Annotated in this window: 60 protein-coding genes (2 of these 60 cut by a window edge); 29 read left to right on the top strand and 31 right to left on the bottom strand. The window is 66.0% G+C overall.

Going from position 1 to position 55146, the window contains the following annotated elements:
• Both VGU00_RS00600 and VGU00_RS00595 read left to right on the top strand, forming a co-directional pair.
• On the top strand, positions 1-546 hold the end of the coding sequence (locus VGU00_RS00600; RefSeq protein WP_327464435.1) for an FdhF/YdeP family oxidoreductase. Its footprint begins 1728 nt before the window's first position; 546 of the gene's 2274 nt are visible here — the last part of the coding sequence; its start codon lies beyond the left edge, outside the window; its stop codon occupies positions 544-546.
• An 8-nt stretch (positions 547-554) separates the two neighbouring features.
• Positions 555-1187, top strand: coding sequence for a DUF1345 domain-containing protein (locus VGU00_RS00595; protein ID WP_327464433.1), 633 nt, complete (start codon positions 555-557; stop codon positions 1185-1187).
• Here the strand turns inward: VGU00_RS00595 and mobA are convergent.
• From mobA to VGU00_RS00575, 4 genes are all read right to left on the bottom strand, one after another.
• Positions 1182-1691 (bottom strand): molybdenum cofactor guanylyltransferase, encoded by a 510-nt coding sequence (mobA, locus tag VGU00_RS00590; protein WP_327464431.1) that lies wholly within the window; start codon positions 1689-1691, stop codon positions 1182-1184. The genes VGU00_RS00595 and mobA overlap by 6 nt on opposite strands.
• Positions 1688-2491, bottom strand: a complete 804-nt coding sequence (gene fdhD / locus VGU00_RS00585; RefSeq protein WP_327464429.1) for a formate dehydrogenase accessory sulfurtransferase FdhD — start codon at positions 2489-2491, stop codon at positions 1688-1690. The genes mobA and fdhD overlap by 4 nt, the downstream gene beginning before the upstream one ends.
• A gap of 16 nt (positions 2492-2507) precedes the next feature.
• Positions 2508-2876, bottom strand: coding sequence for a hypothetical protein (locus VGU00_RS00580; RefSeq protein ID WP_327464427.1), 369 nt, complete (start codon positions 2874-2876; stop codon positions 2508-2510).
• A 261-nt stretch (positions 2877-3137) separates the two neighbouring features.
• Positions 3138-4052 carry a LysR substrate-binding domain-containing protein gene (locus VGU00_RS00575; protein WP_327464425.1) on the bottom strand — a complete coding sequence of 305 codons (915 nt, stop codon included), beginning with the start codon at positions 4050-4052 and terminating at the stop codon, positions 3138-3140.
• 88 nt (positions 4053-4140) lie between these two features.
• Here VGU00_RS00575 and VGU00_RS00570 point away from each other — a divergent pair, with 88 nt between their 5' ends.
• The 3 genes from VGU00_RS00570 to VGU00_RS00560 are packed head-to-tail and all read left to right on the top strand — an operon-like array spanning position 4141 to position 7053.
• Positions 4141-5175, top strand: coding sequence for an aldo/keto reductase (locus tag VGU00_RS00570; RefSeq protein WP_327464572.1), 1035 nt, complete (start codon positions 4141-4143; stop codon positions 5173-5175).
• 14 nt (positions 5176-5189) lie between these two features.
• The gene (locus VGU00_RS00565) at positions 5190-6353 is read left to right on the top strand and encodes an MFS transporter (RefSeq protein WP_327464423.1); all 1164 of its coding nucleotides are present in this window, start codon (positions 5190-5192) and stop codon (positions 6351-6353) included.
• 40 nt (positions 6354-6393) lie between these two features.
• Positions 6394-7053: an MOSC domain-containing protein gene (locus tag VGU00_RS00560; protein ID WP_327464421.1), complete on the top strand. Its 660-nt coding sequence runs from the start codon at positions 6394-6396 to the stop codon at positions 7051-7053.
• Here VGU00_RS00560 and VGU00_RS00555 read toward each other — a convergent pair.
• Positions 7050-7946, bottom strand: a complete 897-nt coding sequence (locus VGU00_RS00555) for an AraC family transcriptional regulator (protein WP_327464418.1) — start codon at positions 7944-7946, stop codon at positions 7050-7052. The two genes, VGU00_RS00560 and VGU00_RS00555, sit on opposite strands and share 4 nt — an antisense overlap.
• Before the next feature lie 93 nt (positions 7947-8039).
• On the opposite strand from VGU00_RS00555, the gene VGU00_RS00550 reads away from it, so the two are divergent.
• A complete protein-coding gene (locus VGU00_RS00550) occupies positions 8040-8777 on the top strand; it encodes an SDR family oxidoreductase (protein ID WP_327464416.1) in 738 nt (245 codons plus the stop codon).
• 5 nt (positions 8778-8782) lie between these two features.
• On the opposite strand, the gene VGU00_RS00545 is transcribed toward VGU00_RS00550, so the two are convergent.
• A complete protein-coding gene (locus VGU00_RS00545; RefSeq protein WP_327464414.1) occupies positions 8783-9352 on the bottom strand; it encodes a DUF1579 domain-containing protein in 570 nt (189 codons plus the stop codon).
• Positions 9353-9407: 55 nt separating this feature from the next.
• Positions 9408-10958: a glycerol-3-phosphate dehydrogenase gene (gene glpD, locus VGU00_RS00540; RefSeq protein ID WP_327464412.1), complete on the bottom strand. Its 1551-nt coding sequence runs from the start codon at positions 10956-10958 to the stop codon at positions 9408-9410.
• A 183-nt stretch (positions 10959-11141) separates the two neighbouring features.
• Here glpD and zwf point away from each other — a divergent pair, with 183 nt between their 5' ends.
• The 11 genes from zwf to VGU00_RS00485 all read left to right on the top strand — a co-directional run bounded on the left by zwf (position 11142) and on the right by VGU00_RS00485 (position 25379).
• Positions 11142-12545 (top strand): glucose-6-phosphate dehydrogenase, encoded by a 1404-nt coding sequence (zwf, locus tag VGU00_RS00535; protein WP_327464570.1) that lies wholly within the window; start codon positions 11142-11144, stop codon positions 12543-12545.
• Positions 12538-14379, top strand: a complete 1842-nt coding sequence (gene edd, locus VGU00_RS00530) for a phosphogluconate dehydratase (RefSeq protein WP_327464410.1) — start codon at positions 12538-12540, stop codon at positions 14377-14379. Before zwf ends, edd begins: the two co-directional genes overlap by 8 nt.
• Before the next feature lie 49 nt (positions 14380-14428).
• A complete protein-coding gene (gene eda, locus VGU00_RS00525; RefSeq protein WP_327464408.1) occupies positions 14429-15052 on the top strand; it encodes a bifunctional 4-hydroxy-2-oxoglutarate aldolase/2-dehydro-3-deoxy-phosphogluconate aldolase in 624 nt (207 codons plus the stop codon).
• A gap of 67 nt (positions 15053-15119) precedes the next feature.
• On the top strand, positions 15120-16697 hold the full coding sequence (locus tag VGU00_RS00520) for an HAD-IB family hydrolase (protein WP_327464406.1): 1578 nt from the start codon (positions 15120-15122) through the stop codon (positions 16695-16697).
• A gap of 3 nt (positions 16698-16700) precedes the next feature.
• On the top strand, positions 16701-19040 hold the full coding sequence (locus VGU00_RS00515; protein WP_327464404.1) for a glycerol-3-phosphate 1-O-acyltransferase: 2340 nt from the start codon (positions 16701-16703) through the stop codon (positions 19038-19040).
• Positions 19041-20609 carry a wax ester/triacylglycerol synthase family O-acyltransferase gene (locus tag VGU00_RS00510; protein ID WP_327464402.1) on the top strand — a complete coding sequence of 523 codons (1569 nt, stop codon included), beginning with the start codon at positions 19041-19043 and terminating at the stop codon, positions 20607-20609. It begins immediately after the preceding gene.
• Positions 20610-20632: 23 nt separating this feature from the next.
• Entirely contained in the window at positions 20633-22081 is a 1449-nt protein-coding gene (locus VGU00_RS00505; protein ID WP_327464400.1) for a DUF3336 domain-containing protein, read from the top strand.
• 2 nt (positions 22082-22083) lie between these two features.
• Positions 22084-22944: a lysophospholipase gene (locus VGU00_RS00500; RefSeq protein WP_327464398.1), complete on the top strand. Its 861-nt coding sequence runs from the start codon at positions 22084-22086 to the stop codon at positions 22942-22944.
• Entirely contained in the window at positions 22941-23873 is a 933-nt protein-coding gene (locus VGU00_RS00495; RefSeq protein WP_327464396.1) for an alpha/beta hydrolase, read from the top strand. The genes VGU00_RS00500 and VGU00_RS00495 overlap by 4 nt, the downstream gene beginning before the upstream one ends.
• Before the next feature lie 40 nt (positions 23874-23913).
• Complete coding sequence (locus tag VGU00_RS00490; protein ID WP_327464394.1) at positions 23914-24915, top strand: NAD(P)H-dependent glycerol-3-phosphate dehydrogenase; 1002 nt, start codon at positions 23914-23916, stop codon at positions 24913-24915.
• A gap of 125 nt (positions 24916-25040) precedes the next feature.
• The gene (locus tag VGU00_RS00485; RefSeq protein ID WP_327464392.1) at positions 25041-25379 is read left to right on the top strand and encodes a hypothetical protein; all 339 of its coding nucleotides are present in this window, start codon (positions 25041-25043) and stop codon (positions 25377-25379) included.
• 78 nt (positions 25380-25457) lie between these two features.
• Here the strand turns inward: VGU00_RS00485 and VGU00_RS00480 are convergent, their stop codons facing one another.
• Positions 25458-26081 carry a TlpA disulfide reductase family protein gene (locus tag VGU00_RS00480; RefSeq protein WP_327464390.1) on the bottom strand — a complete coding sequence of 208 codons (624 nt, stop codon included), beginning with the start codon at positions 26079-26081 and terminating at the stop codon, positions 25458-25460.
• Between VGU00_RS00480 and argH the strand changes: the two genes are divergently transcribed.
• The 4 genes from argH to VGU00_RS00460 are packed head-to-tail and all read left to right on the top strand — an operon-like array spanning position 26053 to position 29744.
• Entirely contained in the window at positions 26053-27456 is a 1404-nt protein-coding gene (gene argH / locus VGU00_RS00475; protein WP_327464388.1) for an argininosuccinate lyase, read from the top strand. The genes VGU00_RS00480 and argH overlap by 29 nt on opposite strands.
• Positions 27456-27707, top strand: coding sequence for a hypothetical protein (locus VGU00_RS00470; protein ID WP_327464386.1), 252 nt, complete (start codon positions 27456-27458; stop codon positions 27705-27707). Before argH ends, VGU00_RS00470 begins: the two co-directional genes overlap by 1 nt.
• A 10-nt stretch (positions 27708-27717) precedes the next feature.
• Entirely contained in the window at positions 27718-28977 is a 1260-nt protein-coding gene (gene lysA, locus VGU00_RS00465) for a diaminopimelate decarboxylase (protein ID WP_327464384.1), read from the top strand.
• 2 nt (positions 28978-28979) lie between these two features.
• Positions 28980-29744: a siroheme synthase gene (locus VGU00_RS00460; protein WP_327464382.1), complete on the top strand. Its 765-nt coding sequence runs from the start codon at positions 28980-28982 to the stop codon at positions 29742-29744.
• A 45-nt stretch (positions 29745-29789) separates the two neighbouring features.
• Here VGU00_RS00460 and VGU00_RS00455 read toward each other — a convergent pair whose 3' ends face one another.
• From VGU00_RS00455 to VGU00_RS00445, 3 genes are read right to left on the bottom strand one after another with little or no spacing between them, the layout of a single operon-like run.
• Entirely contained in the window at positions 29790-31379 is a 1590-nt protein-coding gene (locus VGU00_RS00455; protein WP_327464380.1) for an MDR family MFS transporter, read from the bottom strand.
• 6 nt (positions 31380-31385) lie between these two features.
• Positions 31386-32486, bottom strand: coding sequence for an HlyD family secretion protein (locus tag VGU00_RS00450; protein ID WP_327464378.1), 1101 nt, complete (start codon positions 32484-32486; stop codon positions 31386-31388).
• Entirely contained in the window at positions 32486-32932 is a 447-nt protein-coding gene (locus VGU00_RS00445; RefSeq protein WP_327464377.1) for a MarR family transcriptional regulator, read from the bottom strand. Before VGU00_RS00445 ends, VGU00_RS00450 begins: the two co-directional genes overlap by 1 nt.
• 126 nt (positions 32933-33058) lie before the next feature.
• Between VGU00_RS00445 and VGU00_RS00440 the strand changes: the two genes are divergently transcribed.
• From VGU00_RS00440 to VGU00_RS00430, 3 genes are all read left to right on the top strand, one after another.
• Positions 33059-33706 carry a 2-hydroxychromene-2-carboxylate isomerase gene (locus VGU00_RS00440; RefSeq protein ID WP_327464376.1) on the top strand — a complete coding sequence of 216 codons (648 nt, stop codon included), beginning with the start codon at positions 33059-33061 and terminating at the stop codon, positions 33704-33706.
• Between the two features lie 44 nt (positions 33707-33750).
• Positions 33751-34503, top strand: coding sequence for an alpha/beta fold hydrolase (locus tag VGU00_RS00435; protein WP_327464374.1), 753 nt, complete (start codon positions 33751-33753; stop codon positions 34501-34503).
• A 74-nt stretch (positions 34504-34577) separates the two neighbouring features.
• Entirely contained in the window at positions 34578-36425 is a 1848-nt protein-coding gene (locus VGU00_RS00430) for a M2 family metallopeptidase (protein ID WP_327464372.1), read from the top strand.
• Positions 36426-36479: 54 nt separating this feature from the next.
• On the opposite strand, the gene VGU00_RS00425 is transcribed toward VGU00_RS00430, so the two are convergent.
• Positions 36480-36806, bottom strand: coding sequence for a metalloregulator ArsR/SmtB family transcription factor (locus VGU00_RS00425; RefSeq protein WP_327464370.1), 327 nt, complete (start codon positions 36804-36806; stop codon positions 36480-36482).
• Positions 36807-36853: 47 nt separating this feature from the next.
• Between VGU00_RS00425 and VGU00_RS00420 the strand changes: the two genes are divergently transcribed.
• A complete protein-coding gene (locus VGU00_RS00420) occupies positions 36854-37336 on the top strand; it encodes an SRPBCC family protein (RefSeq protein WP_327464368.1) in 483 nt (160 codons plus the stop codon).
• Here the strand turns inward: VGU00_RS00420 and VGU00_RS00415 are convergent, their stop codons facing one another.
• The gene (locus VGU00_RS00415; RefSeq protein WP_327464366.1) at positions 37337-37774 is read right to left on the bottom strand and encodes a helix-turn-helix domain-containing protein; all 438 of its coding nucleotides are present in this window, start codon (positions 37772-37774) and stop codon (positions 37337-37339) included.
• A gap of 73 nt (positions 37775-37847) precedes the next feature.
• On the opposite strand from VGU00_RS00415, the gene VGU00_RS00410 reads away from it, so the two are divergent.
• The 3 genes from VGU00_RS00410 to VGU00_RS00400 all read left to right on the top strand — a co-directional run bounded on the left by VGU00_RS00410 (position 37848) and on the right by VGU00_RS00400 (position 40485).
• On the top strand, positions 37848-38636 hold the full coding sequence (locus VGU00_RS00410; RefSeq protein ID WP_327464365.1) for an SDR family oxidoreductase: 789 nt from the start codon (positions 37848-37850) through the stop codon (positions 38634-38636).
• A gap of 152 nt (positions 38637-38788) precedes the next feature.
• Complete coding sequence (locus VGU00_RS00405; protein ID WP_327464364.1) at positions 38789-39397, top strand: TetR/AcrR family transcriptional regulator; 609 nt, start codon at positions 38789-38791, stop codon at positions 39395-39397.
• Positions 39398-39609: 212 nt separating this feature from the next.
• Positions 39610-40485: an SDR family NAD(P)-dependent oxidoreductase gene (locus VGU00_RS00400; protein ID WP_327464363.1), complete on the top strand. Its 876-nt coding sequence runs from the start codon at positions 39610-39612 to the stop codon at positions 40483-40485.
• Positions 40486-40561: 76 nt separating this feature from the next.
• Here the strand turns inward: VGU00_RS00400 and rplQ are convergent, their stop codons facing one another.
• The 8 genes from rplQ to VGU00_RS00360 form a co-directional block, all read right to left on the bottom strand.
• On the bottom strand, positions 40562-40984 hold the full coding sequence (gene rplQ / locus VGU00_RS00395; RefSeq protein ID WP_327464362.1) for a 50S ribosomal protein L17: 423 nt from the start codon (positions 40982-40984) through the stop codon (positions 40562-40564).
• Between the two features lie 109 nt (positions 40985-41093).
• Positions 41094-42152, bottom strand: a complete 1059-nt coding sequence (locus tag VGU00_RS00390; protein ID WP_058803170.1) for a DNA-directed RNA polymerase subunit alpha — start codon at positions 42150-42152, stop codon at positions 41094-41096.
• A gap of 100 nt (positions 42153-42252) precedes the next feature.
• Positions 42253-42642 carry a 30S ribosomal protein S11 gene (rpsK, locus tag VGU00_RS00385; RefSeq protein ID WP_003040416.1) on the bottom strand — a complete coding sequence of 130 codons (390 nt, stop codon included), beginning with the start codon at positions 42640-42642 and terminating at the stop codon, positions 42253-42255.
• Between the two features lie 99 nt (positions 42643-42741).
• On the bottom strand, positions 42742-43110 hold the full coding sequence (gene rpsM, locus VGU00_RS00380; protein ID WP_077031818.1) for a 30S ribosomal protein S13: 369 nt from the start codon (positions 43108-43110) through the stop codon (positions 42742-42744).
• A gap of 200 nt (positions 43111-43310) precedes the next feature.
• Positions 43311-44102, bottom strand: coding sequence for a 3'(2'),5'-bisphosphate nucleotidase CysQ (locus VGU00_RS00375; protein WP_327464359.1), 792 nt, complete (start codon positions 44100-44102; stop codon positions 43311-43313).
• Positions 44103-44106: 4 nt separating this feature from the next.
• Positions 44107-45450, bottom strand: coding sequence for a TldD/PmbA family protein (locus VGU00_RS00370; protein WP_327464357.1), 1344 nt, complete (start codon positions 45448-45450; stop codon positions 44107-44109).
• A 52-nt stretch (positions 45451-45502) separates the two neighbouring features.
• A complete protein-coding gene (locus VGU00_RS00365) occupies positions 45503-45823 on the bottom strand; it encodes a hypothetical protein (protein ID WP_327464355.1) in 321 nt (106 codons plus the stop codon).
• A gap of 80 nt (positions 45824-45903) precedes the next feature.
• A complete protein-coding gene (locus VGU00_RS00360; protein ID WP_327464353.1) occupies positions 45904-46134 on the bottom strand; it encodes a hypothetical protein in 231 nt (76 codons plus the stop codon).
• A 65-nt stretch (positions 46135-46199) separates the two neighbouring features.
• Between VGU00_RS00360 and VGU00_RS00355 the strand changes: the two genes are divergently transcribed.
• Positions 46200-48134, top strand: coding sequence for a S9 family peptidase (locus VGU00_RS00355; protein ID WP_327464351.1), 1935 nt, complete (start codon positions 46200-46202; stop codon positions 48132-48134).
• A 49-nt stretch (positions 48135-48183) separates the two neighbouring features.
• On the opposite strand, the gene VGU00_RS00350 is transcribed toward VGU00_RS00355, so the two are convergent.
• From VGU00_RS00350 to VGU00_RS00305, 10 genes are all read right to left on the bottom strand, one after another.
• Positions 48184-48795, bottom strand: coding sequence for a hypothetical protein (locus tag VGU00_RS00350; RefSeq protein WP_327464349.1), 612 nt, complete (start codon positions 48793-48795; stop codon positions 48184-48186).
• A gap of 78 nt (positions 48796-48873) precedes the next feature.
• On the bottom strand, positions 48874-49401 hold the full coding sequence (locus VGU00_RS00345) for a demethoxyubiquinone hydroxylase family protein (protein WP_327464347.1): 528 nt from the start codon (positions 49399-49401) through the stop codon (positions 48874-48876).
• Positions 49398-49880, bottom strand: coding sequence for a disulfide bond formation protein B (locus VGU00_RS00340; RefSeq protein ID WP_327464345.1), 483 nt, complete (start codon positions 49878-49880; stop codon positions 49398-49400). The genes VGU00_RS00345 and VGU00_RS00340 overlap by 4 nt, the downstream gene beginning before the upstream one ends.
• A 13-nt stretch (positions 49881-49893) precedes the next feature.
• Positions 49894-51294 (bottom strand): S41 family peptidase, encoded by a 1401-nt coding sequence (locus tag VGU00_RS00335; protein WP_327464343.1) that lies wholly within the window; start codon positions 51292-51294, stop codon positions 49894-49896.
• Between the two features lie 133 nt (positions 51295-51427).
• On the bottom strand, positions 51428-52642 hold the full coding sequence (locus VGU00_RS00330) for a murein hydrolase activator EnvC family protein (protein WP_327464341.1): 1215 nt from the start codon (positions 52640-52642) through the stop codon (positions 51428-51430).
• The gene (locus tag VGU00_RS00325) at positions 52639-53067 is read right to left on the bottom strand and encodes a 23S rRNA (pseudouridine(1915)-N(3))-methyltransferase RlmH (protein ID WP_327464568.1); all 429 of its coding nucleotides are present in this window, start codon (positions 53065-53067) and stop codon (positions 52639-52641) included. The genes VGU00_RS00330 and VGU00_RS00325 overlap by 4 nt, the downstream gene beginning before the upstream one ends.
• A 145-nt stretch (positions 53068-53212) precedes the next feature.
• Positions 53213-53608: a ribosome silencing factor gene (gene rsfS / locus VGU00_RS00320; RefSeq protein ID WP_184648866.1), complete on the bottom strand. Its 396-nt coding sequence runs from the start codon at positions 53606-53608 to the stop codon at positions 53213-53215.
• Positions 53605-54258: a nicotinate-nucleotide adenylyltransferase gene (locus tag VGU00_RS00315; RefSeq protein WP_327464333.1), complete on the bottom strand. Its 654-nt coding sequence runs from the start codon at positions 54256-54258 to the stop codon at positions 53605-53607. Before VGU00_RS00315 ends, rsfS begins: the two co-directional genes overlap by 4 nt.
• Positions 54255-54830: a hypothetical protein gene (locus VGU00_RS00310; protein ID WP_327464331.1), complete on the bottom strand. Its 576-nt coding sequence runs from the start codon at positions 54828-54830 to the stop codon at positions 54255-54257. The genes VGU00_RS00315 and VGU00_RS00310 overlap by 4 nt, the downstream gene beginning before the upstream one ends.
• A 56-nt stretch (positions 54831-54886) precedes the next feature.
• Positions 54887-55146 carry the final stretch of a glutamate-5-semialdehyde dehydrogenase gene (locus VGU00_RS00305; protein WP_327464329.1) on the bottom strand. Its footprint extends 1027 nt past the window's final position, so only the last 260 of its 1287 coding nucleotides appear in the window; its start codon lies beyond the right edge, outside the window; it ends in the stop codon at positions 54887-54889.

Raw genomic sequence — 55146 nt, 5'->3', positions numbered from 1 at the left:
CTGATCCGCGACAAGATTGCCGCCGTCTATCCCGCGCTCTACGAAGGCTTTGCCGAGCGTATCAAGGCGCCGATGGGTTTCCACCTCGACATCCCGCCGCGCCGCCGCGTCTGGGCGACCCCGAACGGCAAGGCCAATTTCCTCGTGCTGCCCGGGCTCGCGGTCAACGCGCCGGTCGCCGATCCCGACATGCTGCGCCTCGCGACCGTGCGCTCGCACGACCAGTTCAACACGACGATCTACAGCTATAACGACCGCTATCGCGGCGTGTACAACGACCGCATGATCCTGTTCATGAACGCCGATGATATCGCGGCGCGCGGGCTGGAGGCGGGCACAAAGGTCGCGCTCGAAACGATCGGTGCCGACGGCATCGCGCGCCGCGTCGACGGGCTCACGATCATCGACTATCCGATGTCGCGCGGTTCGGTCGCGGGCTATTATCCCGAGCTCAACCCGCTGCTCCCGCTCGCTTTCTACGACAAGACCAGCGGCTGCCCGGCGGCGAAGTCGATCCCGGTGCGCGTCGTCGGGGCGGCGGGCTGACGCCGCATATGGCCGTCGGCAAGCATATCGCGCCCGTCCGGTTCCTGATCTTTCCCGTCGTGCTCGTCGCGGCGCTCGCGGCCGCCCTCGCCGCCGGGGTCGATCCGCGCGCCGCCTTCCTGCTCGGTTTCGACGCCGCCGCGCTCGTCTTCCTCTGCACGGTGATGCCGCTGTTCCGCGCCGATGCCGATCAGATGCGCCGCCGCGCCGCCGACAATGACGCGAACCGCATCGGCCTGCTCGCGATCACCGTGCTCCTCTCGCTCGTCATCCTCTTCGCGGTCGGCACGCTGATCGCGAGCCCCGGCGATCTGGACCGCGCCGACGTCATCCTGATCGTCGCGACGCTCGCGCTCGCCTGGCTCTTCGCGAACATGGTGTTCACGCTCCACTATGCGCATCTCTATTATCTGCAAAAGGACGGCCGCGACCAGCGCGGGATCGAGGTGCCGGGGGTGCACGAACCTGGTTACTGGGACTTCCTCTATTTCGCCTTCACGCTCGGCATGACCTTCCAGACCTCGGACGTCACCATATCGGGCGCGCATATGCGCCGCGTCGTGCTCGGCCACTGCATGGCGGCGTTTATCTTCAACATGGGCATCTTGGCGTTCACCGTGAACGCCATCGGCGGGTCATAGCCCTGTCAGCCGGTCGAGGTCGGCGGCGCTGTTGACGTTCGGCGGCACGAAATCGCTCGCCACCGCGCGCGCGCCGATCCGCCGAGCGAAAGCCTTTACCGCAAGGTCGCCCGCATCCTCCAGCATCGCCCGAAGCACGTCCAGCGCGGCGACGGGCCACAGCCCGATCACCGGCTGCGTTTCCAGAAACGCCGGCGCCGGCTCCAGCAGCGCCCGCAAATCACCCGGCAGGCGCACGCAATCGACCGGCGCGGTCAGCAATTGATCATATCCCCGCTCCGCCGCATGGATCAGCGCCCCCGCAATCCCCCCGAGCGGTCCCATATCGGCGCGCGGCCAGTCGGCGATCTCGCCCCGCCCGACCACCACGACAGCATCGCAATGCGGAGCAAGCGCCGCCGCCGCATGATCAAGCAGTGTCCGCCCCTCCAGCATCGCCAGCGCCTTGTCCGACCCGAAACGGCTCGACCGCCCGCCAGCCAGCACCGCGCCGAGCGTCCTCACGCAATCATCCCGTGCGGATCGCTCACGATCAGCGCCGAGTCCGTCCGCGCCAGCGCGACAAGCGTCAGCCCCGCCGCCGCCGCGCGCTCCGCCGCGAGGCTCGTCGGCGCCGAGATGGTGACGAGCATCGGACACCCCGCGCGCACCGTCTTTTCGACGAGCTCGTAACTGCACCGCGCCGACAGCAGGATAAAGCCCGTCCCCGGATCGATCCCCGCACGCGCCATCGCGCCGATCAATTTGTCGAGCGCGTTATGCCGCCCGACATCCTCGCGCACGAGCCCGATCGCGCCGCCCGGCGAACAGAAGGCGGCGGCATGCACCGCCCCCGTCGCGCGCCCGAGCGGCTGATGCGCGCCGAGCGCCGCCAGCGCCGCCGCGATGGCATCACGGTCGGTCGCGATCCGCGCCGTGACGGCGGGGAGGGGGCGCAGCACCTCCTCGATATTCTCGATTCCGCAGAGGCCGCAGCTACTCTCGCTCACCCGCTTGCGCGCGCGGTCGAGCGCGATCGCATTGCGCTCGGGCGGCAACCAGATGCGAAGCGCCCAGCCGCCTTCGATGGGGTGGACGTCGACGCGCCCGATCTGGTCCGGCGTCTCGATCAGACCTTCATTCAGCGCAAAGCCGACCGCATAATCCTCCATGTCGGCGGGGGTCGCCATCATCACTGCATAAGCGATGCCGCCCACCTCGACCGACACCGGCGCCTCGACCGCGATACTGCGCGTCAGGTCAGCGTCGCCGGGTTCGCCAAGGCCGAGGCGGCGGACGGGAAGATCGATTGTCTCGTTGGTCATGGCTGCACCAGCAAGACTAGCCGCCGGCCGGGATATAAATTGCCCCCGAAGGTGGAGGCGGACGTAGTTCCCAACCGAATATTTTTGCTGTTGCCTTAGCGGCGGATCGTATATCTTCCCATTTTTCGTCGGACCGAACGGCCTCGTCGGTCCAGAACGCAGCGTTATGTTGTCCGCTCATCGACACAAGCAGGCTATCCAAGGCGTCCAGCGCGGCTCGCTGCTCGGCGCTGACGTCACTTTCGTGCCCGACGAGTTCATAAAGTCCATCTTCGAAATCCAACGCCAATTCATCGGCCTTACAGACGAAATCGGGAAATAGCGCGAGTTGAACCTCGGCAGGCTGCGCCAAGGCCAACACGGCGTGCTGAAGCTGATTGCGCATTTGCTACCTCCATTTGTCGTTGGGGCGTAACGCAGGTGGAGCGCGGCCGCAATCGGGCCCTATCAGCCCTCGTCATCCCGGACTTGATCAGGGATCCATCGCCGCGTCGTCGCCATTGGACCCCGGATCAAGTCCGGGGTGACGAAGATTGGAAGCTTTTTGTTGTGAACCCCGGCGAAAGCCGGGGCCCATCTCCCCCGGTGCAAATGGGCCCCGGCTTTCGCCGAGGCTCACAATGGCCATAGGTCACATCTGGCCGCCTCAACCCCCACGCCCCAGCCGCTCGACAAGGAAATCGACGAACACCCGCACCCGCGCCGGGGTGTTCGCGCCGCCCGCGAACACCGCATGGATCGCCTCGATGTCGCCCGGATTATAATCCTCCAATATCGGCACCAACGCTCCGGAATCTATCTGATCGGCGATGCTGAACGCCCCGACGCGCGCGATTCCGACCCCCGCGGCGGCAAGCTGCCCCAGCGTCTCGCCATTATTCGCCTCGATATTGCCCTGCACCGAAAGCGCATAGTCCCGCGTCCCGTCGCGGAACGGCCACACCGGCTCGGCGCGGCGGAAGTTGAAGTTGAGACAATTATGATCGTGCAGATCCTCGGGGCTGCGCGGCGTGCCGTGCGCTGCCAGATAGGCGGGGGCGGCGACGATCACGCGGCGGCTCTCGCCGAGCTTGCGCGCGGTGAGCGGGCTGTCGGCGAGCGGGCCGAAACGGATCGCGACGTCGGCCTGTCCCGCTGCGATGTCGACGAGCCGGTCGGCAAGGCTGATGTCGACGAGGATGTGCGGATAGAGCGCCACGAACTCGCCGATCAGCGGCACGATCGTCAGCCGCCCGTGCGCCTGCGCCGCGCTGACGCGCAGCCGCCCGCGCGGCGCGCCCTGATCGGCGATCGCCTGTTCGGCATCGCCCAGATCGGCGAGGATGCGCCGCGCCGCGCGCAAATAGGCCTCGCCCTCGGGGGTCAGCGTCAGCGCGCGAGTCGAACGCAAGAGCAGCCGGACGCCCAGCCGCGCCTCGATCCGGTCGATCGTCCGGCTCACCGCCGACGGCGTCAGGCCCAGGCAGCGCCCGGCGGCCGAAAAACTGCCCCCGGCGATCGTCGCGGCAAAGACTTCCATCGATCGCGCACGGTCGCCGCTTCCATCCATCTTTGCGTTCATTTCAAAAATCTTTCGCTTCTCGCGACGCTACACCGGCGGAGTGCCCGCATCCATCTATGCGCTCAACACGCAATCGAAAGGGTGGATCATGGAATATCGCCAATTGGGATCGTCGGGGCTCCGTGTCCCGGCCCTAAGCTTCGGAACCGGCACCTTCGGCGGGCAGGGGCCGCTGTTCAGGGCGTGGGGCACCAGCGATGCGGCTGAGGCGCGGCGCCTCATCGACATCAGTCTCGACGCCGGCGTCACGCTGTTCGACACCGCCGACGTCTATTCGAACGGCGCGTCGGAGGAGATTTTGGGCGAAGCGATCAAGGGCCGCCGCGATGCGGTGCTGATCTCGACCAAGACCGGGCTGCCGATGGGCGACGGGCCGCAGGACTGGGGCGCATCGCGCAGCCGCCTGATCGGCGCGGTCGACGCCGCGCTCCGCCGGCTCGGCACCGATCATATCGACCTGCTCCAGCTTCATGCCTTCGACGCCTCGACCCCGGTCGACGAATTGATGGATACGCTCGCCACGCTGATCGCGGCGGGCAAGCTCCGCTACGCCGGCGTCTCCAACTATCCGGGCTGGCAGCTGATGAAGGCGCAGGCCGCCGCCGACCGGCGCGGCACGCCGCGCTTCGTCGCGCATCAGGTCTATTATTCGCTGATCGGCCGCGCTTACGAGGCCGACCTGATGCCGCTCGCCGCCGATCAGGGTATCGGCGCTTTGGTATGGAGCCCGCTCGGCTGGGGCCGTCTGACCGGCAAGATCGGCCGCGACCGCCCGGTTCCGGCGGGCAGCCGCCTCCACGAAACCGAACAGTTCGCGCCGCCGGTGACCGAAGATCTGCTCTACCGCGTGATCGATGCGCTGGAGGCCGTCGCTGCCGAAACCGGCAAGACGGTGCCGCAGGTCGCGATCAACTGGCTGCTCCGGCGCCCCACCGTGTCGTCGGTGATCATCGGCGCACGTAACGAGGAGCAGCTCCGGCAGAATCTCGGCGCGGTCGGCTGGGAAATGACGGCGGAGCAAGTCGCCGCGCTCGACGCCGCAAGCGATGTCCTGCCGCCCTATCCGCACACGCCCTACCGGCAACAGGCGGGCTTCGCGCGCCTCAACCCGCCGCTCGTCTGATCGGAAGAACCGACATGAAACTCAACTTTCCCCTCCTTGCGCTCGCCACGGGCGCCTTCGGCATCGGTATCACCGAATTCGCCCCGATGGGGCTGCTCCCCGACATGGCCGAAGGGCTGGGGGTTTCGATCCCCGCCGCCGGGCTGCTCGTTTCGGCCTATGCGCTCGGCGTCATGCTCGGCGCGCCGCTGATGACGCTCACCACCGCGCGGATGAACCGCCGCACGCTGCTGATCGGCCTGATGGCGATCTTCACGCTCGGCAATTTCCTGTCCGCCATCGCGGGCGATTACACGATCTTGATGGTCGCGCGCGTCATCACCTCGCTCAACCACGGCGCCTTTTTCGGCGTCGGCTCGGTCGTCGCGGCGAGCCTCGTTCCGCCCGAAAAGCGGGCGAGCGCGGTCGCGGCGATGTTCATGGGGCTGACGCTCGCCAACGTCATCGGCGTGCCGCTCGCGCCCTGGGTCGGCGAGACGTTCGGCTGGCGCACCGCCTTCGGCGCGATTGCCGTCTGGGGCCTGATCACCATGGCGGCACTGCGTTTCGCGCTTCCCGACATCGGCCGCGACGCGGGCGGCAACATGCTCGCCGAACTCGGCGTGCTGAAACGGCGTGAGGTGCTGATCGCACTCGCGCTCACCGCGATCGGCTCGTCGGCGATGTTTACCGTCTTCACTTACATCGCGCCGATCCTGACCGAAGCGACGCACGCGGGAACGCTGTTCGTGACCGCGATGCTGGTGATCTACGGGCTCGGCCTCACCGCCGGCAACTGGCTCGGCGGCGTCTTCGCCGACAAGTCGATCGACCGCACCCTGATCGTCTCGCTCGCCGGGCTCGCCGCGACGCTCGTCATCTTCGCGGGCGCGATGTTCCAGCCGCTCGCTGCGGCGGTCACCATCTTCGTCTGGGGTGTCGCAACCTTCGCCATCGTCCCGCCGCTCCAGATGCGCGTGATGGAGGCGGCGTCCGACGCCCCCAATCTGGCTTCGGCGGTCAATATCGGCGCGTTCAACCTCGGCAACGCCGTCGGCGCCGCGGTCGGGGGCGGGGTGATCGGCCTCGGGCTCGGCTACCCGGCGGTCTCCTTCGCCGGCGCAGCGATGGCGCTTGGCGGTTTGGCGATCGTGCTCGCGACGCGCGGACAAAAGTCTCCGGTGCTGGCCGAAGCCTGACAATTGCCATTCCCGCCGCTTGGCCTATGCAATCGGCGGCATGAAGACCCCGATTCTCGCTGTCCTGACGGGCAAGGCGCGCCCCTTTCGCGGTGACGAGCCGAGCGCGATCGGCAAGCTGCCGGTTGCCGACGCGGTTGCGGTCGATGCGATGGGGCTCGTCGGCGACGAACAGGCCGACCGCACCGTCCACGGCGGCATCGACAAGGCGATCCACCATTATCCCGCCGACCATTATGACTGGTGGCGCGGCCAGCTCGGCGCCCCGCCGCTGCTCGATGCGGCGGGGGCGTTCGGCGAGAATATCTCGACCATCGGCCTCGACGAAAACAGCGTTTTCCTCGGCGACCGCTTCCGCCTCGGCAGTGCGCTGGTCGAAGTCACGCAGGCGCGCCAGCCGTGCTGGAAGCTCGACCATCGTTTCGAAACCAAGGGCGTGATGGCGGGGGTGGTGAAGACGCGGCGCTCGGGCTGGTATTACCGCGTGCTCGAACCCGGTATCGTGCGCGCGGGCGATGATCTGGAGCTGGTCGACCGGCCGTATCCCGAATGGCCGCTCGCCTCGCTCTTCGGCCTGCTCATCGGCGGTGAGGCAAAGGATCGCGTCGCCGATCTCCGCGCGCTCCGCGACGTGCCGGTGCTCGCCGAAACATGGAAGGTCCGCCGCGCCAAGCTCGCTGACCAGTTCGGCGCCGATTAGGCCGTCATCGCAAAGCGCTTCGGCGGCAATCCGACGTGGCGGGTAAAGGCAGTGCTGAACGCGCTCGCCGACCCATAGCCGACTTGGCTGGCAATCTCGTCGAGCTTGCCCGCGCGGCGGCGCAGCAGATCCTTGGCGATGCTCATCCGCCAGCCCTGCAGATATTCCATCGGCGGCACGCCGACGGTGCGCGCGAACCGCTCGAAAAAGGCCGATCGCGATAGCGCCGCTTCCTTCGCGAGCGCCGCGACCGTCCACGGCCGCGCGGGCGCCCCGTGGATCTGCCGGATCGCTGCCGCAAGCCGCGGATCGCTTAAGCCGCGCAGCAGCCCCGGCGGCGCATCGTCGCCCTCGACCGATCGCAGCGCCTCGACGATCAGCACCTCGACCAGCCGCGACAGGATCAGGTCGCATCCGGGCCGCTCTTCGCCCGCCTCTTCGCGCACCAGCCGCACCAGCGTCGCCAGCCGCCCGGCACCGCGCAGGTGGATGAGCGCGGGAAGCTGCGACACCAGCAGCGCGGCATCGGGCGATTCAAAGACGAAATAGCCGCCGAGCATCGTCACATCGGGCGCGCCCTCCTGCCGGCCGTGGCGCACCTCGCCGGTCAGGTCGGCCGCCGCGTGCGGATCGATGAAGGCCGGTTCGGCAGGCTCGAACCCGCCCATGGTGAAGCCCGGCGTCGCGGGCAGGAACACGAAATCGCCCGCCTCGATGATCACCGGATCGGCGCCGTCCACCGACAGGCGGCAGGCGCCCTCAATCACCGTGCAGAACCCCGGATGCCCGAAATCGCCATAGCGCACCGCCCAGCGACCGGCGCCGCTGATAGCTTTCGCAAACACCGTGCGCGGGCGCAGCAGCGCGATCAGGTCGGACAAAGGATCGGTCATATGGACTATCTCGAATGAAATATGGATTTCAGATTATAGATAGTCCGACATGCGCCGTCTAGCGTCCTTTCATCACCCGAGAAAGGAACATAAATGAAAACCATCCTCATCACCGGCTGCTCGTCGGGCTATGGCCTTGAAACCGCGCGTCATTTTCACGCGCTTGGCTGGAATGTGGTCGCCACCATGCGCAACCCCTCCGCGGCACCTTTGACACCTTCCGACCATCTCCGCATCCTCCCCCTCGACGTCACCGACACCGACAGCATCGCGCTCGCGCTCGAACTTGCGGGCCCGATCGACGTGCTCGTCAACAATGCCGGCATCGGCCTGTTCGGCGCGCTCGAACATTCGCCGCTGCAGAAGATCCGCGACATTTTCGAAACCAATACGCTCGGCACGATCGCGATGACGCAGGCGGTGATCCCCCAGATGCGGGCACGCGGTTCGGGCGTCATCGTCAACATCACCTCGACGACGACGCTCGCGCCCTTTCCGCTCGCCGCGGCCTATACCGGCAGCAAGACCGCGATCCAGGGCTTCACGCGCAGCCTCGCGCACGAACTGGCGCCGCTCGGCATCGCGGTAAAGCTGGTCGAGCCCGGCTATGGTCCGACGACCGCCTTTGCGCAGAATACCGAAATCAAGCTCGAGGACGTGTTGCCGCAGCCCTATTGGTCCTACGCCGAACCGATCCTCGCCGGCATGGCCGAACCGTCGTTGTTCACGACCGAGGCCGATGTCGCGAAGGCGGTGTGGCAAGCGGTTCACGACCAGAGCGGCCGGCCCCATTTCCCGGCGGGTGCAGACGCGCTCGCACTCGTCGCCTGACGGCGTCAGGCGCGGGTGAACTGCATCACCCAGTTGACCTCCCACGTCGCGCCGCCGTCGGTCGAGAAGGCTTGCTCCCATTTGGCCGACTGCGGCGTGATGTCCGACCAGCGGAAGCGTACCGTCACCGGCGTGCCCTTCCAGCTGTCCTCGGCAAGGAAGGTTCCGACGCCATTCTCGAATGTCCCGCGCACCGGCACGTCGAGCCGGTCGGTCGCGCGCGAATCGAGCCACCAGATCGACCATGAATTCGTCGCGGGATCAAAGGCGCGCAGCGCGACGCCGCGATAGGTCTCGTCCGGCGTATAAAAGATATTGTCTTCGACATTCGCGCCGCCGCCGAGCAGCGGCCAATTCTCGCTGCTGCCGTCGAACTCGATCCAGTCGTTGCTGCCGGTGAGCCGTTCGCGCAATTTGCGGTGGCGGACCTTCCAGCGGCCGACCAGAAAAGCCCAGTCGTTCGCCGCCGCCGCCGATGGAGGCCCGGCGCCTCCCGCCGACCCGGCCATGGCGACCAGTCCGCCCGCCACGGCGATTTCGAGTGCGCTGCGGCGCGTCAAGTTCATGTCGATCATCGATAGTCTCCCTTCGTGCGGAAGACGGGTACGCCGCGCTACCTGACAATATTTGTCAGTTATTTACGCGACCCTCGAAATATTCCGGATCGGCGAGCCGCGCCTCGGCGACGAGCCGGGCGCTGTGCTCGGCGAGCGAAGCGACGTCATTGGGCGTGAAATGCAGCCCAAGCTTGCTTCGCCGCCAGAGGATATCGTCGGTCGTGCGCGCCCATTCGCGTGTCACCATCCAGCGGACTTCGGCGACGCTGAGCCCGTGGGCGATTTCGCCGCCGAGTTCCTCCCAGCCGGCGGCATCGCCCAGCCAGCGCTTCGCATCGGTGCCATAGGCGCGGGCGATACGGTCGACCGTTGCAGCGGTCAGGAAGGGATGGGCGAGCTTATATTCGGCCTTCAATCCCGCAATGCCGTCGGTCGCAAAATCGCCGCCGGGGAGCGATGCCTTGCCGGTCCAGCGCTTGCCCGCCAGCGCGTCGATTTGCCCGGCGAGATCGTCGGCCGCATCTTCGGCGACATGGCGATAGCTGGTGATCTTGCCGCCATAGATGGTGAGCAGCGGCGCGCCTTCGGCCATGTCGAGGTCGATCCGGTATCCGCGTGTCGCCGCCTCGGGGCGCCCCGATCCGTCCTCGATCAGCGGCCGGACACCCGAATAGGTCCAGACGACATCGGCGGGGGTGATCGGCGCGCGAAAATAAAGGCTCGCGCCTTCGCACAGATAGGCGATTTCCTCGTCGCTCGCCTTCGCTTCGCTCGCCGGCCCGTCATGATCCTGATCGGTCGTCCCGATCAGCGTGAAGTCGCGTTCATAGGGGATGGCGAAGAAGATGCGCCCGTCGGGGAGCTGGAAGAAATAGGCATAGTCATGTTCGAAGACCTTGCGCACGACGATGTGCGACCCGCGCACCAGCCGCATCTGATGGTCGGGTTCGGCGTCGGCGCGCTTCAGCAGGTCGAGCACCGCCGGCCCCGCCGCATTGACGACGCTGCGCCCGGTAAAGCGATATTGGTGCCCCTGGTCGTCGCGCGCGTCGACGATCCACAGCCCGTCCTCGCAGCGCAGCATTTCGGCGCGCGTGCGGGTGCGGACGCGCGCGCCATGATCGGCCGCGTCGCGTGCGTTCAGCGCGACCAGCCGTGCATCGTCGACCCAGCCGTCCGAATATTCGAAGCCTTTGACATATTGCGGCTGCAACGGCCCGCCTGCGGCATGGCGGCGAAGGTCGATCGAACGCGTCGCGGGCAGCTTCTTGCGGCCGCCGATATGGTCGTAGAGGAAGAGGCCAAGCCGGAGCAGCCAGCGCGGGCGGAGCCCGTCGCGATGGGGTAGGACGAAGCGCAGCGGGCGGATGATGTGCGGCGCGATGCCCCACAATATTTCGCGTTCCTTGAGCGCTTCGCGCACAAGGGCGAATTCATAATGTTCGAGGTAGCGCAGCCCGCCGTGGATGAGCTTCGTCGACTTCGACGAGGTGCCCTCGGCGAGGTCGTTCGCTTCGAGCAGCAGCACGCGCGCCCCGCGTCCTGCGGCATCGCGCGCGACGCCGGCGCCATTGACACCGCCGCCGACGACGATGACATCATAAGGGGCAGGGCTGTCGAGCATGGCGAATTCCTATGGCAGCGTTGTCCGATTTGCCAAGGGGCGACATCGTATGCGGCTTACGTATGCGCGTTGCATTCGCGGGGTGCATCCTTCAATTCTGAAAAACTATCCAAGGGGACTGTAGTGAGCGTAAAAGTCGAAACCCTGATCCTGTTCGGCGCAACGGGCGACCTTGCGCAGCGGATGCTTTTTCCCTCGCTCTACAATCTCCATGTCGACGGGTTGCTCGAAGATGCGCTGACGATCGTCGCGTCGGGGCGGTCGAAGATGGACCGCGCGGCGTGCCACGACATGGTACGGAAAGCGCTGACCGAACATCTGCCCGCCGACCGGCTCGATGACGGGCAGATCGCGGGCTTCCTCGATCGGGTCGATTATTGTCCGGTCGATGCCGGAGCGGGCACGGGCTATGACGAGCTTGCCGCGCAGCTGGGCGACCGGCTCGTCCGCCCGATCGGCGCCTATCTCTCGACCCCGCCGTCGATGTTCGGCCCGATCGCGCAGGGGCTTAAAAGCGCGAACATCGCCTGCGCCAAATGCCGTATCGCGATGGAAAAGCCGATCGGCCACGACCTCGCTTCTTCGCGGCAGGTCAATGCCGAGGTCGGTGACGCTTTCGCCGAAGACCGCGTCTTTCGTATCGACCATTATCTCGGCAAGGAAACGGTCCAGAACCTGCTCGCGCTGCGCTTCGCCAACATGCTCTTCGAGCCGCTGTGGAACGCACAGGCGATCGACCATGTCCAGATCACCGTCGCTGAGACCGTCGGGCTCGAAGGCCGCGTTTCCTATTATGACGGCGTTGGTGCGCTGAAAGACATGGTGCAGAACCATATGCTCCAGCTGCTCGCGATCATTGCGATGGAGCCGCCCGCGAGCGTATCCTCGACCGCGGTTCGCGACGAGAAGGTCAAGCTGCTCCGTTCGCTGCGCAAGATGAGCGCCGAGGATGTGAAGGCGCACAGCGTCAAGGGCCAGTACACCAGCGGCGCGGTGAACGGCGGCGCGGTCGCGGGCTATGCCGACGAGCTCGGCAATCCGTCGAACACCGAAACCTTCGTCGCGCTGAAGGCCTATATCGACAATTGGCGCTGGAAAGGTGTGCCCTTTTACCTCCGCACCGGGAAACGCATGCCGCAGCGCAAGTCGGAGGTGCTGATCCAGTTCAAGCCGGTGCCGCACAACATCTTCGCGCGTGTCGGCGCGGGCAAGCTCGACGCCAACAGCATGATCATCAACCTGCAGCCCGAGGAGAATATCCGGGTCAAGGTGATGGCGAAGCAGCCCGGGCTCGACCGCGACGGGGTGAAGCTCAAGGAAGTGACGATGGACGTCTCGCTTTCGCACAGCTTTGCCGGCGAGCGGCGGCGCATCGCATACGAACGCCTGCTGCTCGATTTTATCGAAGGCGACCAGACTTTGTTCGTGCGCCGCGACGAGGTCGAGGCACAGTGGCAGTGGATCGATTCGATCCGCGACGCCTGGGCCGCGGTCGATATGGCGCCGCAAAATTACACGGCGGGAAGCTGGGGACCGTCGAGCGCGATCGCGCTGATCGAGCGCGACGGAGCGAGTTGGCATGACTGATCTGAACCCCGTAATCGCCAAGGTTACTGACCGCATTATCGCGCGCAGCGCCCCGCGCCGCGCCGCCTATCTCGAGCTGATGGACCGCCAGCGCGAGGCGGGGACCAACCGCGGCAACCTCTCGTGCGGCAATCTCGCGCATGGCTTTGCCGCGTCGGGCGAGGACAAGCCCGCGATCCGGTCGGGCGCCGAGATGAACATCGGCATCGTCACCAGCTATAATGACATGCTCTCGGCGCATCAGCCCTACGGCCGCTATCCCGAGCAGATCAAACTGTTCGCGCGCGAAATCGGCGCGACCGCGCAGGTTGCGGGCGGCGTTCCCGCAATGTGCGACGGGGTGACGCAGGGACAGGCGGGCATGGACCTGTCGCTGTTCAGCCGCGACAATATCGCGCAGGGCACGGTGATCGCGCTCAGCCACGCGATGTTCGAGAGCGCTCTGCTGCTCGGCATCTGCGACAAGATCGTCCCCGGCTTGCTGATCGGCGCGCTGCGTTTCGGCCACCTGCCGCAGATATTGATCCCAGCCGGGCCGATGCCGTCGGGCCTCGCGAACAAGGAAAAGCAGCGCGTCCGCCAGCTCTATGCCGAGGGCAAGGCGACGCGTGACGAACTGCTCGAAGCCGAGGCGGCGAGCTATCATGGCGCGGGCACCTGCACCTTCTACGGCACCGCGAACAGCAACCAGATGATGATGGAGCTGATGGGGCTCCACATCCCCGGCAGCGCCTTCACCAACCCCGGCACCAAGCTGCGGCAGGAACTGACGCGCGCCGCGACGCACCGGATTGCCGAGATCGGCTGGGACGGCGACGATTATCGCCCGCTCGCGCGCTGCATCGACGAGAAAGCGATCGTCAACGCCGCGATCGGCCTGCTCGCGACGGGCGGCTCGACGAACCATGCGATCCATCTGCCCGCGATCGCGCGCGCGGCCGGGATCGTGATCGACTGGCAGGATTTCGATGAGCTCAGCCATGCGGTGCCGCTGCTCGCGCGCGTCTATCCGAACGGCGCGGGCGACGTGAACAATTTCCACGCCGCGGGCGGGATCGGCTATGTCGTGCGCGAACTTCTCGGCGCCGGATTGCTGCACGGCGATGTGCTGACCGTCGGCGGGACGATGGCCGATTATGCCGCCGAGCCCGTGCTCGTGAACGACGAACTCCACTGGCAGGCCGCGCCGGCGGAAAGCCGCGACGATACTATGCTGCGTCCTGTTTCAGCGCCCTTCTCGCCCGATGGCGGGATGCGCCTGCTCGCGGGCAACCTCGGCCGCGCGATCATCAAGACGAGCGCCGTCGCCGAGGATCGCTGGACGATCGAGGCGCCGTGCCGGATCTTCGACGACCAGAATCAGGTACTGGCCGCGTTCAAGGCGGGCGAACTCGACCGCGACGTCGTCGTCGTCGTTCGCTTCCAGGGGCCGCGCGCCAACGGCATGCCCGAACTGCACAAGCTGACCCCGGCGCTCGGGGTGCTGCAGGACAAGGGTTTCCGCGTCGCTTTGCTCACCGACGGCCGCATGTCGGGCGCCAGCGGCAAGGTGCCCGCGGTGATCCATCTGTCGCCCGAAGCCTTGCCCGGCCCCGACGGGGTGAGTGGCCCGCTCGCCTATCTGCAGGACGGCGACATCGTGCGCGTCTGCGCGGTGAACGGCGAAGCGGTTGCACTCGTCGATGCGGCCGAATGGGCATCGCGCACGCCGGCCGCCGCGCCGCCGCCAGCGGTCGGCGTTGGCCGCGAACTGTTCGCGCTGTTCCGCCATCACGCCGACGAGGCGGAAAAGGGCGGCTCGGCGGTGCTCGCGGCGATGGAAATGGTCGTCTGAACCCTATCCGTCGCCTTGTGGGCGACGGCGTATCTTGAATGGAGTGAATATGTCCGACAGCGGTATCGAGCAGATCATGCGCCTCGCGCCGGTCATCCCGGTGATCGTCATCGACCGCGTCGAGGATGCGGTTCCGATGGCCGAAGCGCTCGTTGCGGGCGGCCTGCCCGTGCTCGAGGTGACGCTGCGCACTCCCGCCGCCCTCGACGCGATTATCGCGATGAAGACGGTTCCGGGCGCGGTCGTGGGCGCAGGCACCGTGCTCAATCAGATCGACCTGAACAAGAGCATCGATGCTGGCGCTGAGTTTGTAGTTTCGCCAGGAATCACTGCTGGTCTGTGCAAGGCAGCCATCGATAACCGCATTCCATTTCTTCCGGGGACAGCCAATGCGTCGGACATCATGCTTGGAATGGACATGGGCCTTTCACGCTTCAAATTCTTCCCCGCCGCAACGAGCGGCGGCATCCCGGCGCTGAAGGCGCTCGCGGGTCCCTTCGGTCAGGCGCGCTTCTGCCCAACCGGCGGGATCAGCGCCGCCACCGCTCCCGAATGGCTCGCGCTCGAAGCCGTGCTGTGCGTCGGGGGTAGCTGGGTCGTCCCGTCGGGTCCGCTCGACCCGGTACGGATCGAAGCACTGGCGCGCGAGGCGTCGGCACTTTCGGGCCATTGATTAACCCCATTTTACCTGTCATCGTGCAGGGATAAGCGGCAATATAGCCGCCTGTGGGGAGACTGCTGTGCCAAGACCACAGCCGCATCTGGAAGAAGTTCTCGCGTCCGAATCCGGACCGCATATCGCCGCGCTCTTCGATTTCGACGGGACGATCATCTCGGGCTATTCGGCGACCGCGATGCTGCGCGAGAAATTCCAACGCCGCGAAATGTCGGTCGAGGAGATTGCCGAGACCGCGCAGGTCGTTGCGCAGCACAGTCTCGGGCAGATCGGCTTTTCGGGCCTGATGACCGCCGCCGCCAAATTCATGAAGGGCGTCGACGAGGAAAGCTTCGTCGAGTTCGGCGAGGAGCTTTACAAGAAACATATCGCGCGGAAGATCTACCCCGAGACGCGCGCGATTATCGAGGCGCACCAGGCGAAGGGCCACCGTGTCGCGATCATCTCGTCGGCAACGATCTACCAGATCGAACCGACCGCGCGCGACCTTGGCATCGCCGATATCAAATGTTCGTCCTACGAGATCGAGGATGGCGTCTTCACCGGCGAGATCGTCCGGCCGCTCTGCTTCGGCGAGGGGAAGGTGCTCGCTGCCGAGGAACTGGCCGCCGAATATGGCCTCGATCTCGACCAGAGCTTTTTCTATTCGGATAGCGACGACGATATCGAGCTGCTCGAACGCGTCGGCAAGCCGCGCCCGCTCAATCCGAATATGAAGCTGAAGGGCATCGCCGACGAGCGCAACTGGCCCGTCCAGCGCTTCGCCAGCCGCGGTACGCCGTCGTGGATCGATTACACCCGCACCATCTACGCGACCGGCTCGCTCGTCGGCGCCTTTGCCGCGGGGCTGCCGATCTGGGCGCTGACGCGATCGCAGCGCGAGGCGGCGAATTTCTCGATCGGGCTGTTCGGCGATTTCGCGACAGCGATCACCGGGGTCGAACTCGAGGTCGAGGACGAGAAGAATCTCTGGTCCTCGCGCCCCTGCGTCTTCATCTTCAACCACCAGAGCAAGGCGGACGTGATGATCCTCGCCAAGCTCATCCGCCGCGACATGGGCGGGGTGGGCAAAAAGGAAATCAAGGACATCCCCATCCTCGGCAAGCTGATGGAATGGGGCGGCACCGTCTTCGTCGACCGCGCCGACGGCAAGAGCGCGATCAAGGCGATGGAGCCGCTGGTCGACGCGATCCGGCAAGAAGGCAAGTCGATCTGCATCGCGCCCGAAGGAACGCGCAGCCTGACGCCGAAGCTCGAGCCTTTCAAGAAGGGCGCTTTCCACCTTGCGATGCAGGCGGGTGTACCGATCGTCCCGATCGTGATCCATAACGCGACCGACGTGGCGCCGAAGAACGAGTTTGTGATGCGTCCCGCTACGGTGCGCGTCACGGTGCTGCCGCCGGTCGACACCTCGAAATGGACGCCGCGGACGATCAACAGCCATGTGCGCGACGTGCGCAACATGTTCCTGCGCACGCTGGGCCAGCCCGAAGAGAGCGTGGCGGAATCGGTGGCGACCGAAACGCCCCCCGAGACAAAGGCCGAAAAGCCGAAAGCAAGGAAGGCGACCGAGAAAAAGGCTGCCCCAAAGAAAAAGGCGTCGGCGAAGAAACCGGCGGCGCGCAAGGGAAAGACCGGCTAAGCGGTGGCCGATGGAACGCCCCGCAACCCGATCGTGGCGGAGGAGGCGGCCGACCGGCTTTATATCATCGACGCGCGCAACGGCGTCGAGCGGCGCATCTTGCTCGACTGGATGCATTCGACGAGCGGCGATGACGAGCCGGTGTGGGCAAGCCTCGATATCGAGGACGGCGATCATGCGCTGCCCGTCGACGTGTTGCAGGCGCGGCTCGGCGGTGCGCCGTCGCGGCTGGTCGTGCCGCTGCGCGTTGCCTGGCGCATTCCGGGTTTCGACAAGGACCGCGCGCTCAAATTCCGCCACCTGATTTTCGGCGATCCGCGTCATCCGGGGCCGCTCAGGTCGCGGCTCATCCTGCTCCGCGACCGGCGCCGTGCGCAGATATTGGTCGGCGAGGCGGCGACGCTCGACATGCTGCGGACGCGTTTCTGCGCGCAGACCGGCGGGGGCGACGGCGAGGGGACGGACAGCCCCGAATTCGCCGGTTTCGTGGCGCGGCAGGCGGCGCTCGCGCTCGACGTGGCCGAGCGGGGGATCCGGGGAACGCGGTACAAGGTGCCGCGCTTCGTTGCCGATGGCCTGCGCACCAGCCCCAAATTCCGCGCCGCGCTTGCCGATCTCGCGGAGAGGACGGGGCGTCCCGTCGCCGACCTCTACCGCGAGGCGCGGCCGCTGATGAAGGAGGTCATCGCGCGGCCGTCGGCGCTGTTCCTCGACCTGCGCGCGCGGCTCGATCGCATGATGTTCGGTGGCTATGCGCCCGAGATGGAGATCGACGCGGCCGAGCTTGCAAAGCTGCGGGGCATCCTGCGCGAGCATCCGACCGCGATCCTCTTCACCCACAAGACCTATATTGACGGCGCGACGCCCAGCCGGCTGACCTATGAAAAGGACCTGCCGATGCTGCACAGCTTCGGCGGCGCCAATCTCGACTTTGCGGTGATGGGCGAGTTTTTCCGCCGTTCGGGAATGATATTCATCCGGCGGAGCTTTCAGGATCAGCCCGTCTACAAGCTGGTGCTGCGCCACTATATCGCCTGGCTGCTCGCCAAGCGCTTTCCGCTGAGCTGGGCGTTCGAGGGCACCCGCTCGCGGCTCGGCAAGCTGATGCCGCCCAAATATGGCCTGATGAAATATGTCCTCGACGCGGCGCATGCGACGGGGACGCGCGGCGTGCATTTCGTGCCCTTCGTCACCAGCTTCGACCTCATTCGCGACGTCGAGGAATATGCCGCGGAGCAGACGGGGCGGAACAAGAAGCCCGAGAGCCTGTCGTGGTTCATCGGCTATATGAAGAGCCTGAAGGAGCCGTCGGGACGTATCCGGCTCGACATCGGCGAGCCGGTCGTCATCGACACGGCGCCGGGGCCCGACGACAAGCGCGCGCTCGAGCAGATCGCCTTTGCGGTGGCGGTCGAGGCGAACCGCGTCACGCCGCTCACCGTCACGTCGGTGATGTGCCTGATCCTGCTCGGCATGGCGCCGCGCGGTGCGACTTCGGCCGAACTGCTGGGCGCGATCGGCGCGGTGACCGACTGGGCGCGCGCGCGTGGCATAAGGCTCAGCAAAGAGCTCGAAAGCGGTGACGATGCCGCGCTGTCGGAGACCGTCGATACGCTGGTCGTAAGCGGACTGCTCGCGCGCTACGAAGCGGGGAGCGAGAATGTCTATTCGATCGACCCCGCCAAGCATCCGATGGCGAGCTACTACCGCAACATCATCGCGCATCATTTCCTCGATCGTGCGATGATCGAGCTCGCGCTGTTCGAACTGCGCGACGCCGACAGCGGCGATGCGACCGCCGCCTTCTGGGCGAAGATCGATCGCCTCCGCGACCTGTTCAAATTCGAATTTTTCTATCCGCCGCGCGACGAGCATCGCGCCGCGATCGAGGCCGAACTGGGGCGCATCGACCCCGTGTGGGATCGCCGGCTTGCAAGCGGCGACCGCGGCATCGCGCAGCTTTTGCGCCGCTGCCAGCCGGTCGTCGGCCACGCGATCCTGCTGCCCTTTGCCGAGGCCTATTCGGTCGTCGCCGAACAGCTCGCGCGGGCGAAGCCCGGCGATGTCGTCGACGAGAAAGCCTTGCTCGACGCCGCGCTCGTCGAAGGGCGGCAGGCCTATCTGCTCCGCCGGATCAGCAGCGAGGCGGCGATCGGCAAATTGCTCTTTGCCAACGGCCTGTCGCTGATGCGCCATATGGGGCTCGCCGGGGAGGCGACGCCGGACAATCTCGCGGCGCGCCGCGCGCTCCTGATGGAACTGCGCGGGCTTGCCAACGTCATGGAAACGATGCGGCTTTCGACCGTCGCGCTTGCCGACCGCTTGCCGGGTTCAGGAGGATAAATGCTCAAACAGCTCAGCGCGCAGGACGCCCAGTTCCTTTACACACAGACCGCGAACAATCTGACGCACATCATGGGGGTCTATATCTACGACCCCTCGACCGCGCCGGGCGGCTTCGTGCGTTTCAAGGACATCATCCGCCACGTCGAAAGCCGTGTCGACACCTCGCCCTTGTTCAAGCGCCGGCTTCACCGGCTGCCGTTCGATATGGACCATCCCTATTGGGTCGAGGACGAGCATTTCGACATCGAGGCGCATATGAGCCACGCGCGGCTGCCCGAGCCCGGCGACTGGCGGCAGTTCTGCATCGCGGTTGCGCGCTGGTTCTCGAAGCCGATGGATATGAACCGGCCGCTCTGGGACATTTATATCATCGAGGGGCTCGACCGCATTCCGGGTATCCCCAAGGGCAGCTTCGCGATGCTCCACCGCGTCCACCACGCCGCGGTCGACGGTGCATCGGGGGCGCACGCCTTTATCGCGATGAGCGATATCGATGCGAAGGGCACGCCCGCGATAGCCGAGCCGCCGCCGGTCGAGGAACTCGGCAAGGCGCCGTCGAGCACCGAAACGCTCTCGCGCGCCTGGTCGGCGTCGATGCAGTCGCCGGTCAAGTTCATGAATGCACTCATGAAGATGTCGCCCGCGATCATCTCGTCGGCACGGAAATCGATCGCCGAGGGCGGCATGACCGCCGGGGTTCCCGAAACGCGCTTCAACGTGCCCGTCGGCCCGCACAAGATGTTCGACGCAACGACGGTCGCGCTCGCCGACGTCGCCGAAATCCGCAAGAAAGTGCCCGGCGCGACGGTCAACGATGTCGTGCTGACGACCGTCGGCGGCGCGCTGCGCAAATATCTGGTGAAGCACAAGGAACTGCCAAAGGAGAGCCTTGTCGCGGTCGCACCGATCAATCTGCGCGGGAAGGGCGGCAAAGCCTCGACCCCTGGCAATCAGGTGTCGGCGATGAGCGTGCCCGTGCGCACCGACATCGCCGATCCGCTCGAACGGCTTGCGGCGGTGCGCGACTATACGGTCGAGGCAAAGGAGGCCAAAGCGGGCGTCAGCGCGCGAATCATGACCGACCTGTCGCAGCATATTCCGGGCGCGACGATGGCGGCGGTCGCGCGGCTCGTCACCAGCGAGCGCTTCGCGGTGCGCGGCACCAACCTCTTCATCTCGAACGTGCCCGGCGCGCAGGTGCCGCTCTATCTGGCGGGCGCGCAGCTCGTGCAGCAGCACGGCATGGCGCCGCTCGCGAACAATATGGGGCTGTTTGTCGCGACGCCGAGCTATAACGGCCGCATCGCCTTTTCGATCATCGGCGAACGCGCGATCATGCCCGATATCGCCTTCTTCCGCGAATGTATCGACGAAAGTTTCGCCGACCTGATGGCGGCGACGCCGAAGCCCGAAAAGCCCAAAGCCGCTACGGCAAAGCCGAAAGCGGCGGCCAAGCCCGCTCCGAAGCCCAAGGCGAAACCAAAGGCTGCGGCCCAAACTGCGACAAAGGGCAGGGTGAAACCGGTTGCCAAAGGCAACGCAACCGGCAAGAATCCGAAAAAATAACGATGCTCTCGCAGGATTACCGAATGCTTTTCACCCCGACGCTCAGCGCCGACCGCGATCTTGTGACCGCGCCCGATTATGCCGCCTGGACCAAAGCGGCGCATGAGCATGACCGGAAATCGGGGCTTCAGGCGTGGCGCGACGCCGACGAAAGCAAGCATTTCGATTATAAGGCGATCCGCGCGCGGCTCGAAAAGCTGCGTAAACTGTCGGCAGCGGGCGACGTCAAGGGGCTGCTCTTCGTGCTCAACGAAGGCATCCACGGCAACATCGACGGCATGGGGCACGAGCGCCTGTACCAGAAGGCGCGCTTCGGCACGAAAAAGCTGATCGAGGATTATGTCGCCGAGGTCGTCGCCTCGCTCGACAAGATCGCCGCGTCTCGCGCGATCCCGCGCGAGGAAAAGCGCGACTTCTTCCGCCGTGCGCAGCATTGCTACGGCCGCTCGGCGCTCTTGCTCTCGGGCTCGGGCAGCTTCCTCTTCTTCCATATCGGCGTCGTGAAGGCTTTGTGGGAAGAGGGCGTATTGCCATCGATCATGTCGGGGGCGAGCGGCGGGTCGATCGTCGCTGCGGTCGTCTGCACGCGCAAGAATACCGACATCGGCGCCTTCCTCGAAAGCGAACGCCTCGCCAATCCCGACCGCGATCCCGAGGGGCGCCGCCTTGCTCCCGACGAGGTGCGCGAGCGGCTTGCCGACCTGATCCCCGACCTCACCTTTCAGGAGGCCTATGAGGTCAGCGGGCGCCATCTCAATGTCTCGGTCGCGCCCGCCGAAAAGCATCAGAACGGCCGGCTATTGAACGCGATCACCGCGCCGAACGTGCTCATCCGCGAGGCGGTGCTGGCATCGTGCGCGGTTCCCGGCGTCTTTCCGCCGGTCATGCTGATGGCGCGCGACGATGCGGGCAACCGCGTTCCCTACCAGCCCGACCGGCGCTGGGTCGATGGATCGGTGACGCACGACATCCCGACCAAGCGGCTCGAACGGCTGTACGGCGTCAATCACCATATCGTCAGCCAGGCGAACCCGATCGCGCTGCCCTTCGCGACCGACACGCGCAAGCAGATGGCGCCGATCGAGGCGATCCAGCATGCGTCGATGACCACGTTCAAGGCATGGCTCAACGCGAATATGGTCATTTTCCAGAAGCCGCTCGAACTGATCCCGCCGCTCAACAGCATCGCCAATATGGCGCGCTCGGTGATCAATCAGGAATATACCGGCGACATCAATATCATCCGCCCGCCCAAATTCTGGTCGCCGACGAAGATTCTCTCGGATCTGGGGCAGGAGGATATCGACGAGTTGATCGACACCGGCATGCGGACCGCCTGGCCGAAGATCGAGATGGTTCGCACCCAGACCGCGATCAGCCGCGCGCTCGAAGCGATACTGGCGAAGATCGACAAGGCGGGCGACGACGGTCCGGGGCATCGCAGCGCGGCGCTCAAAAAGTCGGTGCGCTGAGCATGGCGGCGGGTGCGGTGATCCTGCCGGCCGATTCAGCCGGTGCGGGGGCAAAGCTCCACGTTACCCATTGGCTTCCTGCGGGTCGCCCGCGCGCCATCGTCCTGCTGGCGCATGGCTATGCCGAACATGCCGGGCGCTATGAACATGTCGCCAAACGGCTGACCGGCGCCGGCTATGCAATCTATGCCATCGACCATTGGGGCCATGGTCAATCCGACGGCGAGGGCGGTTTCGTGCCGCGCTTTTCGGCCTTTCTCGACGGGATGAGCGAATTGCTGACCCTCGTCGAGGTCAATCATGCCGATACGCCGCGCCTGCTGCTCGGGCACAGCATGGGCGGGCTGATCGCGACCTTGTTCCTCGTCGAGCGCCAGCAGGCCTTCGTCGCCGCCGCGCTGTCGGGTCCCGCCATCCTGCCCGCCGAACCGCCGTCGCGCTTCACGATCTGGATCAGCCGCTTCCTTTCGCGCTTCTTTCCGCGCCTTGGCGTGCTCTCCCTCGATTCAACCGGCGTTAGCCGCGATGCGCAGGTCGTCGAGGCCTATCAGGCCGATCCGCTCGTCTACGCCGGCAAGATCGGTGCTCGGCTCGGCAAGGAATTCATGGATGCGATGGCGGTCGCACAGGCCGATGCGCCGAAAATCCGCCTGCCGATCCTGATCCAGCATGGCGAGGCCGACCGGCTGACCGCGCCTGCGGGCTCGCGCTACCTGTTCGCCAATGTCGCCTCGACCGACAAGCGCCTCGAATTCTATCCGGGCCTGTTCCACGAAATCTACAACGAGCCCGAACGCGACGCGGTGCTCGATGACCTGATCGGCTGGTTCGACGCGCATGTGAAAGGTACGCCCGCCGCATGAGAATCCTGCTCGTCCTGATCTTCGCGCCGCTGATCGCGCTCGCGCTGATGTATTTCGTTTTCCCCGGCCGTCTCGTCGCGATCGGGCGCGCTCTGCTGCGGCGGCGTGGCGGGATGGTGCAGAAGAGCGTCGTCGTCGACGGCCGTCGCTGGCCCTATCTGGAGGGCGGCGATCCGTCGAAGCCCTTGCTGCTCCTTGTTCACGGTTTTGCCGGGGACAAGGATAATTGGTCGATGATCGCGCCCTATCTGACGCGCGACTATCATGTCATCGCGCCCGACCTTCCGGGGTTCGGCGAGAATGAACGCAACCCCGACCTCGCCTATGATCTGCAGGCGCAGACCGCGCGGTTGAAAGCCTTCGCCGATACGCTCGGCCTGTCGCGTCCGCATGTCGGCGGCAACAGCATGGGCGGCTGGATCGCGCTGCGCTACGCGATCGACTATCCGGACGCGCTCGCCAGCCTGATCCTGCTCAACAATGCGGGCGTCAACGGCGAACATGAAAGCGAGCTTCAGAAACAGGCGGCGAACGAGGACTATAATCCGCTCGTCCTCGCCAATCTCGAGGATGCCGACCGGCTGGTGGCGATGGTCGTCCACAAGCCACCCTACATTCCGTCGCGGCTGAAGCCGGTGCTCTACGCCGACGGCCTCAAATATCGCGACCAGCTCGACACGATCTTCTGGGTCATCGCAACCGAGGGGCGCGACCATCCGCTGAATGGCCGCCTCGGCGAAGTGAGGGTGCCGACGCTGATTATCTGGGGGCGCCACGATCAATTGCTCGATGTGAGCTGCGTCCCCGTGCTCGAAGCGGGCATCGCCGGGAGCCAGAGCCACATCTTCGAGCATGTCGGTCATGTGCCGATGATCGAGGATCCGAAGGCGACCGCCGTGGTGATGAAGGGCTTTCTTGCCAAGCATTGAAATGCGCGTCAGTCTCTTCCGAAAATGACGGGAGAGCGGAATGCGGTTGAAGGTGGGGCTGCTCGGCGGGGGCAGTTGGGGGACGACGGTCGCATCGGTGGTGTCGCGCAATGCGCCGATCACCCTGTGGGCGCGCGATGCCGAAACCGTCGACGGCATCAACGCCGACCATGAGAATCGCAAATATCTGCCAGGCATCAAGCTGCCGGCCGCGCTGCGCGCGACGCACGACATGGCCGAGGTCGTCGCGGGCGCCGACGTTCTCGTCATGGGGGTACCCTCGCACAGTTTCCGCGCCGTGCTCGAGGAAGCGCGCAACCACCTTCGCCCATGGGTGCCGGTGATCAGCCTGACTAAGGGGCTCGAACTCTCCTCGGGCAAACGCATGACCGAGCTGATCGAGGAAGTGCTGCCCGGTCATCCCGTCGGCGTCCTCACCGGGCCGAACCTTGCGCGCGAGATCATGACGGGGCAGGCGGCGGCGAGCGTGCTGTCGATGGAGGACGAGATCGTCGTGCGCGCGCTCCAGCCGGTTTTCCACTCGGGGCTGTTCCGCGTCTACACCAACACCGACCTGCTCGGCTGCGAGCTGGGCGGCGTGCTCAAGAATATCATCGCGATCGCGGTCGGCATGGGCGACGGGCTGGGCGCGGGTGACAATACAAGATCGGCGCTGATGACGCGCGGGCTGTCCGAAATCACCCGGCTCGGCGTGGCGATGGGCGGCCGCGCCGAAACCTTCGCGGGCCTCACCGGCATGGGCGATCTGATCGCCACCTGCACCAGCCCGCTCTCGCGCAACCGCCATGTCGGGGTCGAACTCGGCAAGGGGCGGCCGATCGACGAGATCATCGCGGGCATGAACATGGTTGCCGAGGGCGTGAAGAGCGCGCCGACGGTGATCGCGCTCGCCGAACGCCATGGTCTCGACATGCCGATCGCACGCGACGTCTATGATGTGACGCAGGGTAAACGCAGCGCGCAGGACGTGTTTCGCGGCCTCCTGCGGTCGGCCGTCGGCGACGAAGCGCATCCCGGCTGAGCTCTTTTCGGGCGATTCCGCCGCGACCCGTGGCATTTCGGCGATCAGCCGGGAAGAAAATCGCGCGATGCTTCGTTGACTCCCCTGACCGGCCCGCACGCGGGCAGGCAATCAGGAGATGGACGATGAAAAAATGGACCACCCTTGCCGCAATCCTGGCTCTCCCGGCCACCGCCGCCGTGGCTGCCGTGCCCTATGGCTCGATGCCGCCGGGATTCGAGGCACCGCACATCCGCACCGCGCCGATCGCGGGCGTCGTCAACCAGCAATGGTATAATTACAAGGCCGACATTCTGGAGGCCGAGAAAGAGCTGCGCAGCGACCTTCGTCACGCCACCGACCGCGAGGACCGCTGGGATGCGTGGGACGAATGGACGGTCGAAGTCGTCGATGCCGACAAGGATTATGTGAAGGAAATGCGCAAGAAAGGCTATCGCACCGGCCGCGTGACGGTCGGCGGCTAAGCCGTTCGATTTTTCCCGGAGCCTTCTCCGGGTCGCAGGGAAGGGCGGGTGTCATGGGGCACCCGCCCTTTCTTGTTTTCAGGATTTCGCTTCCGCCAGCAGCGCCTTCGCCTCGGCACCCTGCCAGTCGATCGCGCCGACGACGCGCCAGATTTCGCGGCCTTCGGCGTCATAATAGATGCTGGTCGGCAGCGCGCTGTTCGCGGCGTCGAGCAAACCGTTTTCGGGGTCGAGATAGGGTTGCAGCGCTTTCAGCCCGGCCTTCTGGAACCAGGGATCGACGACTTCGGCGCCCTTCAGGTCCTGCGCGACCGCGATCACCGTCATCCGGTCCTTGCTGTTCGCCGCGAGCGCGTCGAGCGTCGGCATCTCGGCCACGCACGGCGCGCACCACGTCGCCCACAGGTTGACGAGCAGCGGCTTGCCGCGGAAGGCGGCGAGGGTCACCGCCGCGTCGTCGGGGCCGCTGAAGGCGGCCTTGGGCGCGGCTTCGCCCTTGTGGCTGCGATCGATCTGATATTCGAACGCATCGACGCCCTTCGCTTGGCCCGCCGAAACATTTGCTTGGCCTTGCGCCGCTTGCCCGCCCGCCTGCTTTTCCCTATCGCAGCCCGCGATCGAGCCCGCGAGCAGCAGGGTGAGAATGGCAAGATACGGGCTTGGAACGCGGCGAATGGCGAATACTCCGGACAGCAACAGCATGTGGGGCGGTCGCTTCGGTGGCGGTCCCGCGGCGATCATGCAAGAGATAAACGCTTCGATCCCCGTTGATAAGCGCCTGTGGGAAGAAGATATCGCCGCCAGCCGCGCGCATGCAGCGATGCTCGGTGCCACGGGAATCATCGACGCGGGCGACGCCGTGGTCATCGACCGCGGCCTTGCGCAGATCGCCGACGAATTTGCGGCGAACGGCGTTCCGGTCGACCTCAGCCTCGAAGATATCCACATGACCGTCGAATCGCGGCTGAAGGAGATGGTCGGCGAAGCGGCGGGGCGGCTCCACACCGCGCGGTCGCGCAACGACCAGGTCGCGACCGATTTCCGCCTGTGGACGCGCACCGCGTGCGAACGGATCGATGCGGGACTGAAAGCGATCCAGACGGCGCTGCTCGCGCGCGCCGACGAACATGCGGGCAGCATCATGCCGGGCTTCACGCATTTGCAGGTCGCGCAGCCGGTGACGCTCGGCCATCACCTGCTTGCCTATGTCGAAATGTTCGGCCGCGACCGCACGCGTTTCGCCGATGCGCGCCGCCGCCTCAACGAATCTCCGCTCGGTGCCGCCGCGCTCGCCGGCACCAGCTTTCCGCTCGACCGTGACGCGACCGCATCGGCGCTCGGTTTCGACCGCCCGATGGCGAACAGCATCGACGCGGTATCGGACCGCGACTTCGCGCTCGAATTTTGCGCCTCGGCGTCGATCGCCGCGATCCACCTGTCGCGCCTCGCCGAGGAAGTCGTGATCTGGGCGAGCCAGCCCTTCGGTTTCATCAGCCTGCCCGACGCCTGGTCGACCGGCAGCTCGATCATGCCGCAAAAGCGCAACCCCGACGCCGCCGAACTCGTGCGCGGGCGCGCCGGCCTGCTGCTCGGCGCCTTCCAGCGTCTTTCGGTGATCGTGAAGGGGCTGCCGCTCACTTATTCGAAGGATTTGCAGGACGACAAGGAAACCGTCTTCGGCGCTTTCGATGCGCTCGCGCTGTCGCTTGCCGCGATGACGGGCATGGTCGAAACGCTGACCTTCCGCACCGACCGGATGCGTGCGCTGGCCGCGTCGGGTTATTCGACCGCGACCGACCTTGCCGACTGGCTGGTCCGCGAGAATGGCCTGCCGTTCCGCGAAGCGCATCATGTCGTCGGCGCCTGCGTAAAGCGCGCCGAGGAGCTCGGTGTCGAGTTGTCGGCGCTGCCCGCGGGCGATGCGGCGGCGATCCATGCGTCGGTCACGCCCGACGTGCTGGCCGCGCTGACCGTCGAGGCATCGGTTGCCAGTCGCACCAGCTATGGCGGTACGGCGCCCGAACGGGTAAGACAGGCGATCACCGCGGCGCGTGCCGCGCTGGAAGGGAAAGATTGATGGCGACCAAGCGCCTCGTCATAGCCAGCCTTGCCGTCGTTGCCCTGCTCGGCGCGTGCGGCAGCAAGGAAAACCTCAAGCCCGTTGCAGGCCAGCCTGCAGCAGCCATTCCCGTCGGCGCGACCCGCGCCCCGACCACGGAGGAGCTTACGACGCCTGACGCGCAGGCCCGGCCCGCGCGCAGCGACGAACTTCTCAAACGATCGGAACGCCGCGAAGCCGACGATTTTGACTTGCCGCCTCCGGGCTGAGGAATTTCCAATGGATCATTTTGACTATCGTGACGGCGTTCTCCACGCCGAAGACATCCCCTTGCCGCGCATCGCCGAAGAAATCGGCACCCCCGTCTATGTCTATTCGCGCGCGACGCTCGAACGCCATGCGCAGGTATTCCGCGACGCGCTGAAGGATATCCCGAAGAAGCACATCGCCTTTGCGATCAAGTGCAACCCGAACCTCGGCGTTCTGCGCGTGCTCGCGCGGCAGGGCTATGGCGCCGACGTCGTGTCGGGCGGCGAGCTCGAACGCGCGCTCGCGGCGGGCATGGCGCCCGACGACATTGTCTTTTCGGGCGTCGGCAAGACGCGCGCCGAACTCGCGCTGGGGCTCGATCGCGGCATCGGCCAGTTCAATATCGAGCATGAACCCGAGGGTGTCGCGCTCGCCGAAATCGCGGCGCGCAAGGAAACGACCGCACGCGCGGTGCTGCGCGTCAATCCCGACGTCGATGCGGGCACGCACGCCAAGATCTCGACCGGCAAGGCCGAAAACAAGTTCGGCGTCGGTATCGACGTTGCGCCGGAAATCTTCGGCCGGCTCGCGGGGCTGCCGGGGCTCCAGATGCGCGGTATCGCGCTGCATATCGGCAGCCAGCTGACCAGCCTCGATCCGCTCGAGGCCGCGTTCGAGCGCGTCGGGCGCCTGATTGCCGACCTGCGCGCTGCGGGGCACAGCATCACGCATGTCGACCTCGGCGGCGGTCTCGGCGTGCCGTACAAGCCCGACGACAATCCGCCGTCGCCGGCCGAATATGGCGCGATGGTCGCGCGCGTGACGAAGGATTGGGACGTCACCTTGATGTTCGAACCCGGCCGCGTGATCGCGGGCAACACCGGCGTGCTGCTGACCGAAGTCCTCTGGGTCAAGCCCGGCGCGACCAACCCCTTCGTCATCGTCGATGCCGCGATGAACGACCTCGCGCGCCCGGCGCTCTACGACGCGTATCACGACTTCGTGGCGGTGAAGCCGTCGGGCGAGACGATGACCGCGTCGATCGTCGGCCCGGTGTGCGAAACCGGTGATACCTTTGCGCGCGACCGCGTGACCGACAAGGTCGAGGAAGGCGACCTCGCGGTCTTCCGCACCGCGGGCGCCTATGGCGCGACGATGGCGTCGACGTACAACAGCCGCAGCCTCGTTCCCGAGGTGCTCGTCGACGGCGACCGCTATGTCGTCGTTGCCGACCGTATTGCGGCGGGCACGATCATGGCGGCCGAACGCGTCCCCGACTGGATCGACTGACGATGGAGCAGCTTCCCATCTTCCTGAACCTCAGCGGCCGCACGGTCGTGCTGGTCGGGGAGGGGGAGGCTGCCGACGCCAAAGCGCGCCTGGTCGAGCGCGCCGGCGGGCGCATTGTTCCAACGTGGGAAGCGGGCGCGACCCTCGCCTTCGTCGCGCTGGGCGATGCGGATGAAGCGCGCGCCGCCGCAGAGTCGCTCCGCGCCCGCGGGCTTCTCGTCAATGTCGTCGATCGCCCCGACCTCTGCGACTTCACGACCCCGGCGATCGTCGACCGCGCGCCCGTCACGATCGCGATCGGCACCGGCGGCGCTTCGGCGGGGCTCGCCAAGGCGGTTCGCCAGCGGATCGAAGCGCTGCTTCCTGCGCGTCTCGGCGCGCTCGCGTCGGCGCTTCATGCGGCGCGAGGTGCGATGAAAATGCGCTGGCCGGCGTCTGCCGATCGGCGTCGCGCAATCGACGCCGCGCTGGCGAAGGGTGGCGCGCTCGATCCGCTCGACGACGATGCTGCAGACAGGATCGACATCTGGCTTGCCGCCGATGCCGCCATTCCCGCATCGCGCCTCGAAACGATCGCACTGACCAGTGCCGACCCCGACGATCTCACGCTCCGCGCCGCGCGCCTGCTCGGCGAGGCCGACCACATCTTTCATCGGCCGGCCGCACCGCCCGCGATCCTCGCCCGCGCGCGGGCCGATGCGGCGCGCCATGTCGCCGACGCCCCGCCCGTCGATCCGCCTGCGGGCTTGTCGATATGGCTCGATTGAGGGTGAAGGCGAAGCTGCTTTACCTGTCCCGGGCAGACATCGCCGCTAATGCCCCATATCCGCCGCCGACGCTTTCGGCCCACCCGGTTTCGGCGGGCGTAGCAACAGCACCAGCGGCACCGACGCCAGCGTCACCCACATCATCAGCCAGAAATCGTCGATATAGGCGACCATCGCCGCCTGCCGGTTGATCTCGGCATTGATCATCGCCATCGCCGTGTCGCCCGCAATACCGAAGCGGTCGGCGGTCGACGGGTCGAGCAGCGCGACCGAGCTGTTGGTGACATGCGCCGCCAGATCCTCATGACTCGTCTGGATATTGGCGCCGAGCAGCGTGGTGACCACCGAGATGCCGACCGACGCGCCGATGCTGCGGAACAGGTTGAGCAGGCTCGATCCGTCGGTGCGATATTGCGGCTGGATCGTCGCGAACGCCATCGTGTTCAAGGGGATGAAGATCAGCCCCATGCCGAGTCCCTGCACCAGCCCGCTGATGATCACCGGCTGCATCCCCATTTCGAGCGACCAGTGGCTCATCTGCCAGAGCGAGTAAGCGGCGATGAGCAGCCCGGTGCCGACCATCCAGCGCGCGTCGATCTTGCCGAGCAATTGCCCCGCGACCCACATGCTGGCGAGGATGCCGATCCCGCGCAGCGCGAGGACGATGCCGGTATCGATCACCGGCCAGCCGAACAGATTCTGCAGCATCGGCGGCAGCAGCGCCATCGACGCGAACATCACGACGCCGATCACGATCATGAACCCCATCGCGGTGACGAGGTTGCGGTCGGCGAGCATCAGGCGGCTGAACAGCGGCGCGCGCGCGGTGAACATATGGACGACGAACATCCACAGGCACGAGACCGCGACCGCCAGCTCGATCCAGATTTCGATGCTGTCGAACCAGTCGAGATGCGCGCCGCGGTCGAGCATCAGCTGGAGCGCGGCGAGTCCCAGCGCGAGCATCGAGAAACCGAACAGGTCGAAACGCCGCGTGACGCTTTTTGTCTTGGGCAGCAGCGCCCACATCATCGCCAGCGTGAGCAGGCCGACGGGCAGGTTGACGTAAAAGACCCAGCGCCAGTTGACGCTTTCGGTCAGCCAGCCGCCCAATATCGGGCCCAGGATCGGCCCGATCATGATCCCCATGCCCCAGATCGACATCGCGCGCGCGTGGCGTTCGGGCGGGTTGATATCGAGCATCACCGATTGCGACAGCGGCCCGATAAAGGCCGCGCTCACCCCCTGCAAAAAGCGGAAGGCGACCATCTGTTCGAGCGTCTGCGCCGCGCCGCACGCCATCGATGCGATGATGAAGCCGATGACGGCCGCCATGAACAGTTCGCGCCGCCCGATGCGGTCGGCGAGCCAGCCGGTGATTGGCATCGCGACCGCCGAGGCGAGGATATAGCTCGTCAACACCCACGTCACCGTCTCGCTCGTCGCGCCCAATGCCGACTGCATGTGCGGGATGGCGACATTGGCGATCGTCGTGTCGAGGATCTGCATGATCGACGCGCCCATGACCGCAACCGTCAGCAGCCCGCGATAGCGCACGCGTTCGTGCAGCGGGATGCTGTCGTCGTCAGGCAGCGCCGTGGCGGACGGACTGCGGGGGAGGGCGTTGCTCGCCACGGGACGTTACTTCGTAAACACCCGCACGTCGGCCGACAGCCCCGCGATCATGTCGCGCGACGGCTTTTCGTCGAACGCGATGCGGACGGGCACGCGCTGCGTCACCTTGACCCAGTTGCCCGTCGCATTCTGCGCGGGCAGCACCGAAAATTCGCTGCCCGTGCCCGCGCCGATCGTCAGCACATGGCCGCGCACTTTCACGCCCGGATAGGCGTCGAAGCTGATTTCGGCGCGCTGGCCGACGCGCATGTCGGCGAGGTCGGTTTCCTTGAAATTGGCCTCGACCCACGGATGCGCGGTGTCGACCAGCGTGACTGCCGGGAGTCCCGCGACCATCATCTGGCCGACCTGTAGCCGGTCCGACTGCGCGATGCGGCCGGCGCTCGGGGCGCGGACGGTGGTGCGGCCAAGGTTCACTTGCGCCTGCGAGCGCTGGACGCGCGCGGCCTCGACCTGCGGGTTGATCCCGCTCGACGGGCCGGCGGCAAGCTTGGTGCGCGCTTCGGCTGCTGCGGCTTCGGCCTGGCGTACGCTCTCTCGTGCCTGTTGGAGCGCGTGGCGCGAGGCATCATAGGCGGCCTTCGTCGTGAAGCCTTTTTCCATCAGCGCCGCCTGCCGGTCGAAGGTCACCTGTGCGAACTTCACATCCTCGCGCGCCGCGGCGATGTCGACGCTCGACGTGTTCGCGCTCGCCGACAGATTGCCGACCTCGACTTCGGCGGCGTCGATCGCCGCGGTCGCCTGCGCAACGGTCAATGCATAGGGTTCGCCGTCGATGCGGAACAGCAACTGGCCCTTTGCGACCTGCTGTCCGTCGCGCACCGCGACTTCGGTGATCCGGCCGCCGACTTCGGCGGCGACCGACACCTTGTCCATCTGGACATAGGCATTGTCGGTCGACACCGATCCGCCGCTCGTCAGCCACCAGCCGGCACCGCCCGCGATCAGCAGGGCGGGCAGACCGAACATCAGCAGGCGCGTGCGCCAGCTCGCCTTGGGGGCGGCCTCGGCCGCCGGTGCGGGCGCGGGCAGGGGGTCGGCCTTCGGCGCGGCCTTGGGGGTTGTCACCTCTTCGTCTTTCGGGCGGGATGGGGAGAGCTGGTCCATCAAACGATCTCTTTTTCTTTTTGGCAGATGCGGCGGGACAAATTGGCGCGGACGCGCTCGACAAGGTCGGTGAGTTGCTCGACTTCGGCTGCGCTCAATCCTTCGATCGCTTCGGCGGTCAGCGCGTCGGCGATGGGGCGCATCCCGTTCAGCATCTCGCCCGCACGCGGCGTCAGGTACAGCTGCCAGGCACGGCGGTCGGCGGGGTCGGCACGGCGCTCGACCAGTTCGGCCTCGACCAGCCGGTCGACCATGCGCGACAGCGTGATCGGTTCGACCTCGATCAATTCGGCAAGCGGTCCCTGCCGAATGCCTTCATGGCGTTTGAGATAGGTAATCAGCCGCCATTGCAGCGCAGTGATCCCGCTGTCCTTCGTACGCGCATTGAACGACCGCCGGAACAGGCGCGCGCTGTCATTCAGCAGGAATCCGATGGTTTCACTCATGTCATAGGATATAATAGCAATTGCTACTATATTCAACCGGGTCTGGGGATTGCCAACAGTCTCGAATATGGTGTAAATTTTCTTTACACTGCTTGCGTGGGGCATGTTTTTGGGCAGGATGTGGGGATGACTTTGACCGCCGACCTTTTCTGGTCCTTTCGTTCGCCGTACAGCTACCTTGCGATCGGCCGTTACCGCGCGCTCGCGGCGAGCCATGACGTCACAATCAACCTGCGGCCCGTCTATCCGCTCGCGGTGCGCCAGCCCGACTTTTTCGAGCGCAACCATCCCAACTGGCTGAGCTATACGGTGCGCGACATGATCCGCGTCGCGCAATTCCACGGCATCCCGTTCGGCCCGCCGCGCCCCGACCCGATCGTCCAGGATATAGCGACGCGCGCGATCGCCGCCGAACAACCCTATATCTATCGCCTTACGCGGCTGGGGCAGGCGGCGGCGCGGCGCGGCAAGGGACTCGCCTTTGCGCATGAGGTGGGCCAGCTCATCTGGGGCGGGGCGCAGGATTGGCATCTTGGCGACCACCTTGCCGGAGCAGCGAAGCGTGCGGGCCTCGATCTCACCGAACTCGACGATGAAGTGGTCCGCGATGCCGCAACGCTCGATAACGAGATCGCGGCCAACCAGGTCGCGCTCGAGATCGCCGGCCATTGGGGCGTGCCGACGCTCGTCTTCGATGGGGAGCCCTTCTTCGGGCAGGATCGCATCGAAATGGCGAAGTGGCGCATGGAGCAAAAGGGGCTGCGCCCGCGCTGATCGGCGCTTGCCGAAGCGGGCATGAAGAGCGCATAGCGCGGCGCATGACGATCGAACCCCAATTTTTCGAGGCGCGCGACGGCGTACGGCTGGCGTGGCGCGAGATGGGCGAAGGTCGCCCGCTGCTGTTGCTCCACGGCCTGTTCTCGAACGCCGAGGTCAACTGGATCAAGTTCGGCACTGCGGCGCGCGTTGCGGCCGAGGGTTACCGCGTGATCATGCCCGACCTGCGCGTCCACGGGGCGAGCGATGCGCCGCATGAGGAGGAACATTATCCGCCCGACGTGCTGGTCCATGATTTGCAGGACCTGGTGGCGCATCTCGGCCTGGGCGATTTCGACCTCGGCGGCTTTTCGCTCGGCGCGCGGACGAGCGCGCGCGCGGTGGTCGCCGGCATGAAGCCGCGGCGGCTGATCCTCGGCGGGATGGGACTGGCGGGGCTCGCGGGCTGGCAGCGGCGCGGCCAATTCTTCAAGCGCGTGATCGCCGAATATGAAAGCGCCAAGCGCGGCGACGACACCTGGCTTTCGATCCAGTTCATGAAGACGATGAAGGTCGATCGTATCGCGGCGGGCTACCTGCTCGACAGCTTCACCGACACGACCCCCGATATGCTCGCGGCGCTGACGATGCCGACGCTCGTCGTGTGCGGCGAGCAGGACCAGGATAATGGATCGGCGGAGGAACTGGTCGCGGCGTTGCCCGACGCCCGGCTGGCGACGATTCCGGGGACGCATATGTCGAGCGTGACCGAGGCCGGACTGGGCGAGGCGATCGCAGCGTTCCTCGCGGCTTGACCGGACTCGCGGCAAGCGCCTAGCTGTCGCCATGCGCCGCAGAGCGCGGCCCGAATATCCAGAGGACGCACCCCATGAAAGCCATGATTTCAAGCCTGTCGCTTGCCCTGTCGCTTGCCGTCGCCGGACCCGCCGTCGCGGCGGACCAAAAGCCCGCGGCATCGGCGGCGAACACGGCCAAACCGACCGCAGCCGACGCCGACGCCTTTATCGCCGCCGCCGAAAAGGATCTGTTCGACTATACGGTCGAAGCGAGCCAGGTGAACTGGGTCAACAGCACCTATCTGACCGAAGATACCGATGCGATGGCGTCGCGGATCAATGCGGTGGGGACCGAAAAATCGGTCAAATATGCCCTGGAAGCCGCCAAATATAAGGATGTTGCGGGGCTCAGCGCCGATACGAAGCGCAAGCTCGACATCCTGCGCACCGGCCTTGTCCTTCCGGCGCCGACCAAGCCGGGTGCGGCGACCGAACTCAACCAGATCGCAACCGACCTGCAGTCGCAATATGGCAAGGGCCGCGGCACGCTGAACGGCAAGGAGATTTCGGGCTCGGACATCGAGGCCGAGATGGGCAACCTCCAGAACACGCCCGCGCAGTTCGCCGAGATGTGGACGAGCTGGCACGACAATGTCGGCGCGCCGATGAAGGACGATTATGCCCGCATGGTGGGCATCGCGAACGAAGGCGCGAAGGAGCTGGGCTTCGCGAACACCGGCGCGATGTGGCGGTCGGGCTACGACATGTCGCCCGAGGAGTTCGCCAAGACGACCGAACGGCTGTGGCAGGAAGTGAAGCCGCTCTACCTCGCGCTCCACACCTATGTCCGCTGGAAGCTGAACGAGAAATATGGCGATGCGGTGCAGCCCAAGACCGGACCGATCCGCGCCGACCTGCTCGGCAATATGTGGGCGCAGGAATGGGGCAATATCTACCCGCTCGTCGCCCCGGCGGGTTCGGGCGACCTTGGTTATGACGTCGGCGACCTCCTGACCGCGCAAGGCAAGACGCCGCTCGACATGGTGAAGGCGGGTGAGAATTTCTATTCGTCGCTGGGCATGGCGCCGCTGCCCGAAACCTTCTGGAAGCGCAGCCAGTTCCTGAAACCCGCCGACCGCGAAGTCATCTGCCACGCGTCGGCGTGGGATATCGACAACAAGGACGACATCCGCATCAAGATGTGCATCAAGGTGAACTCGGACGATTTCACGACGATCCATCACGAGCTGGGGCATAATTATTACCAGCGCGCGTATAACAAGCAGCCGTTCCTCTACCTCAACGGCGCAAACGACGGCTTCCACGAAGCGATCGGCGATTTCGTCGCGCTGTCGATCACGCCGCAATATCTTGTCGACATCGGCCTGCTCGACAAGGCGAAGGTGCCGAGCGCCGACAAGGATATCGGCCTGCTGCTGCGGCAGGCGATGGACAAGGTTGCGTTCCTGCCGTTCGGCCTGCTCGTCGATCGCTGGCGCTGGGGCGTCTTCGACGGCACGATCAAGCCCGCCGATTACAACAAGGCGTGGACACAGCTGCGCACGCAGTATCAGGGCATCGTCCCGCCGGGCGAGCGGCCGGCGAACGCGTTCGACGCGGGGGCGAAGTTCCACATCCCGGGCAACACGCCCTACACGCGCTATTTCCTGGCGCGCGTCCTGCAGTTCCAGTTCTACGAAGCTGCGTGCAAGCAGGCGGGCTGGACCGGTCCGCTCCACCGCTGTTCCTTCTATGGCAACAAGGAGGTCGGCGCGAAGCTGAATGCGATGCTCGAAATGGGCGCATCGAAGCCGTGGCCCGACGCGCTCGAAGCCTTCACCGGCAACCGCGACATGTCGGGCAAGGCGATGGCCGACTATTTCGCGCCGCTCAAAGCCTGGCTCGACGAGCAGAATAAGGGCAAGCCGCAGGGCTGGTAAACCAGCCAGCTGCCGGAAAGCAGAAAGGCCGGGGTGACGACGCCCCGGCCTTTTTCATTGCGCCTCGACCGCCTGTTTGAAGCGCGCGAGCCGGGCGGTCGCCGCGGCGGCGTGGGGGCCGATCCAGCGGTCGTGGATGTCCTGGATCGGCATCGCGTTGAGGTGGTTCCAGCGGGTGCGGCCGCGGCGTTCGGCGATGACGAGGCCGGCGTCCTCCAGCACCTTCAGATGTTGCATCACGGTGCAGCGGTCGATGTTGGCGAAGTTGTCGCACAGCGTGCCGGTGGTCAGCGGCTGATCCTTGAGGTCGTCGAGGATCTGGCGGCGGACGTGCGATGACAGCGCCTTGAAAACCTTGTCATATTCTTCGTGGATTGACATGTTATAAATATATAACATAATGGGAGAGAATCAAGCGGAGAATGTCGATGGAACTGAAGTTTCGGGTTGCGGCGCGGATTGCGAAGCCGGTGCACGAGGTGTTCGAGGCGGTCGCGGACCCCGCGAAACTGTCGAACTATTTCACGACCGGCGGCGCCAAAGGGCGGCTCGAAACCGGCGCAACGGTGGAATGGGATTTCCACGACTTTCCCGGCGCTTTCCCCGTCTATGTGATCGAGGTCGTCGAGGATGAGAAGATCGTCCTCGAATGGCAGGCGAGCGAAGGCGAGGCGCACAATGTCGAAGGCAGCGAACCCAAGGATTCGGACTATCGCACGCGTGTGACGATGAGCTTCAAGGCGCTCGACGACGGCCGCACATTGGTCGAGATCGCCGAGGAAGGCTGGCGCGAGAACCAGGGGGCGCTCAGCGCATCCTACGGCAATTGCCAGGGCTGGTCGCAGATGCTGTGCGCGCTCAAGGTCTGGATCGAGCACGGGATCAACCTGCGCGACGGCATGTACAAGTAACTAGTCCGGATATTCCATCCGGAGCGGGCGTGAGCCGATCGGCGCGCCGGTGTTGGCATCGACGACGACCGGGCGCACGGCCTCGCCCGTCTCGGCGTCGAGGTGGCGGCTGAGCGCGCCGCCGCCATTATATTTGCGCCCCCATGCGCCGATCGCCATCAGGATCGGCAGGAAATCGCGCCCCGCATCGGTGAGCAGATATTCGTCGCGCGGCGGGCGCGCGCTGTAGCGGTTCTTCGCGATCAGCCCCGCCTCGGCCAGCGCCGACAGGCGCCGCGATAATATGTTCGGCGCGATGCCGAGGCTGGTGCGCAGCTGCTCGTAACGCGTGAGCCCGCGTTCGATGTCGCGCAGCACCAGCATGCTCCACCGGTCGCCGACGCGCATCAGCCCGCGGTCGACGGGGCAGGTGCCCGAATTATTTTCTTGCGTACCCATTGAAGGAATATGGGACAGTCACTATCATTTTGCAAGTGACCCAATCGAGGGCCGCCTGTTTAGGAGAATGACAATGACGATTCCCGATGGAACGGCCCTGATCACGGGTGCTTCGACCGGCCTTGGCGCCGTTTATGCCGACCGCCTCGCAAAGCGCGGCCACGACCTGATCCTCGTCGCGCGCAACGGTGCGCAGATGGAGGAGCTGGCCGCAAAGCTGCGCGCGGAGCATGGCGTCGCGGTTGATGTGATCGCCGCCGACCTCACCAAGAGCGACGATGTGACGCAGATCGAGCAACGGCTGATCAAGGATGCGAATGTGACGCTGTTCGTGAACAATGCCGGCATGTCGCTGAACGGCGGGACGCTGGAAAATAGCGCCGCCGAGATCGAGACGATCATCGCGCTCAACATCACCGCCGCGGCGCGGCTTGGCATAGCGGCGGGCAAGGCGTTCGGCGCGCGCGGCAAGGGCGCGATCGTCAATATCGCCTCGGTCCTCGCGCTCGCCCCCGAAATGTTCGAGGGCGTGTACAGCGGGTCGAAGGCGTTCCTGCTCAATTTGAGCCACGCGCTCGCCGCGAACGGCCGCGAACAGGGCTTCCATGTGCAGGCGGTGCTGCCCGGCGCGACGCGCACCGAGATCTGGGAGCGATCGGGCAAGGATATCGAAGCCTTTCCCGCCGAGATGATCATGGACGCGGGCGACCTCGTCGACGCGGCGCTGACCGGGCTCGATCGCGGCGAGGAAATCACGATCCCGCCGCTCGCCGACGAGGGCCAGTGGAAGGATTATTATGCCGCGCGGCTGGCGATGGGGCCGAACCTGTCGAAGCGCGATGTGGCGCCGCGTTATCGGTGAGCGAGGCTGCGTGAAGGAATGAGAAGGCGGCCGGCTGTCGAAGGTCGCCTTCTTCCTCATCGTCATCCCGGATCAAGTCCGGGATGACGAATGGGGGCGATGACTGCCCCCCCACCTTGCCCAAACCCGTCCCCATGGCCTATCGCGCGAGCATGGCAGCGACGAAGACCACCCCCGGACGTGGCGCTCCCGGACAGGGCACGCGCGACAAGCTGATCGACGCGGCATTCCGTGCGGTCGCGCGCGACGGGCTCGCCGACACCAATGTCAAGTCGATCGCCGCCGAGGCGGGGGTCAATCCGGGGCTGCTCCATTATCATTTCGCGAGCAAGGATGCGCTGCTCGAAGCCGCAGTCGACAGCGCGACCGCGCACTATATGGCCGAGATCGACGCGCTGGTCGCGGCGACCCCGCGCGCGGAGCTGTTCGACGCCTATGTCCGCTTTTCGGCCGAGACGCTCGAGGCCAATCGCGACCTGTTCCGCGTCCGCCTGTCGCTCGGCGTGCGCGCGATGAACGATCCGGGGCTTGCGGCGCGGCTCGAGGTTGCGAACGAAGCGATCCGCAGCCGGCTGGCGATGGTGTTCGCCGCGGGCGCGGGGCGGGACGCGGTCGACGACCGCGACCGGCTGCGCGCGCGGATGACCAAGGCGGCGTTCGAGGGGATGATGCTGTCGTGGCTGACGCAGCCCGATTTCCCGATGCATGCGGCACTCGCCGAATGGGCGGCCGGGACGCGCGCGGGGCTTGGCGAGGGCTGATCCGCCCGCCTGTCGGGCGATTTTTCAAGATATGATTGTTTGCACCCCGGCGAAAGCCGGGCCCATATGGCGCGGTGCTGTCATTCATGGGCCCCGGCTTTCGCCGGGGCGCATGAATGGATGCCGTAAGGAGCGATTCTGCGATCCCCCTTGCGCATCGCATCGCGCCGGCTTATTTGGTTGGTCAACCAACCAAATAAGGATCACAGGCTATGCATATCGTGATGACGGGTGCAACATCGGGTTTCGGGGCCAATGCGGCGCGGCGGCTGGCCGCCGCCGGGCACCGGCTGACGATCGGGGCGCGGCGTCCCGAGGCGGTCGATGCGGCGTGGGGCGCCGGGGCACTGGCGCTCGACCTTGACGATTTCGCTTCGGTCGACCGTTTTGCCGAGGCGGTAGCAAAGGGGCCGGCGGTCGATGCGCTGGTGCTGAATGCCGGGCTGCAGACATCGAAGCTGGAAGTTGGCGCCGAGGGTTTCGAGCGGACCTTCGCGGTCAACCAGCTCGCGCATTTCCGGCTGCTCCTCCAACTGCTGCCGCATCTCGCGCCGGGCGCGCGGGTGATCCTGACGGGCAGCGGCACGCACGATCCCGAGGAAAAGACGATCGTCACGCCCCCCGCGCACGCCAATGCCGAATGGCTGGCATATCCCGATCGCGACCCGACGCTGCCGAAAAAGGATCGGGCGCAAGTATTCCGCGCCTATAGTTCGTCGAAGCTCGCCAATATCATGACGGCGCGCGAGCTGGCGCGGCGCCGTCCCGACCTCGCGGCGATGAGCTTCGACCCCGGCTATGTGCCATGGACCGGGCTCGCGCGGTCGAGCGGGAAGATCGTTGCGTCGCTGGTCAGCCTGATCGTGCCGCTGACGATGAAGCGCGACCGCAAGAGCACGATCGCGCTGTCGGGCGAATATCTCGCGGCGTTGGCGGCGGCGCCGGCCTATGCCGAGACGCATGGCGATTACTGGTCGGTGCGCAATCCGGCGCTGGTGCGGATCGAACCGTCGGCGCTGGCGCGCGACGACGCGGCGTGCACGGCGATGTGGGACGATTGCGCGCGCTTGTCGGGGGTGGCGGCGTAGCGGACTTATCCGGCCATGAAAAAGGGCGGCTGTCCTGCCGGACGCCGCCCTTGATCGTTCAGCGAAGAGGCGAAGCTCAGGCTTCGGCCATATCCTCGTCATATTGTTCCACCGGACCCGAATCCTGGCCCTTGGCATCGACGTCGCGGTCGACGAATTCGATGACTGCCATCGGCGCCGCGTCCGAGGCGCGGATGCCGGCCTTGATGATGCGGGTGTAGCCGCCGTTGCGGTCCTTGTAGCGTTCGGCGAGAACGTCGAACAGCTTCTTGAGCTGCGTGTCGTCGAGCAGGCGGCTGTTCGCGAGGCGACGGTTGGCAAGGCCACCGCGCTTGGCGAGCGTCACCAGCTTTTCGACGTAGGGACGCAGTTCCTTCGCCTTGGCGACGGTCGTCATGATCTGCTCATGCTTGATGAGCGAGGCCGACATGTTGCGGAACAGGGCCGTGCGATGCGCGCTCGTGCGCTGAAGCTTCCGGCCACCCGATTTATGACGCATAATCCATTCCTTCGTTTGTCAGAGGGGCCGTTTAAGGTACCCCAAGCCAGGTTGCATTGCGGGGCAACCCATTCCCGTTGTGGGCCCCGGCCGAAGCCGGGGCGCAAGATCAGCCGAGAAGTTCCTGTTCGAGCTTCTTGGCCATTTCCTCGATATTTTCCGGCGGCCAGCCGGGGATGTCCATGCCGAGGCGCAGGCCCATCGACGACAGCACTTCCTTGATTTCGTTCAAGGATTTGCGGCCGAAGTTCGGCGTGCGGAGCATTTCGGCTTCGGTCTTCTGAACGAGGTCACCGATATAGATGATGTTGTCGTTCTTGAGGCAGTTCGCCGAACGGACCGACAGTTCCAGCTCGTCGACCTTCTTGAGAAGGAAGCGGTTGAGCTGGTTGACGTCCGATTCATCGGCGGTGGTGGGCGAAGCCGCCATGCCGATGAGGCCGCTGTCGTTCATCGCTTCTTCGAAGTGGACGAAGACCTGGAGCTGGTCCTGGAGGATGCGCGCGGCATAGGCGACGGCGTCTTCCGGGGTGACCGTGCCGTCGGTTTCGACGGTCAGGTTCAGCTTGTCATAGTCCAGTTCCTGGCCGATGCGGGCGTTGTCGACCTTGTAGGCGACCTGGCGCACGGGCGAGTAGAGCGAGTCGACCGGGATCAGGCCGATCGGCGCGTCGACCGGACGGTTGGCGGTCGCGGGGACATAGCCCTTGCCGGTGTCGGCAACGAGTTCCATGTTCAGCGTCGCGCCATCGTCGAGGTGGCAGATGACATGGTTCGGGTTCATCACCTTGATGTCGCCCGACACCATGATGTCGCCGGCCTTGACGGTCGCGGGACCGGTCGCCGAAAGCTGAAGACGCTTCGGGCCTTCGCCCTCCATCTTGAGCGCGATCTGCTTCACGTTGAGGACGATGTCAGTGACGTCTTCGCGCACGCCGGCAAGGCTCGAGAATTCGTGGAGCACGTTCTCGATCTTGATCGACGTGATTGCCGCACCCTGGAGCGACGAGAGCAGCACGCGGCGCAGCGCGTTGCCGAGCGTCAGGCCGAAGCCGCGCTCGAGCGGTTCGGCGACGAAGGTCGCCTTGCGCTTGCCGTCGCTGCCAGCCTTGATTTCCAGGTTGCTGGGCTTCTTCAATTCCTGCCAGTTCCGGATATTGACAGTCATGGACTTCCCTTTGCTTTGGGCGGGACGGACAGGGGTCGACTGACCGTCCAGCGAGGATTTGAAACGGGCGGCGTCCCGGCGGGACGCGCCCGAAAGGACGTCAGACGCGGCGGCGCTTGGCCGGGCGGACGCCATTGTGCGGGATCGGGGTCACATCGCGGATCGAGGTGATGTGGAAACCGACCGCCTGTAGCGCGCGGAGCGCCGATTCGCGGCCCGCACCCGGGCCCTTGACTTCGACTTCGAGGGTACGGACGCCATGTTCGGCGGCCTTCTTGCCGGCGTCTTCGGCGCACACCTGGGCGGCGTACGGGGTCGACTTGCGGCTGCCCTTGAAGCCCATCATGCCGGCGCTCGACCAGGCAATCGCATTGCCCTGCGCGTCGGTGATGGTGATCATCGTGTTGTTGAAGGTCGCGTTGACGTGGGCCACACCCGACGAGATATTCTTGCGTTCGCGCCGACGAAGACGCTGCGGTTCACGAGCCATGATATAATCCTAACCTAATCCTGAATGGCCGGTGGCGGGCGGTTCGCCGCTGCCCCGGCAGGGAAAGCAAGGAAGCGCGCCGAAAGGGCGCGCTCGACCTTACTTCTTCTTGCCGGCGATCGGCTTGGCCTTGCCCTTGCGGGTGCGCGCATTGGTGTGCGTGCGCTGGCCACGGACCGGCAGGCCCTTGCGATGACGCAGACCGCGATAGCAGGCGAGGTCCATCAGGCGCTTGATGTTCATCGCCGTGGTGCGGCGAAGGTCACCCTCGACCGTGTGGTCGGCGTCGAGCGTTTCGCGGATCTGCAGGATTTCGGCGTCCGAAAGATCCTGAACGCGACGCGTGTGGTCGATGCCCAGCTTGTCGGCGATGTCGACGGCGGTCTTGCGGCCGATGCCGTGGATGTAGGTGAGCGCGATGATCACGCGCTTGTTGGTGGGCAGATTGACGCCCGCGATACGTGCCATTGGTAACTTTCTCCTGCTCCACAGGGCCGTAGGCAACCGGCCCCATCTCAAAGCGTCTGAATTTCCAACGCAAAAAACGGACCACGATGCGCACGAAGACGCTTCGCCGTCCGGTCAGGCTGTCGGAATGCTGGCGCAGTTAGGGTGAGTCGTGCCGAAAGTCAAGCGAACTGCGGTGGAATGCTTGTCGGAACGGGCGGTCACGGATGCGATGTAAGAGCGACGGCCCGGTCATGCAAGCGGGCGACGACCGCGCGGTGGATTCCGGGGGCGCAGGCGATGACGCCAAAGGCCTGCGCGCGCGGTGTGTTGAACTTCAGCGGCTCGCCGAAGGCGTCGGTGACGGTCGCCCCCGCTTCGCTGGCGATCAGTGCCGCCGCGGCGACGTCCCATTCGAAACCCCAGCGCAAGGTTGCGACCAGGTCGGCGCGGTCGTCGGCGACGAGCGCCATGCGCAGTGCGATGCTGTTCGGCTTGGTCACCATGATCAGGTCGCGGTCGATCTTGGGCAGGCTGTCGGCGGGGACGCGCGATCCGTCGAAGATCATCCGGCGGCTGGCACGCAGCGTCTCGCCGTTCAATGTCGCGCCCTTGCCCTTTTGCGCGACCCACAGCTCGTCGAGCGCGGGGGCGTAGAGCACGCCGAGTTCGGGCTCGCCGTCGACGACGAGCGCGACCGATACGCACCAGCCGGGGCGGCCGCGGATGAAGTCGCGCGTGCCGTCGATCGGGTCGACGCACCACATCGCGCGGCACGACAGGCGGTCCTCATTGTCGGCGGTCTCTTCGGACAGCCAGCCCGCTTCGGGCACCATCGCGCCGAGCACGGCCTTCAATCGCGCATCGACCGCGAGGTCGACGTCGCTGACCGGATTGTCGTGCGACTTGTGCCAGACGTCGACGGGCCGCCCCTCGCCGCGCCAGCGCGCCATCGCCATGTCGCCGACCTCGCGCGTCGCGGCGATCACGGCTTCGAGGTTGCGACCCGGCAAGGCGTCAGCTCGACGCGACGGTCATGCCGTCGATGCGCAGCGTCGGGGCGTTGGTCCCGTGACGGAATTCGAGGTCGTTCGCGGGGACGAGCGCCGCGAACATGTCGACCAGATTGCCCGCGATGGTGAATTCGGCGATCGGGCCCGCGATTTCGCCGCCCCGGATCAGGAAGCCCGACGCGCCGCGGCTGTAGTCGCCGGTGACGGGATTGACGCCCTGGCCGATCAGCTCGGTGATATAGACGCCCTCGGCGATATCCGCGATCAGCGCCGCCGGCGTCATGGCGCCCGCCGCGAGATGCAGGTTGCTGGCGCCAACCCCCGACGCGCCGCCGCCGCGGCTGGCATGGCCGGTGGGGGCGAGGCCGAGCTGCTTCGCCGACGCATTGTCGAGCAGCCAGCCGGTGATCTTGCCGTTCGCGACGATGTCGCGCGCCGCGGTCGGCAGGCCTTCGCCGTCGAACGCGCGGCTGCGCAGCCCGCGCGCGCGATGCGGCTCGTCGCGGATGACGATGCCGCTGTCGAACAGCATCTGCTCTTCCTTGCCGAGCAGGAAGCTCGTCCCGCGCGCGATCGCGGGGCCGGCGATGGCGCCGAGCAGATGGCCGACGATGCCGCCGCTGACGCGCGGGTCGAGGACGACGGGCAGCTTGCCGGTCGGCGCCTTGCCGGGGTTCAGCCGCGCGACGGCGCGGGTTCCGGCGCGCGCGCCGATCTCTGCGGCGCTTTCGAGGTCGGAGAGGTGGTGCGCGCTGTGCCAGCCATAGTCGCGCTGCATCGCGGCGCCTTCGCCCGCGATCACGCTCGCCGACAGGCTGTGGCCGCTCGACCCGTAGCCGCCGGCAAAGCCGTGGCTCGTCGCGAGCGCGAAGCGCGTGCGGCTGTGGCTCGCGCTGCCGCCTTCGCTGTTCGTCACGCCGGCGACGGCGCGCGCGGCTTCTTCGGTCGCCAGCGCGGCAGCGCGCAGCGCGGCGGGATCGGCTTCGCTGGCATCGTCGAGGTCGAAGTCGGGGACCGGTCCCTTGAACAGCAGTTCCTCGGGCGCGAGCCCGGCATAGGGATCCTCGGGCGCCTCGCGCGCCATCGCGACGCAGCGCTCGACCAGCTTCGCGAGTTCGCCGGCGTCCATGTCGGCGGTCGACACGCTCGCGCTCCGCTGGCCGACGAAGACGCGCAGCGAAATATCCTGCCCCTCCGACCGTTCGACATCCTCGAGCGCGCCGAGCCGCATCGAGACCGAGGTCGCGGCGTTGCAATAATAGAGCGCGTCGGCGGCATCGGCGCCGGCTTTGGTCGCGGCGGCGCACAGCATCTGGGCGCGATCGAGGGCTTCGGAAACGGTCAGCATAGCCGCGCCCTATACGGCGCGCGGCAAAGCGTCAAACCTCGGTCGGAACGGATTAGCGGATGATTGCGGCGATCGCGTCGGTCGCGGCCATCGCGCCGCTGACCCACAGGAAGGGCAGGGTGAGCGCGGCGATCCAGAGGCGGCGGACATCGCGGCGGAAACGCGCGTGCAGGCCCCAGCTTGCGAGCGCCTGACGGCTGAGATGATACCAGCGGCGTTCGGTCGATCGCGCGACGGGCAGCGCGAGCGCGAGCAGCATGACGAGCGCGACGACGATGAAGGCCGAGGGGGCGCCGGCGGCGATCGCGGCGGTGACCGCCCAGATCTGAAGCGCGGCAAAGGCGAGGAGCGCGGCGGCAGCATGCCAGGTCATTCGGCGGCCCAGACTCCGTGCCGGCGGCACGCTGACTGCCGTGCGCCTCCACAGGCGCGGTCCGAATGCTGATGCCATGTTTACAGCCCCCTTAGGCTGGCGATTCCCAGAACCGCACGATTTGCCCCAAAAACTCCCGAGTCAAGACAGCTTGCCAGCGATTCGTTAATTTTTGCGTTCGATTCGTCGCGGATTCGCAACCAAATCGCGTCGGATCGCCAAAATGCTGCAAAATCGGCAATATTCGTCGCGGATAAGCCTCGGAATTGCTGCCAGTCGTCGAGCGCCGCGGCGCGTTGGTCGACTTGCATCCAAGGCATCGGTCGCTAGCGTCTAGTTCGAGTCCATCCAAAAAACACGCAACCGGGGAAAATCGATGCGCTACCTGACTTTCGTCGCCGCCCTTGCCTTGCCGCTCGCGCCCGCGCTGGCGCAGGAGGCGACCAAGCCCGCGGTCGAGCCGAAGCCCGCCGCGCTGGTCGCCGACGGCATGCCCGAGGTGCCGGCGGACCTTTCCGCCGCGACGCGGCCCTATATGGAAAATCGCGGCGCGGGCTTCGTCGGCTGGAACCCGGTCGACAAGTCGATGCTGATCGCGACGCGTTTTGCCAATACCAGCCAGATTCACCGCGTTGCGACGCCGATGGGCGCACGCAAGCAGCTGACCTTTGAGGCCGAACCCGTGGGTTCCGCCGCATGGTCGCCGAAGACCGCCGACATCATGCTCGTCCAGAAGGATATCGGCGGCAATGAATTCTACCAGATCTATGCGATGAAAAACGGCCGGCTCGACCTGCTCACCGACGGCAAGAGCCGCAACGGCATCAACGCGTGGAGCAAGGACGGCACGCTCGTCGCCTACACCTCGACGCGCCGCAACGGTCGCGACAGCGACATATATGCCATGGACCCGCGCAATCCCGCGGCGACGCGGTTGGTGGCCGAGGTCGAGGGCGGCGGCTGGGGCGTCAGCGACTTTTCGCCCGACAAGAGCTGGGCGCTGGTCGGCAAGTATGTCTCGGTGCAAAAGACCGACCTGTTCCGTCTCGACCTTGCCACCGGCGCGATGACGCCGATCGGCGATCACAAAAAGGCAATTGCGGTTGGCGGCGGCGCCTTCGCGCCCGACGGCACGATCTGGGGCACGAGCGACGAAGGCAGCGATTTCCAGCGGCTCGGCACGCTCGATCCGAAGACGGGCAAGTTCACGCCGCGGGGACCGGCCGAAAAATGGGATGTCGATACGTTCGACATCGCCGACGACGGCAGTTTCATCGCCTATGTCGTCAACGAAGCGGGCATGTCGAAGCTGCGCGTGATGGACGTCGCGAGCGGCACCGTCCGCACGGTCGACCTGCCGGCGGGGATCATCGGCGGCATCGACATTGCGCCGTGGGGCGACATCGGCTTCAGCTTCACCTCGGCGCGCGCCGCGGCCGATGCGTACAGCGTCGATCCCCGGACGCTCAAGGTCACGCGCTGGACCGAAAGCGAGACCGGCGGCCTCGACGTCACGCAGAATGTCGAGCCCGAAGTCGTCAAGGTGAAGAGCTTCGACGGGCTCGAGGTATCGGGTTTCCTTTATCGCCCCGACCCGAAGAAATTCCCCGGCCAGCGCCCGCTGATCATGAATGTCCACGGCGGGCCGGAGGGTCAGTCGCGCCCCGGCTTCCTCGGCCGCAACAATTATCTGCTCAACGAGCTTGGCATCGCGGTCTTCTATCCCAACGTCCGCGGCTCGACCGGTTATGGCAAGACCTTCGTCAGCCTCGACAACGGACCGTTCAAGCGTGAGGACAGCGTCAAGGACATGGGCGCCTTCCTCGACTATCTGGCAAAGGACAAGGCGCTCGACGCGTCGCGCTTCGGGCTGACCGGCGGCAGCTATGGCGGCTATATGTGCTATGCCGCCGCGACCCATTATGCCGACAAGCTGCGCGCGAACCTGTGCGTCGTCGCGATCTCGAACTTCGTGACCTTCCTCGAAAATACGCAGGATTATCGCCGTGACCTCCGCCGCGTCGAATATGGCGACGAGCGCGATCCGAAGCAGCGCGCGAAGCTGATCGAGATTTCGCCGCTGACGCGCGTCGCCGACATCAAGAAGCCGCTGTTCATCGTCACCGGTGCGAACGATCCGCGCGTTCCGGCGTCGGAAGCCGACCAGATCGTCGCGGCGGTGCGCAAGAATGGCGGCACCGCCTGGCACCTCGTCGGTACGAACGAGGGGCACGGCTTCGCGAAGAAGGAAAATGCCGACTATAATTTCTGGGCGTCGCTGCTCTTCTGGAAGCAGTATCTGCTGAACTGAGGTCAAAGCGAACGTCATCCCGGCCTTCGCCGGGATGACAATAAGTGGATTACGGCTGCGGCTGCGGCGGGGTCGGCAGCGGGGCAGCGTCGGCTTCGTCGGGCGCGGTCGGGGCGGGCGCCAGGCCGCTGGCCTGCCGTTCGAGTTCCTCGGCGGCCTTCTGGCGCTCGGCGAGCGCTTTCTCTTCGGCGACGACGGCGGCTTCGACCTCGTCGGCGGCGGCGTCGATGCCCGCGATGCGCTTGGCGCGTTCGTCGGCGATCATCGCCTGCCAGTCGGTCTTGTCGGCGGCCTTCTTTTCGGCGCGCGCGCCTTCGACGAGCGCGCGGGTACAGCCGGTGAAGCCGCCAAGGCCCGTCGGCGAGCAGCTGTCGGTGCCGAAGCGGCCGACGCGTTCGAGCGCGACGACCTTGTTCGCCCAGGCTTCGTTGCGCACGTCGAGCGGGTTGCCGCGCAGCATCGGCGGCACGCGATAGCGTTCGGATTCGGGCAGGCGGTTACACACGACGATTTCGTCGGGGCTCGACTGTTCGCAGCGGTCGTCGCCATAGACGATGACCTGGTTGATCTTGTCGACGTCGGCCGGGGCCTCCTGCGCGGCGGCGGGCAGGGCGGCGGCGCTGCCGGCGAGGATCAGCGCGAACAGGGGCAGGCGGGACATCGGATCTTCCTTTTCACTTTGATGCGGCATGACACCGCGACCCTGCATCCGTCATGAACGGGGCGGTGGGGCTATGTATCAGATACGCTTCGACAGCGCGATGGCTGCACGGCAACCGGCGCGAATGGCGAAGCTCAAAATCGGGTAGCCGGGCGCGCTTTCGGCGCCTGCTTTGAGCGCGGCTTCCTTATGCTCCAGCTCCTCGGCGCGAAAATCCTCGACCGCGTCGCTGAGCTCGGGGTCGCTGTCGCCAAGCTCGTCGAGCTGGTGCTGGTAATGGCGATCGATCTCGGTCTCGACCGCGGCGGTGCACGCCATGGCGGCACGCGGGCCCATCGCGGCGGTCACCGCGCCGAGCGCGAAACCGGCGACGTTCCAGAAGGGCTGGAGCGCGGTCGGGCGCACCCCGCGCTTCGCGATCATGGCGTCGAAAAATTTGCGGTGCCGTTCTTCCTGTTCGGCCATATGCGCGATCTCGCGCGCCATCGGGTGGCGATCGCCCATCACCGCGAGCTGCCCCGCATAGATGCGCGTCGCGCCATATTCGCCCGCCTGGTCGACGCGGATCATCGATGCGGTGCGTTTGCCGGTCTTTGCTTGCGTCATGCCGCCGATGTGGTCTTCCGGCGCAGCAAGGTCAAGACGAACGCAGCGGCACCCAGCGAGAAGATCGCGTTGAATCCCGCGAGCGAGATGCCCAGCAACGTCCATTGCGCAGTGTCGCAGCGGATCAGCGGCGCGTTCATGATCGAATCGAGCGTGACCGGTCCGCTGGCGCCGGTGGCGCAGGTGGTGACGCCTTCCCAGAAACCATATTCGACCCCGGCGTGGAAAATCCCGATCGCGCCGCTGATCGCGATCGCGACCGCGGCAAGCAAGGTCAGCGTGCGCATCGCCTTGTCGCTGCGGCGAACGATCAGCGCCAGCAGCGCGAGCAGGATCGCGGCCTGGTGCGGCCAGCGCTGCCAGTAACACATTTCGCACGGGTGGAGGCCAAAGCCATATTGCGACACGAGCGCGCCGCCATACAGCAGCAGCGGCGCGAGGAACGCGACGACGGGCGCGGCGAGGCGCGAATTCGGCATGTCGGCGGGCCCCTTAGTTGCGCGCGGTGGGCTTGGCGGCCGGCTTGGCCGGCGGTTTGCCGCCCTGCGCCATGCGCGGGGCGGTCGGACCGATGCGGCCGATCGTCTGCAGCGCATAATGCAGCTGGAAATCCTCGATGCCCTTGGCCTTCAACTCGGCAGCCGTCGCGCTGAAACGCGGATCGGCCTTTTCGTCCTTTTCGAGCAGGCCGTTGTCGACCTTCTTTTCGTTGACGAGGTGGCGGCGCAGGTCGCTTTCGCGGAACTTCGGCCGCGACGCATAATCGGGGTCGCTGAGCTGCGGCACGCGGATGTCGGGGTCGATCCCGCCTTCCTGCACGCTGCGGCCCGACGGCGTGTAGTAACGCGCGGTGGTGAGGCGGAGCGCGGTGGTGTCGGTCAGCGGCAGCACCGTCTGCACCGATCCCTTGCCGAAGCTGCGTTCGCCCATCACGACCGCGCGATGCTGGTCCTGCAGCGCGCCCGCGACGATTTCGGATGCCGAGGCCGAGCCCGAGTCGATCAGCACCACGACCGGCGCGCCGCCCGCGAGATCGCCGGGTTCGGCAAAATAGCGTTCGATATCGCCCTTCTTGCGGCCGCGCTGCGAGACGATCTCGCCGCGTTCGAGGAACAGGTCGCTGATCCCGACGGCTTCGTCGAGCAGCCCGCCGGGGTTCGAGCGCAGGTCGAGGATCCAGCCGCGCGGTTTCTTGCCCAGCGACTTTTCGACCGCCATCATCGCGGCCTTGAGGTCGGTGGTCGCGTCGGCCGAGAAATTGGTGACCGTGAGCACGCCGACGTCGCCGCTGACTTCCCATTTCACCGGTTTCAGGTCGATGATTTCGCGCGTCAGCGTCATTTCGATCGGCTTGTCCTGGCCTTCGCGTACGACGGTGACGTCGATCTTGGTGCCGGGACGCCCACGCATCTGTTCGACCGCTTCGTCGAGCGTCAGGCCGAAGATGAGTTCCTTGTTGATGTGGGTGATATAGTCGCCCGCCTTGATCCCCGCCTTGTCGGCCGGGGTGTCGGCGGTCGGTGCGATGACCTTCACGACGCCGTCTTCCATCGTCACCGACAGGCCGAGGCCGCCATATTCGCCGTCGGTCTGGGTGCGGAGGTTCGAAAAGCCGCGCGCGTCGAGATAGCCCGAATGCGGGTCGAGGCTGGCGAGCATGCCGTTGATCGCGCCTTCGATCAGCTTCGAATCGTCGACCTGTTCGACATAATTCGACTTCACCTCGAGATAGACATCCATGAAGCGCGAAATTTCTTCCTGCGTTTTCGAATCGACGGTCGCCATCGCACCGGTCGCGAGCGGCACCAGTGCCAGCGTCGAGAGCGCGGCGGCACCCTGCCACAGCGCGAAGCGGCGCTTCGGGGACGGTGCGGTTTTGGTCGAGTCGGTCATCAGCGTCTTTCACTCAGGCGGGATTTCCCGCCATATATACCCCGGCGCGCCATCCTCCTACGCATTTGCGCAGGCGTCAAGCGGGTGATCCCGATACGGAACAGCGGCGGAACGGGCGATTAACAGCGCCGGGTCAGCCGATCATCGCGACGATGTCGACCGGGCGCCCGGCGCGGCGCAGCTCGACCGTGATGCGGCTGTCGTCGGACCCCGCGCGGCCGATCGGCGTCCCGGCGTCGAGCGTGTCGCCGACCCCGACCGACAGCGCGATCATCCCGGTCAGCAGCGAAACCCAGCCGCCGCCATGGTCGACGATGACGATCTTGCCATAGCCGCGATAATCGCCGGCGAAACTGACGCGGCCGGGGGCGGGGGCGACAACCTGTCCGCCGGGGCGCGCCGCGATCGTCACGCCGCGCGAGCGCACGCCGCTTTCATTGACCTCGCCCAGCCCGGCGACGATGCGGCCGACGACGGGCAGCCGGTAGGCGCCTTGCGTCAGCTCGGCTTCGGCCGGGGCGGGCGGCGCGGCGCCGGCGACGGCGCCGGCTGGGTTGCGCGGGCGCGGCAGCGGGCCGGCGAGCTGCGCCAGTTCGGCGCGCACCGCGCTGTCGGCTTCGAGGCTGTCCATCAGTTCGACGATATCGCGCGCCTTTTCGCCGAGTCCCAAGGCGCGGTCGGCTTCGAGCTGCGCGCTGCTCATCAGCTCGCGCGAGCGCAGCCGGCCTTCGTTTTCGAGCCGCGTCAGCGCGTCGCGGCGCTGCGCGAGCTGGGCCCTGCTCGACGACAGCGCCTTCAGCGCGATTGCCTGTTGCCGCCGCGTCGTGTCGAGCGCGGCGAGTTCGCGCCGGACGCCGATAGTGCGGCGTTCGATTACCGGCATCGCGGCGTCGATTACCGCTCGGGCATGGACCATGTCGGTCAGCGACCCGGGCTGCGCGAGCACGCTGACCGGCGGCTGGCGGCTCAGTTGCTGGAGCGAGGCGGCGAGTTCGAGCAAGGGTTGCTGCTGTTCGGCCAGCCGCGCGCGCTGCGCCGACAGGCGGCGCGTGACGAGCGCGACGCGCGCCTCGCCGGCGCTGATATCGGCTTCGGCCGACTGGATGCGCGCGGCGAGCGCGGCGCTGCGTTTCTTCAGCCGGTCGGCCTCGCTGACCGCGGTGACCGCCTGTTTTTCGAGCAAGGCGCTGCGCGCCATCGCCGCCACCGATTGCTGCTTGGCGTCGATCAACTGGTCGCGTTCGCGCGCGGCGATCGCCTGCGGATCGAAGATGTCGCTCTGTGCGAGCGCGAACGCACCGCCCGCAACCGCGGCGATCAGGCCGAGCGTGGCGGCGAGGCGCCTCACTGGCGACCCTCGCGGTGATAGGGATGGCCCGCGACGATGCTGGTCGCGCGCCACAATTGTTCGGCGAGCATCGCGCGCGCCATCAGGTGCGGCCAGGTCGCGCGTCCGAAAGCGATGACCTTGTCGGCACCCTCGCGCTCTTGCGCGGTGAAGCCGTCGGCGGCGCCAAGGCAGAAGCGCGCCTCGCGCACCCCGCCGTCGCGCCATTTTTCGAGCAATTTGGCAAATTCGAGCGACGACATCTGGTCGCCGCCCTCGTCGAGCAGGATGGTGCGGCTATTGTCGGACGCGGCGGGCATGCGTCCGCCGGTATCGGGCAGTTCCGAAATCTTCTGCGCCCAGGTCACGCGCTTCATATAGCGCTCGACCAGCTCGGCCTCGGGCCCGCGCCCGATGCGCCCGCGCGCGATGATGTGCAGCAACATGACGTTTTCATTCACCTTCGGTGAAAGCGGCACCAGCCCGCTCCCCCTCCCGGCCTCCCTGACGATAGTAGCCTATGGGAGGCCGGGAGGGGGAGCGGGCTGGTGCCGCTTCTGTTCGGGCTCTAGGCCGAACAGAACAAAAACGTCAATTCGCTGCGGCAACCGGCGGTGCGTCGCCGAACGACCACATGCGCTCGAGGTTGTAGAAGCTGCGCACCTCGGGACGGAACAGGTGGACGATGACGTCGCCCGCATCGATCAGCACCCAGTCGGCGTTGGGCAGGCCCTCGACGCGGACCAGCCGGCCGGCTTCCTGCTTGATCCGCTGCGCCAGCTTGTCGGCGATCGCCGAGACATGGCGCGTCGACCGGCCGCTCGCGATCACCATATGATCGGCGATGCTGCTCTTGCCGGCAAGCGGGATGGAGATGGTTTCCTGGGCCTGGTCCTCGTCCAGCTGGTGGAGGATCAGCGCGTGGAGCGCGTCCACACTGTCATTGGCTGCGGCGCCGGGCGCGGCATCCTTACTGGCGGCTATCAAGCGGTTTCATTCCTTTCGTCCATGGCCAGCCGCGAATGCGTCAGCGGGTCGCGCATCGCGCGGCCAGCATAGCGTTCGAACCAGCGGGGGTTGGCCTGCCGTATTGCAGTTGCGGATCGCACGTCGGGCGAAAAACGCAGGAACACGAGGGCAGGCGGTCTCCAGTCCGTCCAGTGAAGTTTCTGGTCCGCGGGCCGGACGTAGCGCCGAAGCCAACCCATCGCCTGCGCGGCATGGGCCCGGCCATTATAGCCCGGACGCGCGACAACCGCAATCGGCATCAATCGCGCAATTCCCCGCCAGTCGCGCCATTGGGGCAATTGGACCAGATTGTCGGCGCCCATGATCCAGATGAAGCGCCGGTTGGGGTAGCGCCGGACGAGCTTTTTGAGTGTGTCGATCGTGTAGCGCGTGCCCAGCTCGGTCTCGATCGCGGTCGCACGGATCGGCGAGCGGCGCGCCATGCGCTGCGCCGATCCGAGCCGCGCGGGGAGCGAGGCCATGCCCGCCTTGGGCTTCAGCGGATTGCCGGGCGACACCAGCCACCACAACTCATCGAGTCCCAGCGCGTCGATCGCATTGAGGCTGATCGCGCGATGCCCGCCATGCGCGGGATTGAAGCTGCCGCCGAGGAGACCGGTGGGGATCATTGGGCGGGCCGATCGATGATGTCAGGCATCGTGTAACAATATTGCCCCGGCGCACCGGCTCTTTGCGCCTTCACGCCCAATATTCGCGTCGTTTCAGCGAAAGCCTTGTCATATGCCGCGTCCCGTCGTTCTGCGACGCGGGTTTCACAAGCCGATGCGAATGGCGTGGCCGCGATGCATGCATTGAACAATATCAGCTCGGATGTCGAAAAACTGTCGGAAACCGCCTTACCTTCGACCACCTGATCGACCATCCGGTCGGCGAGAAAGCGGTGAGAGGACAGGATTGCGTAAAGCGATGGAGGTTCTCCACCTTCGAAGGCCGACTGTGCAGCGGGCGTGTCGCTGGGGCGAAGCCTGCCGGCTTCCAACTCGAAGCAGCTTGGGTCGACGACCATGAACAATTGTAATGGTCGGCGCGACTTTACGGCGATTTCCGAATCTTCGATGGTTTGATTGAAACGGTCGACGAGATTGCCGCGCACGAGGTTCGTTTCCGCGTCATCGCGCGCGCGCAAGACCATAAGCGTATCGCGCGCCACGAGCCAGCCAAAGGGCGTCGCGGCGATCAACAGAATAAGCGCCGCCCAGCGAAGCCACTTCGCCCTGCTGCGGCGCTCCCCGTTTCTCAAGGCCGGACTTGTCCCGTCCCGCGGACCAGCCATTTATAGGTGGTGAGTCCTTCGAGCGCGACCGGGCCCCGCGCATGCAGCCGCCCCGTCGCGATGCCGATTTCGGCGCCGAGACCGAATTCGCCGCCGTCGGCGAATTGCGTCGAGGCGTTGTGCATGACGATCGCGCTGTCGACGCCGGTCAGGAAGCGGTCGGCGACCTCCACATCTTCGGTCACGATCGCGTCGGTATGTTTGCTCGAATGCGCGTCGATAT

Origin of the sequence: Sphingopyxis sp. (assembly GCF_035944815.1) — a bacterium.
Taxonomy (GTDB): Bacteria; Pseudomonadota; Alphaproteobacteria; order Sphingomonadales; family Sphingomonadaceae; genus Sphingopyxis.
The sequence above is the reverse complement of the archived record's forward strand: the minus strand, read 5'-3'. Positions and strand labels throughout refer to the sequence as shown.

What these genes read in the sequence shown, in the direction of transcription:
- VGU00_RS00595 (WP_327464433.1), top strand. Translation starts at nt 555, where the DNA reads ATGGCCGTCGGCAAGCATATCGCGCCCGTCCGGTTCCTGATCTTTCCC.
- fdhD (WP_327464429.1), bottom strand. Translation starts at nt 2,491, where the DNA reads ATGACCAACGAGACAATCGATCTTCCCGTCCGCCGCCTCGGCCTTGGC.
- VGU00_RS00580 (WP_327464427.1), bottom strand. Translation starts at nt 2,876, where the DNA reads ATGCGCAATCAGCTTCAGCACGCCGTGTTGGCCTTGGCGCAGCCTGCC.
- VGU00_RS00575 (WP_327464425.1), bottom strand. Translation starts at nt 4,052, where the DNA reads ATGAACGCAAAGATGGATGGAAGCGGCGACCGTGCGCGATCGATGGAA.
- VGU00_RS00570 (WP_327464572.1), top strand. Translation starts at nt 4,141, where the DNA reads ATGGAATATCGCCAATTGGGATCGTCGGGGCTCCGTGTCCCGGCCCTA.
- VGU00_RS00565 (WP_327464423.1), top strand. Translation starts at nt 5,190, where the DNA reads ATGAAACTCAACTTTCCCCTCCTTGCGCTCGCCACGGGCGCCTTCGGC.
- VGU00_RS00560 (WP_327464421.1), top strand. Translation starts at nt 6,394, where the DNA reads ATGAAGACCCCGATTCTCGCTGTCCTGACGGGCAAGGCGCGCCCCTTT.
- VGU00_RS00555 (WP_327464418.1), bottom strand. Translation starts at nt 7,946, where the DNA reads ATGACCGATCCTTTGTCCGACCTGATCGCGCTGCTGCGCCCGCGCACG.
- VGU00_RS00550 (WP_327464416.1), top strand. Translation starts at nt 8,040, where the DNA reads ATGAAAACCATCCTCATCACCGGCTGCTCGTCGGGCTATGGCCTTGAA.
- VGU00_RS00545 (WP_327464414.1), bottom strand. Translation starts at nt 9,352, where the DNA reads ATGATCGACATGAACTTGACGCGCCGCAGCGCACTCGAAATCGCCGTG.
- glpD (WP_327464412.1), bottom strand. Translation starts at nt 10,958, where the DNA reads ATGCTCGACAGCCCTGCCCCTTATGATGTCATCGTCGTCGGCGGCGGT.
- zwf (WP_327464570.1), top strand. Translation starts at nt 11,142, where the DNA reads ATGCTTTTTCCCTCGCTCTACAATCTCCATGTCGACGGGTTGCTCGAA.
- edd (WP_327464410.1), top strand. Translation starts at nt 12,538, where the DNA reads ATGACTGATCTGAACCCCGTAATCGCCAAGGTTACTGACCGCATTATC.
- eda (WP_327464408.1), top strand. Translation starts at nt 14,429, where the DNA reads ATGTCCGACAGCGGTATCGAGCAGATCATGCGCCTCGCGCCGGTCATC.
- VGU00_RS00510 (WP_327464402.1), top strand. Translation starts at nt 19,041, where the DNA reads ATGCTCAAACAGCTCAGCGCGCAGGACGCCCAGTTCCTTTACACACAG.
- VGU00_RS00505 (WP_327464400.1), top strand. Translation starts at nt 20,633, where the DNA reads ATGCTTTTCACCCCGACGCTCAGCGCCGACCGCGATCTTGTGACCGCG.
- VGU00_RS00500 (WP_327464398.1), top strand. Translation starts at nt 22,084, where the DNA reads ATGGCGGCGGGTGCGGTGATCCTGCCGGCCGATTCAGCCGGTGCGGGG.
- VGU00_RS00495 (WP_327464396.1), top strand. Translation starts at nt 22,941, where the DNA reads ATGAGAATCCTGCTCGTCCTGATCTTCGCGCCGCTGATCGCGCTCGCG.
- VGU00_RS00490 (WP_327464394.1), top strand. Translation starts at nt 23,914, where the DNA reads ATGCGGTTGAAGGTGGGGCTGCTCGGCGGGGGCAGTTGGGGGACGACG.
- VGU00_RS00485 (WP_327464392.1), top strand. Translation starts at nt 25,041, where the DNA reads ATGAAAAAATGGACCACCCTTGCCGCAATCCTGGCTCTCCCGGCCACC.
- argH (WP_327464388.1), top strand. Translation starts at nt 26,053, where the DNA reads ATGGCGAATACTCCGGACAGCAACAGCATGTGGGGCGGTCGCTTCGGT.
- VGU00_RS00480 (WP_327464390.1), bottom strand. Translation starts at nt 26,081, where the DNA reads ATGCTGTTGCTGTCCGGAGTATTCGCCATTCGCCGCGTTCCAAGCCCG.
- VGU00_RS00470 (WP_327464386.1), top strand. Translation starts at nt 27,456, where the DNA reads ATGGCGACCAAGCGCCTCGTCATAGCCAGCCTTGCCGTCGTTGCCCTG.
- lysA (WP_327464384.1), top strand. Translation starts at nt 27,718, where the DNA reads ATGGATCATTTTGACTATCGTGACGGCGTTCTCCACGCCGAAGACATC.
- VGU00_RS00460 (WP_327464382.1), top strand. Translation starts at nt 28,980, where the DNA reads ATGGAGCAGCTTCCCATCTTCCTGAACCTCAGCGGCCGCACGGTCGTG.
- VGU00_RS00450 (WP_327464378.1), bottom strand. Translation starts at nt 32,486, where the DNA reads ATGGACCAGCTCTCCCCATCCCGCCCGAAAGACGAAGAGGTGACAACC.
- VGU00_RS00445 (WP_327464377.1), bottom strand. Translation starts at nt 32,932, where the DNA reads ATGAGTGAAACCATCGGATTCCTGCTGAATGACAGCGCGCGCCTGTTC.
- VGU00_RS00440 (WP_327464376.1), top strand. Translation starts at nt 33,059, where the DNA reads ATGACTTTGACCGCCGACCTTTTCTGGTCCTTTCGTTCGCCGTACAGC.
- VGU00_RS00435 (WP_327464374.1), top strand. Translation starts at nt 33,751, where the DNA reads ATGACGATCGAACCCCAATTTTTCGAGGCGCGCGACGGCGTACGGCTG.
- VGU00_RS00430 (WP_327464372.1), top strand. Translation starts at nt 34,578, where the DNA reads ATGAAAGCCATGATTTCAAGCCTGTCGCTTGCCCTGTCGCTTGCCGTC.
- VGU00_RS00425 (WP_327464370.1), bottom strand. Translation starts at nt 36,806, where the DNA reads ATGTCAATCCACGAAGAATATGACAAGGTTTTCAAGGCGCTGTCATCG.
- VGU00_RS00420 (WP_327464368.1), top strand. Translation starts at nt 36,854, where the DNA reads ATGGAACTGAAGTTTCGGGTTGCGGCGCGGATTGCGAAGCCGGTGCAC.
- VGU00_RS00415 (WP_327464366.1), bottom strand. Translation starts at nt 37,774, where the DNA reads ATGGGTACGCAAGAAAATAATTCGGGCACCTGCCCCGTCGACCGCGGG.
- VGU00_RS00410 (WP_327464365.1), top strand. Translation starts at nt 37,848, where the DNA reads ATGACGATTCCCGATGGAACGGCCCTGATCACGGGTGCTTCGACCGGC.
- VGU00_RS00405 (WP_327464364.1), top strand. Translation starts at nt 38,789, where the DNA reads ATGGCAGCGACGAAGACCACCCCCGGACGTGGCGCTCCCGGACAGGGC.
- VGU00_RS00400 (WP_327464363.1), top strand. Translation starts at nt 39,610, where the DNA reads ATGCATATCGTGATGACGGGTGCAACATCGGGTTTCGGGGCCAATGCG.
- rplQ (WP_327464362.1), bottom strand. Translation starts at nt 40,984, where the DNA reads ATGCGTCATAAATCGGGTGGCCGGAAGCTTCAGCGCACGAGCGCGCAT.
- VGU00_RS00390 (WP_058803170.1), bottom strand. Translation starts at nt 42,152, where the DNA reads ATGACTGTCAATATCCGGAACTGGCAGGAATTGAAGAAGCCCAGCAAC.
- rpsK (WP_003040416.1), bottom strand. Translation starts at nt 42,642, where the DNA reads ATGGCTCGTGAACCGCAGCGTCTTCGTCGGCGCGAACGCAAGAATATC.
- rpsM (WP_077031818.1), bottom strand. Translation starts at nt 43,110, where the DNA reads ATGGCACGTATCGCGGGCGTCAATCTGCCCACCAACAAGCGCGTGATC.
- VGU00_RS00370 (WP_327464357.1), bottom strand. Translation starts at nt 45,450, where the DNA reads ATGCTGACCGTTTCCGAAGCCCTCGATCGCGCCCAGATGCTGTGCGCC.
- VGU00_RS00365 (WP_327464355.1), bottom strand. Translation starts at nt 45,823, where the DNA reads ATGACCTGGCATGCTGCCGCCGCGCTCCTCGCCTTTGCCGCGCTTCAG.
- VGU00_RS00360 (WP_327464353.1), bottom strand. Translation starts at nt 46,134, where the DNA reads ATGCAAGTCGACCAACGCGCCGCGGCGCTCGACGACTGGCAGCAATTC.
- VGU00_RS00355 (WP_327464351.1), top strand. Translation starts at nt 46,200, where the DNA reads ATGCGCTACCTGACTTTCGTCGCCGCCCTTGCCTTGCCGCTCGCGCCC.
- VGU00_RS00350 (WP_327464349.1), bottom strand. Translation starts at nt 48,795, where the DNA reads ATGTCCCGCCTGCCCCTGTTCGCGCTGATCCTCGCCGGCAGCGCCGCC.
- VGU00_RS00345 (WP_327464347.1), bottom strand. Translation starts at nt 49,401, where the DNA reads ATGACGCAAGCAAAGACCGGCAAACGCACCGCATCGATGATCCGCGTC.
- VGU00_RS00340 (WP_327464345.1), bottom strand. Translation starts at nt 49,880, where the DNA reads ATGCCGAATTCGCGCCTCGCCGCGCCCGTCGTCGCGTTCCTCGCGCCG.
- VGU00_RS00335 (WP_327464343.1), bottom strand. Translation starts at nt 51,294, where the DNA reads ATGACCGACTCGACCAAAACCGCACCGTCCCCGAAGCGCCGCTTCGCG.
- VGU00_RS00325 (WP_327464568.1), bottom strand. Translation starts at nt 53,067, where the DNA reads ATGTTGCTGCACATCATCGCGCGCGGGCGCATCGGGCGCGGGCCCGAG.
- VGU00_RS00315 (WP_327464333.1), bottom strand. Translation starts at nt 54,258, where the DNA reads ATGATCCCCACCGGTCTCCTCGGCGGCAGCTTCAATCCCGCGCATGGC.